This window comes from Neotabrizicola sp. VNH66 (genome assembly GCF_049445895.1).
Classification (GTDB): domain Bacteria; phylum Pseudomonadota; class Alphaproteobacteria; order Rhodobacterales; family Rhodobacteraceae; genus Pseudogemmobacter.
In genome coordinates this window covers 1-54706 of sequence record NZ_JBMSDW010000011.1, presented here as the reverse complement: position 1 = coordinate 54706, position 54706 = coordinate 1, and the positions used below count along the sequence as shown (strand labels likewise).

Here is a 54706-nt window from a genome sequence, read left to right as displayed (position 1 = left end):
AGTGGGTCGCCCCCGCCAAGGCGCGTGACTGTCAGGTCATCAACCCGTCGAACGAAGAGCCCTGCGCCATCATCAGCCTGGGCGATCAGGCCGATACCGATGCCGCGGTGGCCGCAGCCAAGGCCGCCCTTCCCGGCTGGTCGGCCACGCCACCCGCCGAACGCGCCCGGCTGGTGGCGAAGATCCTTGATCAGTATGAAGCCCGCGTTCAGGAATTCGCCGAAGTGATCGCGCTGGAAATGGGCGCTCCCATCGACTTTGCGCTGTCCGATCAGGCGCCCTGCCTGCCGTGGCACACCAAGAACTTCCTGAAGGCCTTCGAAAAGGTCGAATGGGTCCGCCCGCTGGGCCCGCAGGCGCCCGAATCCGCCGTGGCGATGGAGCCGATCGGCGTGGTCGGCCTGATCACGCCCTGGAACTGGCCGGTCAATCAGGTGGCGCTGAAGGCCATCCCGGCCATGCTGGCGGGCTGCACCTGCGTGCTGAAACCCTCGGAAGAGGCGCCGCTGGATGCGATGATGTTCGCGGAATTCTGCCATGACGCGGGTATTCCGCCGGGCGTGTTCAATCTGGTGAACGGTGACGGCGCGGGCGTGGGCAGCCAGCTCTCCACCCATCCGGATGTCCAGATGATCTCCTTCACCGGTTCGACCCGGGCGGGCAAAGCCATCTCCAAGGCCGCGGCGGAGACGCTGAAGCGGGTCGTGCTGGAGTTGGGCGGCAAGGGCGCCAACCTTGTCTTCGCCGATGCCGACGACAAGGCGGTGGAACGCTCCGTGCGCCGGATGATGGAAAACACCGGGCAGTCGTGCAACGCCCCCTCGCGCATGCTGGTGGAACGCTCGGTCTATGATCAGACCGTGGCCAAAGCCGTCGAAGTGGCCGAGACGATCAAGGTCGGCCCGGCGATGGAGCATGGCAGCCACATCGGCCCGGTGGTGAACAAGCGGCAGTGGGATCAGATTCAGGGCTATATCCAGAAGGGCATCGACGAAGGCGCCCGTCTGGTCACCGGCGGCCCGGGCCTGCCCGAAGGGTTCAACCGCGGCTTCTATGTAAAGCCCACGATCTTTGCCGATGTGAAGCCCGGCATGACCATCGAACGCGAGGAAATCTTCGGGCCGGTCCTGTCGATCATCCCGTTCGAGACCGAGGCCGAGGCCGTCACCATCGCCAATGACACGCCCTATGGCCTGACAAACTATGTCCAGTCCGGCGATCCGGCGCGGTCCAACCGTCTGGCGCGGCAGCTGCAGGCCGGCATGATCGAGATGAACGGCAAGTCCCGCGGCGCGGGATCGTTCTTCGGGGGCGTCAAGCAATCCGGCCGCGCCCGCGAAGGCGGCATCTGGGGGATCGAGGAATTCCTTGAACCCAAGGGCATCGCGGGGTGGAGCTTCACTGCCGCCGAGTAAGGCGTGTCAACGCTGTTCGGACCCGGCCTTGCCGCCGCATCTTGCGACCAAGGGCCGAAGGCCAACGAGGAGCGGCCCTACCCCAGAAGGGCCGCCACCGAAAAGCTGGCGGGCAGGCTCTCCTGCCCGTCCAGCACCAGATCGGCCAGCCCCTCGGCGACGGCGGGGGCCATGGCAAAGCCGATCTTGAACCCGCCATTCGCCACGAAATGACCGGGCCGCCCGGGCCATGCCCCTGCCAGTGGGCCGCGGCTTTTCGCCCGCGGGCGGAGGCCTGCCCAGCGTTCCAGAACCTCGGCCCCCGCCAGCACCGGCAGCAGCGCGCGGGCGCGGGCGATCAGGTCATCGGCCTGCGCATCCGGGCCTTCGGTGGCCCATGTCGTCTCGCTGGTGGACCCGATGGCCACCGTCCCGTCGGCATGGGGCACCACATGCAGGCCGCCCGCATAGATCTGCGGCAAGCTGGCCGCATTGTGGCGCAGCAGCACCGCCTGCCCCTTTACCCCCGCGCCAAGGGTTCGGCCAAAGACCGCCGACAGATCGGCCAGCCCCGCGGCGCCGGTGGCATGGATGACGGCGCCCTCCTCCGGCGCCTCCTGCCCGATCACCAGATCCGCCCCCTTTGCGCGCAGGGCCGCCACCAGCGCCGCACCCGCCCGGCGAGGCGACAGCCGCGCCGTCAGCGTGTCGCGCACCAGCCAGCCCGAGGGCGAGGCCGGTTCCCATTCCGCGCCGGTCGCCGGCACGACCTGCCAATCCGCGCGGCCCTGCCACAAGGTCTGCGCCGCCGCGGCCCGGAGCTGCGCCAGTTCCACCGCCGCCGCATCGGCCAAAGGCTGCAACCGGCCCGACCGCAGATAGCCCGGATCGACCCCACCTGCCGCCTCTACGGCAGCCCACCACCCTTCGGCCGACGAGAGCGCCCGGAGTTGGTAGTCCTTCAGCGGGTTCCACCCTTCGGGCGCATGCGGGGCCAAGGCCCCCACCAGCCCGCCCGAGGCTCCGGCGCCGATCCGCGCCGGTTCGATCAGCCGCACGCGGGCGCCTCGCCGCGCGCAGGCCCAGGCGCAGGCCAGCCCGAAGACGCCGCCACCGCGCACCGTCACATCCACGCTTGCCATCCGCCACCCCCTGCCGCATTCCGTTGCGCAAAGGACTAGGCCGATGCACGCGGGACAACAACCTGAACTGGACTGGAAGGACGGCGTCATCCCGGTGGCCCGCGCCTTTGACGACCCGTATTTCAGCCTGCGCGGCGGGCTGGAGGAGACGCGGCATGTCTTCCTTGCCGGGAATGACCTGCCCGCGCGGCTGTGCGACGGGTTCCGTATCGCTGAACTGGGCTTCGGCACCGGGCTGAACCTGCTGACGCTGGCCCTGTCATGGACCGGCCCCGGCACGCTGCATTTCACCAGTTTCGAGGCGTTTCCGATGGCCCCCGCGGATATGGAACGCGCGCTGGCCCATTTCCCCGAGGCCGCGGCGATTGCGGCGCCCCTGCTGGCGCAATGGCAGGCAGGCGCGCCGGTGATCCGGCTACCGGGGATCGAGGCCATGATCATCGCCGGCGACGTGCGCGAGGCGCTGCCCCGCTGGCAGGGCCGGGCCGATGCGTGGTTTCTGGACGGCTTTTCTCCGGCCAAGAACCCGGAGATGTGGGGAGATGATCTGATGGCAGAGGTCGCCCGCCACACCGCCCCCGGCGGCAGTTTCGCCACCTATACCGCCGCGGGCCATGTCCGCCGCGCGTTGGCGGCGGCAGGCTTCACCGTCACGCGCCAGCCCGGCTTCGCGGGCAAGCGCCATATGTCAGCCGGGCGGCTGGCCTAGCGCAGGTCCATCCCCTCGGGCCAGCTGAGCGTATAGCTGACGGAGATGTCCTTCTTTTGCCCACCGGGCAGCTCGAAATCCCAGGCAAGGATGCCGCGCTGGCCGTCCACATCCGTCTCGCTCGCCTGCGGGGACAGCGCGGGTTCGATCCGCAGGTCCTGCTGTTCCGAATAGGGGATCTGGTCCAGAACCCGCACGGGCCATTCCTCATCTCCCAGATTTTCGATGGTCAGCACCGCCGTCTCGGTCTGTTCGTTCGACGTGGTGAAGACGCCCTTCTGACCGGAATCGCGCACCGGCATGTCACGACGCACCACGATCTGGTCCAGCGCGCCGAAGGCCAGCGTCGCCTCGGCCCCGGCGGCGATCAGCCCCAGATCGGCTGCACCGACCAGCACGCCCTCGCGATACAGCAGCGCCGCGCCGGGCAGCAGCGGCTCGCCGCTGGTGTTGACGAATTCCGCCTGCACGAAGGCGGTCTTGTCCCAGCGGGGCACGGCAACCGCGGTCACCACCGGCGCGGCCTCGATCCGGTCCAGCGCCAGCCGCAGGTCTTCCACCCCCGAGGCGACATCGACCGGGCGGGGATAGGGGTAGACGACCGTATCCCCCTCCATCGCCGCCGCGGCCACGATGGGCGCCGGGGCGGCCACCGCCTCCATCTCGGGCATGGCTGCACTCCCCGGTGCCATCTCGCGCGCCATATCGGCGGGCGGTCGCTCCTTCTCGATCCAGCGCAGCTCCGGCCAGAGCGCGGAGGGCGCCGCCTGCTCCGACGGGCGCGAGGAAGACAGTGTCAGGTTCACACCGGACCAGTCTTCCCCGGTATATTGCGTCACCAGAACCGAACGGTCGATGGTCAGCGCCTCGCCGCCCTGGCGGGTCAGGTAAAGGTCATAGCTGGGCCGCCAGCCCGCGGAATCGACATAATAGGTCATGGTCAGCGTGGTTTCCCCCGCAGCCTGCGCTTCAACGGCCACCACCAGCGCGGTGTAATCCTGATCGCCCGCGGGCAAAGCGTCATAGGCCGCCTGCGCCTTGGCCAGCGCCTCCTGCGCCTCCTTCAGCGCATCTTCGGCGGGCCACAGATCCGCCTGCGCGGCGGCCACCGCCTCGGCCGCCGCAAGGGTGCCCGCCCCCACGGCCTCGGCCATGGCGCGCAGGGTCTCGGGCGTCGTCCCGTCGGGCACGGCCCCGCTGAACGAGGTCAGGAAACCGGCCTGCGCCTCGGCCGCACGGATGCGGGCACGGACGGCATCGACGGTGGCCTGCGCGGTTCGGACCGCCGCTTCGGCCTGATCCACGGTGTCCCGTGCCGCCTGCTGTGCCGGGGTCAGCGCCGGGTCGCGCGGCGGCAGCCGGTCCGCCCGCAGCGAGAAGGCGCCGAAGGTCACCCCTTCTTCCCCCGCCAGCCGCATCAACGCGGCGTCGGTGGCGGCTGGCAGATCGGTCACCAGCAGCTCATGCGGTCCGGCCCCGGGCAGGGTGAAGGTCACTTCACGGGTGATCTTCGCGCCTTGGGGGTAGACAGTCACATCGGTGATGCGGCTGGTAGCGGGAAGGGTATCGGCCAGCGCGGGCAGCGCCGTTGTGGCCAGAAGGGCAGCAAGCAGGGTGCGCATGGCAGGGGCCTTTCGCAGGAAACCGGATGGCCCGAAGCCTAGGCCCGGCTGAACCCGCCGGACAAGGCGGAAATACCCGATCCAAGGATCGGGCGGCGGGCTGCGTCGGACGCCCCGCCGGCCTGCAGCGGCGGCCATGAAAAAGGGTTCCGGCCAACCTGACCGGAACCCTTCAAAGATCGGCGCGGAAGGGATCAGCCCTTCTTCAGCACCCGGCTTCCCAGCACTTCGGCGATCTGCACCGCGTTCAGGGCGGCGCCCTTGCGCAGGTTGTCGCTGACACACCACAGGCTCAGCCCGTTTTCCACAGTCGAATCCTCGCGGACGCGCGACACATAGGTCGCATATTCGCCCACGCATTCGACCGGGGTGACGTAGCCACCGGCTTCGCGCTTGTCGACGAGCATGATCCCCGGCGCCTCGCGCAGGATGTCCTGGGCCTCCTGCCAGTCCAGCGGCTCTTCGAATTCAAGGTTGATGGCTTCGGAATGGCCGACGAAGACCGGCACGCGCACGCAGGTCGCGGTCACCTTGATCTTCGGATCAAGGATCTTCTTCGTCTCGGCCACCATCTTCCATTCTTCCTTGGTCTCGCCCGAGTCCAGGAACACGTCGATATGCGGGATCACGTTGAAGGCAATCTGCTTGGAGAATTTGGCGGGCGGCACTTCATGCACGGGGTTGTAGACCGCCTTGGTCTGCTCCCACAGTTCGTCCATGCCTTCCTTGCCCGCGCCGGAGACCGACTGATAGGTCGCCACGACCACGCGCTTGATCTTTGCCCGATCGTGCAGCGGCTTGAGCGCCACCACCATCTGCGCGGTGGAGCAGTTGGGGTTCGCAATGATATTTCGCTTGGAATAGCCCATGATCGCATCGGCGTTCACCTCCGGCACGATCAGCGGAACATCCGGGTCGTAGCGGTAGAGCGAGGAGTTATCGATCACGACACAGCCCGCCGCCGCGGCCTTGGGCGCGAATTCCTTCGTCGGGCCGGAGCCGACGGCGAAAAGCGCGATATCCCAGCCGGTAAAATCGAAAGTGGCCAGGTCTTTGGTCTTCAAAGTCTTGTCGCCGAAGCTGACTTCAGTGCCCAGAGATTTGCGCGACGCCAGCGCGGCAATCTCGTCCACCGGGAACTCGCGCTCGGCGAGGATGTTCAGCATTTCGCGGCCCACGTTGCCCGTGGCACCCGCGACGACGACCTTGTAGCCCATCGGGGTAACTCCAGTTCCGCCCCCGACCGTTCGGGGGACGCGGCCCCTTAGCGCAAAGGTCCGCGCGGGGGAAGCGGATTCCGCGGAAAGGGCTCAGTCTGTGCGGTCCTGCGCGAAGAGGTACACCAGCAGCCCCGCGCCCACGGCAATGGCGAAGAAGGCGAAAACCGCGGTGAAGGGCAGCGCCGGATCGGCCGCGCCTTCGCGCGCGGCATGCAGACGGCCCGTCGCCTCCTGCGCGATGCCCACTGCCGCGATGCCGAAGAAATTCACCAGCGTCACCCCGCGACCCACCAGATGCGGCGGAAAGAACGCCCGCGCATGGGCAATGACGATGGGAAAGGTCGATCCGAAAAAGCCAAGACCCATGAACATCACCAGCGCCAGCCCCGGCGACACCTGCGGCCAGAACCAGAGCCCGCAGAGAAAGACCAGCATCCCGGCATTGCCGCCGAAGATTACCCATTTGCGGGTGCCCCACCAGCGGTCCAGCGGCCCGATGACAAAGCTGCCGATGACCATGGCAACCCCCATCCACAGCCCGGCCATCCCCACCTCGGCCCGGGAATATCCCCAGACATCGGTGAAATAAGGCCCCAGCCACAGCCCGCGCAGCGCGCCGGGCGGGGCATAGCAGACCACCATCATCGCAAGGATCGGCCAGAGCGCAGGCATCCGCAGCAGCGTAAGGACCGAGCCCTTGGGCCCCGCAGGCGCGGGCGCCGGATCGCGGATCATCAGATAGGCCGCCAGCCCGGTCAGAAGCGTGATCCCGGCCAGACCCCAGACAGTTTCACGCCATCCGAAGGCCGCGGCCGCGGCGGTCAGCGGAACCGAGGCCGCGATATTGCCGATGCTGCCCACGCCGATAGTCACGGCGGCCAGCGTGGCAAAAACGGCGGGAGAGAATTCGCGCGCGAAGATATAGTAATTCGCCATCAGCACAGGCGCGCAGCCCACCCCGATCAGCGCCATCGCCACCTTCAGCATCAGGGGCGTCGTCGCCATGGCGAACAGTGCCGCGCCTCCGGCCCCCATGGCAAGGCAGGCGCTGGCGGTGCGGCGCGGACCGATCCGGTCCAGCGCGGCACCGATGGGCAGCTGCATGGCGCCAAAGGCCAGAAACCACCAGCCGGACGCGCTGGCAAGCTCTTGCTTCGTGGCACCGAGATCCGCCTCCAGCACCGGCGTCAGCACCGCAAGGAAGGCGCGGTAGAACTGCGACAGCACATATCCGAACATCAGGCTGGCGATGCCAAGGCGCATGGGACTTCCTTTCCGCGGGCCGCCGGACCATGTCAGCCGCCCCGCCGATGTGCAAGACAGCGCCGCCTTCGGATTTCTCTTGCGAAACACCAGGCCGGGCCGCTTGATGAGCGGGATTTCAGACCGGAGATTCCGATGATCCTTTCCCCCGCCCGCGCGCTGGCCTTGGCCGCGCTTCTGACCGGAGGCCCGGCCGCCGCGAATGACGGTTTCGGCGGTCTGGCCGCCACAGGGCTGACCTTCGGCCGGACGGATGCGGTGGCGATGGTCGACGAGGACCTGTTCATCGGCCCGGACCGGATCCGCGTGGATTATGTCTTCCGCAACCTGACGGATCAGGATGTGACGGGCGAGGTGATCTTTCCCCTGCCCCCCATCGGCGTGTGGAGCCTGTGGGAGCAGATGATGAACCTGCCCGAAGGCCCGCCCTACCCCGAGAATCTGCTGAATTTCACCGTCACCGTGGACGGCCAGCCGGTCACGCCCAGGATCGACCGCATCGCCGTGATCGAGCCGGAATGGGAAGAGAACCGCCCGCTCAACGAACAATACGATACCCCGGGTCGTGATGTGACGGCCGAGCTGGAACGCTATGGCCTGCCTCTTGATCTTGATCCGCAGGCGGCGATGGACCGGCTTTTGGCGCTGTCGCCCGCAGACCGCGCCGCCGTGACCGAAGCGGGGCTGGCCCAGTATTTCGAGGCGGACACCCAGAACCAGATCCCCGAACAGGCCTTCCCGACATGGTCGGTCGTGCTGCGCTATCACTGGACCCAGACCTTCCCCGCCGGGGCCGAGCTCCGGGTGCATCACGAATATGACCACCGCCCGCCGGGGGGCATCTTCTACTGGACCCATCCCGTCACCAACGAGACAGACTGGCTGCAGACCTATGTCGATCAGTTCTGCATCGACGACGGCACCTCGGCCGCGATGGCCCGCGCGCTGGAGCGGAAGGACCCTTCATCGGATGAGGTCTACAACTACGGCACGGCCTTTTTCATGACCTATGTCCTGCGCACGGCGAACAGCTGGGCCGGGCCCATCGGCCATTTCCGCCTGACGCTGGACAAGGGCGATGCGGCCAATGTCATCTCGCTTTGCGCGGAGGGGGTAAAGAAGACCGGCCCCACCACCTTTGTGGTGGAAAAGACCGATTACACCCCCGACCGGGATCTGGAGATCCTGTTGGTCGTCCCGATCAGCGACTGACGGTCAAAGCCGCGCGGGCAGCTCCAGCCCGCGCAGCACCTCTGCCGCGGGCATCGGTCGCTTGCCCTCGCGCTGCGCCAGGGTGATTTCCACCGCACCTTCGCCGCAGGCGATGGTGAACCCGCCCAGCACCTGCCCCGGCGCGCCCGCTCCCTCTGCCAGGCGGGCACCGAGCAGCTTGACCCGCTCTGCCCCCACCTGCACGAAGGCGCCGGGAAAGGGCGACAGCCCGCGGATCAGCCGGTCCACCTCTGCCGCGGGACGTGTGAAATCCACCCGCGCCTCGGCCTTGTCGATCTTGGCGGCATAGGTCACGCCCTGTTCCGGCTGCACCTCGGGGACCAGAGTTTCCAGCCGGTCCAGCGCGGTAATGATCAGACCCGCGCCCATGGCGCTCAGCCGGTCGTGCAGGCTGGCCGTTGTTTCCTCCGGCCCGATCGGCGTCGCCTCGCGCAGCAGAACCGGGCCGGTGTCCAGCCCCGCCTCCATCTGCATGATACAGACGCCGGTTTCCGCATCCCCCGCCATGATCGCGCGATGGATCGGCGCCGCCCCGCGCCAGCGCGGCAGCAGGCTGGCGTGGATGTTCAGGCAGCCATGGCGTGGCGCATCCAGCACCGGCTGCGGCAGGATGAGCCCATAGGCCACCACCACCGCCACATCGGCCCCCAGACCGGCAAAGGCCGCCTGTTCCGCCGCATCGCGCAGGCGCAGGGGCGTGCGGACCGTCAGCCCCAGTTCCTCGGCCCGCTGATGCACCGGGGTCTTGCGCAGGGCCTTGCCCCGGCCTGCAGGCCGGGGGGGCTGGGCGTAGACGCAGACCACCTCATGCCGGGCGGCCAGCGCCTCCAGCACCGGAACCGAAAACTCCGGCGTGCCCATGAAGACGATCTTCATCCGCGCCTCCGCAGTTTGTCGGCCTTGGCCAGCAGCATCTTGCGCTTCAGGGGCGACAGGCGGTCGAAATACATCTTCCCCGCCAGATGGTCGATCTGATGCTGCGCGCTGGTCGCCCAGAGGCCGACGAAATCGCGCTCTTCCACCGTGCCTTCGGCATTCAGGAACCGCACCGTCACCGCCCGCGGGCGGCTGACCACGGCCGAGACTCCGGGCAGGTTCGGGCTCGCCTCCTCATGCTCGCGCGGTTGAACGCTGGCGTGCAGCACTTCGGGATTGGCCATCAGCACGGCCTGCCCGCGCGCCTCGCTGCAATCGACCACGGCCAGCCGCAGCGGAATGCCGATCTGCACGGCGGCCAGCCCGTAGCCGGGCATCGCCTCCATCGTATCCACCATGTCGCGCCAGGTCGCGCGGACCTCATCGGTGATGGCGGGCACATCGGCGGCGGTGGTCTTCAGCACCGGATGGGGCCAGGGAACACAGACACGCGTGGTCATGCCAGCACCTCCGCCTCAGCCACAGCCCGCGCCTCGGGCGACAGACGATCCAGCGTCAGGATGCCGTCCAGATGGTCATATTCATGCTGCGCGCAGATCGCGGCAAAGCCGGTCAGGGTCTCTTCCCGCAGACCGCCGTCCAGCGTGGTCCAGCGCAGGGTGATTTCCGTTGCGCGGTCAACCATGGTGGTCGGCCCGGGGATCGACAGGCATCCCTCCGGTCCCATGGCTCGCGCATCCCCAAAGGACAGGATTTCGGGGTTCACCAGAACCATCGGCGCCTGCGTCCCCTCTTTCCACGTCACATCCATGACGAACATCCGCACCAGATGCCCCACCTGCGGCGCGGCCAGCCCGCGGCCGGGGGCGTCATACATCGTCTCCAGCATGTCATCGGCCAGCGTGCGCAGGTCATCGGACAGCACCGCCGGTTCGCAGCGGACAGAGAGGCGCGGATCGGGCCAGCGCAGGATGGGCAGGATCATCGGGAAACACCCTTTCGGTTTCCGCCGGACATAGGCGCGATGCGGGACAAAGTCACCCCGCCGTTTCGCGATGATCAGCCCTGACGGGCGCGTTCCCGCTTCAGCTTTTCCATCTTGCGGGTGATCATCTGCCGCTTCAGCGGACCCAGAAAATCAATGAACAGCTTGCCGTCCAGATGGTCGATCTCATGCTGCACACAGGTGGCCCAGAGACCTTCGAAAGTGCGCTCCTGCGCGGTGCCGTCCAGATCGGTCCAGCCGACGGTCACGCTGGCCGGTCGCTTCACCTCGGCATATTGCTCGGGGATCGACAGGCAACCTTCCTCATAGGTGGACAGATCCTCGGATGACCACAGCACCTGCGGATTGATCAGCACCATCGGCTCTGCCGGGCCGTCCTTGACGCAATCCATCACGATGACCCGGCGCGTCACGCCGACCTGCGGCGCGGCCAGACCGATGCCCGGCGCGTCATACATCGTCTCCAGCATATCCTCGGCCAGCCGGCGGATCTCCGGCGTGATCTCGGAGATGGGATCGCAGACCTTCTTGAGGCGGGGATCGGGATGGATCAGAATAGCGCGGATCATGGTCACGATTTACGAAGCGCGGAGTTTTTCCGCAAGAGGCGGAACCCCGTGCCCCGGAAGCGGCCCCAAAACCACGTTATTCCAATTATGTCAATAATTCCGGAACAACGTCATGATAATCATCGTTGATACAGAACATGGTTTCGTATATTGGACGGGTATCAGAAAACTGACCCTGGACACCCCATGACCTTCGACACGCGCATCGACCGGATCGGCACCCATTGCGTCAAATGGGACATGATGGAAAGCTTGTACGGCCTTGCGCCCGACACAGGGCTTGCCATGTGGGTGGCCGATATGGACTTCGCGCCCCCCGCCCCTGTGCAGCGCGTGGTCGAAGACATGGCGGCCCATGGCGTCTATGGCTATTTCGGCGATGACCGCGCCTATCTGGAAGCGATCGGCTGGTGGATGCAGACCCGCCACGGCTGGACCGTCCCGCCCGAGCAGATTCTGACGACGCACGGGCTGGTGAACGGCACGGGCCTTTGCATCGACGCCTTCACCGCGCCGGGTGACGGGGTCGTGCTGATGACGCCGGTCTATCACGCCTTTGCCCGCACCATCCGCGCCGCCGGGCGCGAAGTGGTGGAATGCCCGCTGGCGCTGGTCGATGGCCGGTATGAAATGGACTTCGCCACATGGGATGCGCAGATGAAGGGGCATGAAACCATGCTGATCCTCTGTTCGCCCCACAATCCGGGCGGCCGGGTCTGGACGGCCGAGGAACTGCGCGGCGTGGCCGATTTCTGCCGCCGCCATGACTTGATCCTCGTCTCGGATGAAATCCACCACGATCTGCTGATGCCCGGCCAGCGCCATACCGTGATGGCCAATGCCGCGCCCGAAATCACCAACCGGCTGGTGATGATGACAGCCGCGACCAAGACCTTCAACATCGCGGGCTGCCACACCGGCAATGTGATCATCCCCGATCCGGGCCTCCGCAAGCGGTTTGCCGACCGGATGATGGCGCTTGGCATTTCCGGCAATGCCTTTGGCATGCGGATGGTCGCCGCCGCCTATTCGCCCGAAGGCGCGGCCTGGGTCGATTCCCTGACCGACTATCTGGACGGCAACCGCCGCCTGTTCGATGACGCGCTGAACGCGCTGCCCGGCATCCGGTCCATGCCGCTGGAGGCGACCTATCTGGCCTGGGTCGATTTCTCGGGCACCGGGATGACACAGGCCGAAGTGCTGGAGCGGGTGGAAAAACAGGCCCGCATCGCCACCAACCATGGCCCGATCTTCGGCAAGGGTGGCGAAACCTTCCTGCGCTTTAACCTTGCCACGCCGCGCGCCGTCGTGGCCGAGGCGGCAGAGCGGCTGAAACGGGCCTTTGCCGACCTGCAATGAGGCGATTGGCCCGGGTCATCGCGGCGCTGGCCCTGCTGGCGCTGATCGGCACGGGGGCGGCGTTGTGGCTGCGGCCCCCGGTTCCCGTGGTGCCGCCGGAGGGGACAGAAGACCCGCTGACCGGCCCTTTGACCGGGCCGGTGGACCTGATCCTGATCGAGAAATCCGCCCGCCGCCTGACCCTGATCCGCGACGGCCAGCCCGTCCGGCGCTACGACGTCGCGCTTGGCTTTGCGCCTGAGGGCGACAAGGACCGGCAGGGCGACGGGCGCACGCCGGAGGGGCGGTTCACCATCGACCGGCGCAACGACGGATCGGCCTTTCATTTGTCGCTGGGTCTGGACTATCCGCAGCCAGAGGATCGCAAGCGCGCCCGCGCGGGCGGCTATGACCCCGGCGGCGACATCATGATCCATGGTCAGCCCAATGAACTGCCCGACGGCATCCGCCTGCCCGGCGACTGGACTGCGGGCTGCATCGCCCTGACCGATGCGGAAATCCGCGAGATCTGGAGCGTGGCCCCGCTCGGCACCGTGGTCGAAATCCGGCCCTGAGCCCTACATTCGCGGCAGATAGCCCACGGGCGCATTCTCATCCCGCCAGTAATCCAGCGCAGGGCGATCCACGACCGGCGTGGCGCGCTTGAACTCGCAAACCAGCTCGCCCGCTTCGACGGCCGAGGCGACGATCAGGCACTGAAAGATGTGGCGCGGCCCGTCATACAGATCGACCAGCCCGCGCAGGCGCCCCGGGCACATGCCCGCATCCAGCGTGAACCCGTCGCCCCAGAGCCGCAGCACAGGGAAGACCGCATCGCCCAGCTGAAGGTGCAGACGGGATTTGCGGCGCTGTTGCCGGCGGCGCGCAGCCTCCAGCCCGTCCCTCACATCCTGCGGCAGATATTCCAGCATGACGACGCCCTCCTCTGGGGCCAAGTCTGCGCCGCTTCTGCGCAAATTCAAGGCAGGTTAAGAATGGTCCCGGCTTGTTGCAGAAATGTGAAGACGACGTTGCAGCTTTGCCGCAGGCATATTCGCGCGCAGGGAGAGTCCGGGCCGCCGCGGCCCCTCTCTTGCGCTGCGGACAGGCTTCCGGTCCAACAGCCCCGGCCCCGACCCGAAAGCGATTCGTGCCATGACCCTTGCGCTTGCCATGATCCTTGACGCCTTGTTCGGAGAGCCGGACTGGCTCTGGCGCCGCATCCCGCATCCCGCGGTGGTGATGGGGCGGATCATCGGTGCCGCCGACCGGCGGTTCAACCAAGGGACCGCCCGGCGGGCCAAAGGCGTTCTTGTGATGGCCGCGCTGGTTCTGGCCGCCGGCGTGCTGGGAGAGTTGATCGCCGCCCTGCCCGGTGGAGGCGTACTGGAGGTGATCCTTGCCGCCATCCTTCTGGCGCAGAAATCGCTGGTCGATCACGTCCGCGCGGTGGCCACCGGCCTGCGCCGCGGGCTGGAGGAGGGCAAGCGCGCGGTGGCGATGATCGTCGGCCGCGACACCGCCCCGATGCGGGAGCCGGATGTGGCCCGCGCCGCCATCGAATCCGCGGCGGAAAACCTGTCCGACGGGGTGATCGCGCCCGCCTTCTGGTTTCTGGTGGCGGGTCTGCCGGGCATCCTGATCTACAAGATCACCAATACCGCCGACAGCATGATCGGCCATATGACGCCGCGCCACCGGCAGTTCGGCTGGGCCGCGGCGCGGCTGGACGATGTGCTGAACCTGATCCCGGCGCGGCTGACGGCGCTTCTGCTCGCCCTCACCCATGGCTGGCTGGACCCGGCACCGGTGCTGCGCGATGCGCCGCGCCACCGCAGCCCCAATGCGGGCTGGCCGGAATCGGTGCTGGCGCCGATCCTGAACGTCGCGCTGGCCGGGCCGCGCAGCTATAATGGCCGGATGGTGGATTACCCCTGGGTCTGGCCCGAGGGGCGGCGCGATCCCGGCCCCGATGACATCGACGCCGCCTGTGGGGCACTGTGGCGGGCCTGGGGCGCGATGCTGGCCGTTGCCCTTCTGGTGGGGCTCCTCTAGCCTTCCCCCCCATGCGCGCCCTTTTCCTCTCCCTCGTCCCCGCCCTTGCTGTCGCCTCAACCGCCGTGGCCGTGCCCTGCGGGGGCGATTTCGGCGCTTTTCTGGACGCGATAGCGGCCGAAGCCGCGGCGCAGGGCCTGCCGCCCGAGGCCACCGCCAGCTTTCTGGCGGGCGCTGTGCAGGACCCAAAGGTGCTGAAGGCCGACCGGGCGCAGGGCGTCTTCCGCAAGCCGTTTCTGGAATTCTCGCAATCGCTGATCTCGAAAAACCGGCTGGACAAGGCCCGCGCCAAATCCACCGAACTGGACGCGATCTTTCGCCGGGCCGAGGTGGATTACGGCATTTCCCGTGGCATCCTGCTGGCCTTCTGGGCCTTCGAGACCGACTTCGGCGTGGTGCAGGGCGATTTCAACACCCGCAACGCCCTCTTGACCCTGTCGCACGACTGCCGCCGGCCCGAGCTGTTCCAGCCGCAGGTCTTTGCCGCCATCCGCCTGCATGCGCTGGACGAATTCCCGCTCGACACCACGGGCGCATGGGCCGGCGAAATCGGCATGGTGCAGATGCTGCCCAAGGATATTCTGGAAAAGGGCGTGGATGGCGACGGCGACGGGCTGGTCCTGCTGAAGACCTCGCCCGCCGATGCGCTGCTGTCCGGCGCCAATATGCTGCAGCTTCACGGCTGGCGCGCGGGGGAGCCTTGGTTGGCCGAGATCGCCCTGCCCGACGGGTTCGACTGGTCCCTGACCGGGCTTGGCACCGAACGCCCGGTTGCGGAATGGGAGGCGCTTGGCGTGACCGGGCTGAACGGCGCACTGCCCGCGGGCCTCAGCGCCTCGATCCTGCTGCCGCAGGGGCGCAAGGGCCCGGCCTTTCTGGCATTCCCGAATTACCGCGTGCTGTTCGAATGGAACAAGAGCTTCGTCTATGTGACGACAGCCGCCTATTTCGCCACGCGGATCGAAGGCGCCGCCCCGTATCGCGCGGGGAACCCCGATCCGCAGCTGTCGCTGGACGAGATGAAGACCTTGCAGGAAAAGCTGCGCGCGCGGGGGTATGATGTGGGTCTGACCGACGGCATTCTTGGCGCGGGCACCCGCGATGCCGTGCAGAAGGAACAGATCCGCCTTGGCCTGCCCGCCGATGGCTGGCCCACAGCCGACCTGCTGTATCTGCTCTGATGGACTGGGGCGTCGTCGCCACGGTGAAGGCCCCGGCCGAAAAGGTTCTGGCCTTTGCCGCCCATCATCTGGGGCTGGGCGCGGCACAGGTCTGGCTTTACTTCGATGACCCGCAGGACCCGGCGGCAGAGGTGCTGGCACCCATTCCCGGCGTGACCGTTGCCCGCTGCGATGCGGCCCATTGGGCCAAGATCGGATCACGTCCCGACCGGCACCAGAACCGCCAGTCCCGCAATGCGCAACGCTGCTGGCGCCGCTGTCCCTTGCCGTGGCTGGCACATCTAGATGTGGACGAATTCCTGCTGCCGGATCAGCCCATCGGTGAGATTCTGGCTCCGCTGCACCCCGATCAGGTCATGCTGCGGGCCGAGCCGTTCGAGGCGATGCACGACCCCGCCCTGCCCGATGACATCTACACCGCCCGCCAGTTCCGCGGCCCGCTGAAGCCGCCGCATGCCGCGCTGCGGGCGCCGGTTCTGGGCCGCTTCGCGCCTGTGCTGCCCGAGGCGATGCTGTCCCACACCGCCGGAAAGGCGTTCTTCCGCACCGGTATTCCCGGCCTGTCGGTCCGGCTGCATGGCGCTTTTCTGGATGGCACCCGCCTGCCCGGCCCGGCCTTTGACCCGCGGCTGCGGCTGCTGCATTTCCATGCGCAGGACCGGGCGGCCTGGCTGGCGGCGCTGCCCTTCCGGCTGACCCGCGGCGCCTATCAGTATCACCCCGAGATGGTCGCCTTCATGGAGGGTGCAACGGATGCCGAGATTGCCGAGTTTTACGACACGACCCAAAGGCTGACCGCCGACCAAGCGGCGCTGCTGCGCAAGGCCGGGCGGCTGGCGGAAACCGATCTGGCACTGCGCGCACAGGTTCTTGCCCTGACAGGAGGTTCTGTATGACCGATGCCGAGACGCTGATGGCCGCCCTGCCCCATGTGCTGGCCGCGCCAAAGGACCACAGCACCGTGCGGCAGCTGACCTTTCGGCCGGGCTACAACCAGCGCCAGCATCCCGACCGGCTGACCCTGACCCGGGCCGAAGGTGTGCCGGGCGAACGCTGGCTGACCGCGCCGTGGCTGCGGCGGGCGGACGGAACCCCGGACCCCGACATTCAGGTCTCGATCCTGCCCGCGCGGGTGCATGACCTGATCTGCCTGCCCGGCACGCCGCATCCCGGCGACACGATCATTGCCGATCTGGAGACGTCGGAGGCCAACCTGCCGGCCGGCACGCTGCTGCGCGTGGGAACGGCGGTGCTGCGCGTGTCCGGCGTGTTCAACGACGGCTGCGTGAAATGGAAGGTGCGCTACGGGCAGGCCGCCAAGGACTGGATCACCCGGCCCGGTCACCCCGAACTGCGGCTGCGCGGTATCCTCTGTGCCGTGGAACAGGACGGGGAGGTGGCCATGGGCGACCCGATCACCGTACTGCGCGGCTGATCACATCCCCTCGCCCGGCGCGCGCTGCGCCCGGCGCCAGCGGACCAGCGCGGTCACCGCCACTTCGGCCAGTGCCGCCCAAAGGATCAGGTCCGGCAGGCCGGTCTCGCTGCGCAGGGAAACCCGCGTCTCACCCCGGTGCAGGTCCATCACCGCCGCCGGATGCGCCGCGTTCCAGGCTGCGATCTGCGCCGCACTGGCCCGCATCGGCCAAGTCAGCGACAGGTGCCAGCCCGCGCCGTCCGGCTCGGCCCGGAACTCGGCCCCGCTCGCCGACAGCCGCGCATGGATCGTGTCGCCCTCGGCCTCCACCCCCGGAAAGCCCGCGGCCCGCAGCTCTGCAATCATGCGACCAGCGCCTCGGCCCGTTTCAGATCGACGCTGACCAGCTGGCTGACGCCCTGTTCCTGCATCGTCACGCCGAACAGCCGGTCCATGCGCGCCATGGTCACCGCATGGTGCGTGATCACAAGGAAACGGGTGTCGGTGCGGCGGGTCATCTCATCCATCATGTCGCAGAAGCGGGTGACGTTCGCATCGTCCAAGGGCGCGTCCACCTCGTCCAGAACGCAGATCGGCGCGGGATTGGCAAGGAACACCCCGAAGATCAGCGCCAGCGCCGTCAGCGTCTGTTCGCCCCCGGAGAGCAGCGACAGCGTCGCCAGCCGCTTGCCTGGCGGCTGACACATGATCTCCAGCCCGGCCTCCAGCGGGTCGTCGGATTCGACCAGAACCAGCCGCGCCTCTCCCCCGCCAAACAAATGGGTGAACAGCGCGCCAAAATTGGCATTCACCTGCTCGAACGCGGTCAGCAGGCGTTCGCGGCCTTCCTTGTTCAGCCCGGCGATCCCGGCGCGCAGTTTGCGCACCGCCTCCTCCAGATCGGCCTTTTCCTTGGCAAGCGCCTGATATTCCGCATCCACCGTGCGGGCATCTTCCTCGGCCCGCAGGTTCACCGCGCCAAGCGCCTCGCGCTGGCGGCGCAGGCGGGCCACGTCCTGTTCCAGGGCCTCGGCCGCGGGCATCTGCGCCGGGTCCAACTTCAGCATCGCCAGAAGCTCCTGCGGCGTCTGGCCCTCGCCCTCCTCGGCGATACGGTCGGCGGCAGCGGCCACGCCTTCGCGGGCGGCATCCAGCCGCGCCTCGGCCCGGACCTTGGCCTCTCGCGCTTCACCGGCCAGCCGTTCGGCATCGCGTTCCGCAAGCTGCGCCTCACGCAGGGCGGTTTCCGCCAGAACCAGCGCCTCTGCCGCAGCCGTGCGCCGCGTCTCGGCGGCGGCGATTTCATCCGACAGATCCTCGCGCCGGGCGGCAATCTCCTGCGGCGCCTCGGTCGCCTCGGCCAGTTCCTCCTCGGCCTCGGCCCGGCGTTCCGACAGTTCGGCGCTGCGCTTTTCCGCAGTCTCCAGCCGCAACCGCCAGCCGGACAGTTCCTTCGTGGCCTCCTGACGGCGGCGGACCCGGGCCTCGCCCTCGCGGCGCACCTCGTCATGCGCGGTGCGCCGCGCGATCATCGCCAGACGCGCGCCTTCGACGGTCAGCTTTGCCCGTTCCACCGCGGTGCGCGCGGCGTCCAGATCGGGCAGATCCTCCTGCGCGGCGGCGGCCTCTTCCAGACGGGCGCGCGCCTCGTCCAGATCATCGGCCGCGCGGGCGACCGACAGCCGCGCCGCCTCCAGCCGCCCGGCCGCCAGCGCCTTGTCGCTTTCCGCGCGTGACAGCGCTCGCGCCGCCTCGGCCAGCCGCTGGTCGGCGGCGCGGCGGGCGTCGCGCGCCATCTGATCGGCGCGGCCCAGATCGACCAGCCGCGCCTGCAGCGCCTCATGCGCCTGCCGCGCCCCATCGGCGCGGGCCTCGGCCTCGGACAATTCGCCCTTCAGCCGCGACAGCCGGTTCAGCTGCTGGAGCCGCAGCGCCGCGGCCGAGGGCGCATCCTCCGCCCCGGCGCGAAACCCGTCCCACCGCCACAGATCGCCCTCAAGGCTGACCAGCCGCTGCCCGGGCCGCAGGTCGGGTTGCAGACGGAAGCCCTCATCGCGCGTGACCACGCCGATCTGCGACAGGCGGCGGTCCAGCACGCCCGGCCCCTGCACCCGGTCCGCCAAAGGCTCCGCCCCCGCAGGCAGGGATTGCGGCGTCACATAGGGTTCCAGTGCAGCCCAGCCGGACCGTCCCCCCGCCACCACCTCCGGCGCGCGCAGGTCATCGGCCAAAGCCGCACCAAGCGCCTTTTCATAGCCCGGCTCCACCACCAGCCGGTCCAGGATCTGATGCCCGGCCTGTGCCTCGCGGTCCACCAGCCGGGCCAGAGCCGCCGCCTCGGCCCGAAGCGCGTTCGCCTCCCCTTCAGCCTCGCTGCGGGCGGCGCGGGCAGCGGCCTCGCGCGTCTGCGCCTCGGCCCGGGCCTCCTCGGCGGCTTCCAGCGCAGCCTCGGTCCGCTCGGCCAGTTCGGCGGCGGCCTCCCGGGCATCTTCGGCGGCGTCATGCGCCTCATCCGCCCCGACCAGCATCTCTTCCGCGGCCTGCACCGCGCCACGCGCGCGGCCTGCGGCCTCCTCGGCACGGGTGACCCCGGCCTGCGCCTCTTGTCCCAGCCGTTGCGCCGACTGGTGCCGCGCCGCCAGCCGGGCCGCATCCTCGGTCGCCTGCGACAGGCGCGCCTCTTCGCCCGACAGCGCCAGCCCCGCCTCCTGCGCCAGCGCCGCCGCCTCGGCCAGCCGCGCCTCGTGCCCGTCATGGGCGCGGGCGATCTGGGCAATCTCCCAGTCCAGCCGCCCGATCACCTCGCCCGCGTCGCGGTTCAGCCCGGCCTCCCGCTCCAGATCGGCGCCCAGCTGGGCGATGCGCCCGCGCAGGGTTTCGATCAGCGCCATCGCCCGCTTTTCCTGATCGCCAAGCGCGTCGCGTTGCAGGACCAACCGTTGCAGGATCGCCGCTGCCACCGCCTCGGCCTCGCGCCGCGGGGGCAGCGCCTCTTCCGCCGCCTCGCGCGCGCGCCCCGCCGCCCGGGCCGCCGTCTCGGCCTGCCCCGCCGCAATCAGCCGCTCGCGCAGCGCCCCTTCGGCCTGACCGCGGGCGTCATCCGCCTCACGCCAGCGGCGGAACAGCAGCGCGCCTTCGACCTGCCGCAGCTCGGTGGAAATCTCGCGGTAGCGCGCCGCCTGCCGCGCCTGCCGGGTCAGCACCGAAAGCTGCTGCGCCAGCTGCTCCAGCACGTCATCGACGCGGGTCAGGTTCTGCTCTGTCCCCTGCAGCTTCAGCTCGGCCTCATGCCGGCGGGCATAAAGCCCGCTGATCCCGGCCGCCTCTTCCAGCACGCGGCGCCGCGCCTTGGGTTTGGCATTGATCAGTTCGGAAATCTGCCCCTGCCGCACCAAGGCCGGGCTGTGCGACCCGGTTGAGGCATCGGCGAACAGAAGCTGCACGTCGCGCGCCCGAACATCCTTGCCATTGGCCTTGTAGGCGGACCCGGCATCGCGGGTGATCCGGCGAATGATCTCGATCTGGTCGGCCTCATTGAAGCCCGAAGGTGCCAGCCGTTCGGCATTGTCGATGACCAGCGCCACCTCGGCAAAGTTGCGCGCACCGCGGGTGGCCGCGCCGTTGAAGATCACATCCTCCATGCCCGATCCGCGCATCGCCGTGGGCCGGTTTTCCCCCATGACCCAACGCAAAGCCTCCAGCAGATTGGATTTGCCGCAGCCATTCGGGCCGACCACGCCGGTCAGCCCCTCATGGATCACCAGATCCGTAGGGTCCACAAAGCTTTTGAAACCGTTCAGACGCAGCCGGGAAAACCGCACATATCCCTCGCAGATTGCAGGGGCCTATGGTCTGGCCTGATGCGGGCAGAGTCAACCGGCCCTCCCCCGATGTGGCGGGCCGGGCTGCCGTTATCCCCAACATCTTGACCCTTGCCCGCAATGCTGCGCAGCATCAGCCAGCCCCTTGCTGGTGACTTCCCCATGACCCTGCCCGCACCCCGCCGCCTGACGCCCGAAGATGCCCCCGCCACGCTTGCGCTGATCCGCGCCGAATTCGCCTTCATGGACGGGCGGATCGACCCGCCCTCCTCCATGCACCGGCTGAGCGGGGCGACTATCCTCGACCAGAACGAGGCGGGTGAGGTCTGGGTCATCGGCAACCCGCCATGCGCCTGCATTTTCCTGACCCCGCAGGCGGACAGCCTTTATCTGGGCAAGCTGGCCGTGGCCGCATCGGCCCGTGGCACCGGCCTTGCCCGCCGCCTGATCGCCTTGGCGGAAACCCGGGCGCAGAGCCTTGGCCTGCCCGCGCTGGAACTGTCCGTGCGGGTGGAACTGACCGAGAACCACGCGGCGTTCCGCGCGCTCGGCTTTGTGGAAACCGCCCGCACAGCGCATAAGGGCTATGCGCGACCCACCTCGGTCACCTTCCGCAGGCCGGTCTGACGAAACACCTCTTTCCCCCGCCGCGCCGCTGCCGCAGCCTGACGCCAGTCCCAGCCCGAGGCCCCGATGATTCCCGCCCTTCTTGCCATCCTTCTCTGTCAGCTGGCCGGAGAGACCACCACCCGTGCGCTTGGCCTGCCGGTGCCCGGGCCGGTTCTGGGCATGGCGCTGATGCTGGCGGGGTTGCGCTGGTCGCCGCGCCTGCGCGATCTGGTCCGCCCGGTCGGCGAGGGGATCCTGCGCAACCTGCTTCTCCTCTTCGTGCCTGCGGGCGTGGGCGCGGCCGGTCACCTGACCACGATGGGGGCGAACACCCTGCCGATCCTGACCGCCGTCTTCGTCTCGACCGTCCTTGCCATCTCTGCAGGCGCCCTGACCTTCGTCGCCGTCGCCCGGCTGACCGGCAACCGGGACGAGGACCCGGCATGACCGACATCTGGTCCTATCTCTCGCGTGAGCCGCTTCTGTGGCTGACCGCCACGCTGGCGGCCTATCTGATCGGGCTGGCGCTTTTCCGCGCCGCCGGTCAGAAGCCCCTCGCCAACCCCTCGCTTCTGGCCATGCTGATGCTGGCCCTGCTGCTGCATCTGACCGGCACCCCCTTCGCCACCTATTTCGAGGGCGCGCAATTCGTGCATTTCCTTCTCGGCCCGGCCACGGTCTGCCTTGCGCTGCCGCTTTATGACAATCTGCCGCGGGTCCGGCGCGCGGCTTTGCCCATTGTGGCGGCACTGGTCGTGGGGTCGGTGACCGGCATCGTCACCGTGCTGGCCATCGGCTGGGCCTTCGGCCTGCCCGCGCAGATCCTTGCCTCGATGGCCCCGAAATCCGCCACCGCCGCCGTGGCCATCGGCGTCTCCGAACAGCTGGGCGGATCACCCACGCTGACCGCGATGATGGTCATGCTGACAGGCCTTGGCGGCGCCGTGGTGGTGACGCCGCTGCTGAACGCCTTCGGCCTGCGGGACTGGCGCGCGCGGGGTTTTGCCGTGGGCGTCGCGGCCCATGGCTTCGGCACGGCGCGGGCGTTTCAGGTCAACCCGACCGCGGGGGCCTTTGCGGGGCTTGGCATGGGCTTGAATGCCATGCTGACCGCGATCCTCGCCCCTCTCATCCTGCATTGGTTTCTGTGAAAGGCTGCCATGTCTGATCTTACCCTTCTGGGCATTCCGGGGGCCCTGCGCTCCGGCTCTACCAACCGGCTTCTGCTGGCGCAGGCGCGGCTGGCCTTTGGCCCCGCCACCCAGACCGAGGCCGATCTGCGGATGCCGCTTTACGACGGCGATCTGGAAGAGGACGAGGGCGTACCGGCAGAGGCGCGCGCGCTTTATGACCAGATCGCCGCAGCCGATGCCGTGGTCATCGCCTGCCCCGAATACAACAAGGCACCGCCCGGCGTGGTCAAGAATGCGCTCGACTGGGTCAGCCGCCTGAAAGGCAATCCCTGGAAAGACAAGCCCGTGGCCATCCTCTCCGCCGCGGGCGGGCGCGGCGGCGGCGACCGGTCGCAATTCGCACTGCGGCTGATGCTGACGCCGTTCCAGCCGCGCCTGCTGACCGGACCCGAGGTGATGGTGGCCGACAGCGGCGCTGCCTTTGACGAAGCGGGTCACCTGAAGGACGCCCGCTACCAGAAGGTGCTGGATGAGCTGATGCAGAAGCTGCGGGCCGAAGTCAGCCGCGGCTGACTTCATCTGTTCATAAATATCCCACGGGGTGTCCATCGGGTCCGCCATCGGTTCAAGGATCCGATGGACGGGGTGTGTGAAACCCCCAGCCCCTACGCCTTCACCCGCGCCGCCGCCGGATCATAAAGCGGGGCCAGCGTGACCTCGGCCGGGACGCGCTCGCTCGCCACCTCCAGCTCATAGCGGCCGGACAGGACGAATTCCTCGGTCACGCCCGCGGGATGGCGGACATAGCCCATGCCGATGGCGCGTCCGATCGTATGGCCATAGCCGCCCGAAGACAGCCAGCCCACCCTTTCGCCATCGCGGTAGATCGTCTCGCGCCCCAGAAGCACCACTTCGGGTGCGGCGGTGAAGGTGGCCAGCCGCTTCTTCACCCCGCCGGACAGCTGCGCCTCCACCGCCTCGCGCCCGAGGAACGGGCGGTTCGATTTCATCTTCACCGCCCAGGCCAGGCCCGCCTCCACCGGGCTGTGATCCGGGCCGATGTCGCTGCCCCAGGCCCGATAGCCCTTTTCCAGCCGCAGCGTCTCGATCGCGCGGTAACCCGCATTGGTCAGCCCGTCCTCGGCCCCTGCTTCCGTCAGCGCCTCGTAGACGGTCACCGCCACCTCGACCGGCATGTGCAGCTCCCAGCCGAGTTCGCCCACATAGGTGACGCGCAGCGCCAGCACCGGGCAGCGCGCAATAGAAATCCGCCGGGCGGTGCCGAAGGGGAACCCCGCATTCGTCAGGTCATCCGGGCAGACCCGGGCCAGAATATCCCGCGCCTTCGGCCCCATCAGCGACAGCACCGCATGGCCCGAGGTCACGTCGGACAGCGTGCAATCGCCACGCAGGTTGCGGCTGATCCAGTCGAAGTCATGGGTGGCAAAGCCGGTGCCGGTGACGATGTAGAATTCATCCGTGGCCAGCCGGGCCACCGTCACGTCGCATTCGATCCCGCCCTTGCGGTTCAGCATCTGGGTATAGGTCAGGTTGCCCGGCTTCCGGTCCACATTGCCGGCGCAGATCCAGTCCAGCGCCGCAGCGGCATCCGGTCCTTTCAGGCGGAACTTGGCGAAAGAGGTCTGGTCGATCAGCACCGCCGCCTCGCGCGCGGCACGGTGCTCGCGTCCCACGGCGTCAAACCAGCCGGGCCGGCCATAGGAATAGCGGTCTGCGGGCGTTTCCCCGGCCGCCAGATCGGCGAACCAGTTCGGCCGTTCCCAGCCCAGCTTTTCGCCGAAGCTGGCCCCCGCGGTCTTCAGATGGGCATAAAGCGGGCTGCGCCGGGTGGGGCGGCAGGACCGCATCTCTTCGGACGGCCAGGCGATGGTATAGTGCTTGCCATAGGCCTCCAACGTGCGGGCGCGGACCCAGTCGGTGTCGCGGTGCGGGTTGCCGAAACGGCGGATGTCCACCGGCCAAAGGTCGAAGGGCGGCTCTCCCTTCGCCACCCATTCCGCCAGCGCCATGCCCGCCCCGCCGCCCGAAGCGATGCCAAAGGCATTGAACCCCGCGCCCACGAAGAAATTCCGCAGCTCCGGCGCCTCGCCCAGAATGAAGTTGCCGTCGGGCGTAAAGCTCTCCGGCCCGTTCAGAAGCTGCTTGACCCCCGCCGTGGCCAGCGCGGGCACGCGGGCAATGGCGTTTTCCATGAACTGTTCGTAATGCTCCCAGTCCGGGGTCAGCGTCTCGAAATGAAAGCCTTCGGGGATGCCCGCCGTGGCCCAGGGCTTCGGGTTCGGCTCATACCCACCCCAGACCAGCCCGCCGACCTCTTCCTTCCAATAGGTCAGCCGGTCCGGGTCGCGCAACGTGGGCAGCGTGGTCGTCACGCCCTCGATCCGCTCGGTGATCATGTATTGGTGTTCCACGCTGACCAGCGGCACGTTCACGCCCACGGTTGCCGCCAGCGTGCGGGTCCATTGCCCGGCACAGCAGACCACCTTCTCGCATTCGATGGTGCCGAAGGGTGTCTCCACCCCGCGGATGCGTCCGTCTTCCACGATCACCCTTGTGACGGGCGTATCCTCGAAGATCTTCACCCCGGCCATCCGCGCGCCCTTGGCAAGGCTTTGGGTGATGTCCGAGGGGTTCGCCTGTCCGTCGGTCGGCAGATAGGCCGCGCCGACCAGATCGTCGATGGTCATCAGCGGCCACAGCTCCTGCGCTTCCTTGGGGGTCAGAAGGTGCATCTCCAGCCCGAAGCTGTGCGCCGTGGTCGCCTGCCGCTTCACCTCGGTCCAGCGTTCGGCATTGCAGGCCAGCCGCAGCCCGCCGTTCATCTTCCAGCCGGTTTCCAGCCCGGTTTCGTCCTGCAAACTGCGGTACAGCGCGACGGAATGGCCCAGAAGCTGCGTGATATTGGCACTGGTGCGCAATTGCCCCACCAGTCCGGCGGCGTGGAATGTCGTGCCCGAGGTCAGCTTCTTCCGCTCCAGAAGGACCGTATCGATCCAGCCGAGCTTCCCCAGATGGTAGGCGACCGAACAGCCGACGATCCCGCCGCCGATGATCACCGCCTTGGCGGTTGTGGGAAGCTGGTGCATCAAAGGCACTCCTCAAAAGCGGCAAAGGCCGCGCGGTAGGTCTGCAGGTTGGTCCGCGTATAGGCGGCAAAATCGAAGTCCAGTTCCGAATGAATCTCGGAAACCATGCTCCACATCGCCTCGCGCAGGGCGGCGGCGGCCTTCATCGCACGGTAGCGGCGCCAGAGCGCGGCGTCCGGGGCGGTGCCGAAATAGGTCTCCAGCACCCATGCCTCATCCGCCGGGGACAGGCCGTTGTTCGCGGCAAGCCCACCCAGATCGAAGAGTGGCGTGTTGAACCCGGCATAATCCCAGTCGATCAGCCAGAGACGGGTGCCATCGTCGATGAAATTCGCGGGCAACAGGTCGTTGTGCCCGAAGATCAGGTCAATGGCGCCAACTGCCTGTTCCAGCCGGGCCGCCTCCTCCAGCAGCGCCGGGATCAGCGGCAGATGCGGGCTGCCGCCTTGGGCCAGCGTGGCGGCATAGTCGCGGCAGACATGGAACACCCAGAACACCAGCACCGGGCCGCGCAAATGGCGCGGCATGTCCCGGTGTGCCCGGCTGACCAGCGCCAGCGCCTGTTCCAGCACCGGACGGCGCTGCAGATCCCCGGCCGCCAGTGTCCGCCCTTCGATGAAGTCGATCACCAGCGCACCGGGTTCATGGTGCAGCACCGCCGGAGAGACGCCCGCGGCATGGGCGGCGCGGCTGGCCGACAATTCGTTGAACCGCAGAATCTGATGCACCGGAATATCGTCGCCGATCCGTACCACAGCGCGGCGGGCACCGTCCGTCACCACGAAATTGCGGTTGGTGATGCCGCCGCCCAGAGGGTCGATGCCGATGGGGCCGGTCCAGCAGGACAGCGCCCGCACGCGGTCTTCGGGGGTCATGGGCGGCCCTCCTCGTGCATTCCATGCCGCATCGGGGCGCCGCTCATCCCGTGCCCTCCAGCCGGTCCTTCATCCCCTTGGCCGCAGCGCCGATCAGCCGGTCTGCCAGAATGGCAATGGCCGCCACCGCAAGGCCCGCCACGATCCCGTGCCCCACATCCGCGCGGGACAGCGCGATATAGACCTCCTGTCCCAGGTCACGGGTGCCGACCAGCGCGGTGATGACCAGCATCGACAGCGCCAGCAGCACGGTCTGGTTCAGCCCCAGAAGGATCATCGGCGCCGCCAGCGGCAGGCGGATGCGGCGCAGGATCTGGCCGCGGGTGCAGCCGCAGGCCACCCCCGCCTCCACCAGCCCGGCCGGCACCGACCGCAGCCCATGGGCGGTATAACGCACCGCGGGCGCCAGCGCATACAGCACCACCGCGATCATGGCCGAGAAATCGCCCACCCGGAACAGCATGACCACCGGGATCAGATAAACAAAGCTGGGCAGGGTCTGCAGCGTGTCCATCACCGCGCCGATGACGCGGCCCGCCGTCTCCTGCGTGGCCGCCCAGAGGCCCAGCGGCAGACCGATCGCCATGGCGATCAGCACCGACAGGCCGCAGAGATAGACCGTGGTCATCGCCTGCTCCCACAGGCCCGTGGCAGCGATATAGCCCCCGGCAAGTGCGGCCGTCAGCGCCAGCCGCCAGCCCCCCAGACGCGCCCCCGCCAACACCAGAACCCCCATCACAAAGGGCCATGGCAGCGCCAGCAGGAAGCGTTTCACCGGGATCAGCACATATTCCAGCGCCATGGTCCGGGCCGCCTCCAGCTGGTCGAAATAGGTGACGTTGATCCATTTCACCAGATCGCCCCAGAAACCTTTGGTCGTCAGCGTCCAGTCCTTGGGCCAGCTTTGCAGCGCCGGAACCAGATAGCCCAAAGCGCCGGTCACAAGGATCGCCACCAAGACCAGCAGCGTGCGCGGATGGCGCCGCCACCATGGTCCCTGCGGCGCCGCGGGCGGGCCTGACCTAGCGGCCAGCGCCTGACCCAGCCGGTCCATCACCACGGCCAGCGCGGTGATGGCGATCCCCGCCTCGACCCCGCCGCCGATGTCCAGCCGGCGCAGCGCGTTCAGCACGTCGAACCCCAGCCCCCCGGCCCCGATGATCGAGGCGATGATCACCATGTTCAGGCTCAGCATGATGACCTGATTGACCCCCACCATCAGATCGGGCAGCGCGACGGGCAGCATCACCCGCCGCAGCCTTTGCCCCGGCGTGCAGCCCGCCATGGCGGCGAAATCCATGATTTCGGAGGGGATGGCCCGCAGTGCCAGCAGCGTCACCCGCACCATCGGCGGCATGGCATAGATCACCGTCGCCAGCAGCGCCGCCACCGGACCGAAACCGAACAGAACCAGCACCGGCACCAGATAGGCAAAGGTCGGCACCGTCTGCATCAGGTCAAGGACCGGCTGCAAAATCCGCTCCATCCAGCGCCAGCGCCATGCCCCGATCCCAAGGGCCAGCCCACCCGCCACGCCGATGGGCACCGCAATGGCGATGGAGGCCAGCGTGACCATCGCGCTTTCCCACTGGCCGAAAACCGCCAGATAGAGCATCAGCGCCCCGGCGATCAGCCCCAGCTTCAGGTCGCGCGCATAATGCCCAAGCGCCGCCGCCGCCACAGTGACGGCAAGCCATGACAGGGGCGGCACCAGCGTGACCGCGCGCCGCCCGCGGCCTTGGGTGATCCCTTCGACCAGCAGGACGCGGACGGCATTGTAAGGCGCCTCGACCATGGCCGCAAAGCCCCGGGTCAGATCGCGGAAGCTGACCGGGCCAAGCGCCGCGCTGTCGGTCAGCCATTTCATCGCTGCGCTGATCCGGTCGGCCATCGGCAGGACCATGGCCTGCGGCGGCCAGTGCCAGCCGGCCGGCAGCCGCGACGACAGCCACGCCAGCACCGTCGCCGCCAGCACCACGGCCAGAGGCAACAGAAGACGTAGCCGCACCGTCATCCCGCGCCCTTTCCGATCAGCACGCCGATCACCGCCTGCGGCGTGACATGGCCGATGATCTGCCCGTCACGCTCCACCGCAAAGGGGCGGTTGGCGGTGACGATCTCGGCCGCGACCGCCTCGATCCGCAGGGCGGCGGGCAGCGGTCCGGCGGCACCTTCGGGCTGTCCGGGCACGGCGATCCGGCCCAGGGTCACAACCTTGGCGCGCGCCACATGGGCGGTGAAGGCGGCCACATAGTCATCGGCCGGGGCCAGCACCAGATCCTCGGGCGTGGCCACCTGCACCACGGCACCATCCTTCATGATGGCGATGCGGTCGGCCAGCCGGATCGCCTCGTCAAAGTCATGGGTGATGAAAACGATGGTCTTTTTCAGCTGGCGCTGGATGCGCAGGAATTCCTCCTGCATCTCGCGCCGGATCAGCGGGTCCAGCGCCGAGAACGGCTCGTCCAGAAACCACAGGTCTGGCTCCACCGCCAGGGACCGGGCGATGCCCACCCGCTGCTGCTGCCCGCCCGACAGCTGGCGGGGATAATGCCCCTCGCGTCCGGCAAGGCCGACGAGCTGGATCACCTCCCGCGCGCGGGCCTCGCGCAGCGCCCGCGGCTGACCCTGCACATCCAGCGGAAAGGCCACATTCTCCAGCACGGTCAGATGCGGCAACAGGGCGAAGTTCTGGAACACCATGCCCATGCGGTGGCGGCGGATTTCGATCATCCGCGCCGGGCTGGCCTTCAGCAGATCCTCGCCATCATAAAGGATTTCTCCTGCCGTCGGCTCCACCAGCCGCGACAGGCAGCGCACCAACGTGGACTTGCCCGAGCCGCTGAGGCCCATGATTACGAAGATCTCGCCCTCGCCCACCTCAAGGCTGACATCGCAGACCGCGCCCACATGGCCTGTGGCCCGCAGGGCGGTGGCCGTCAGAGGCGCGCCGGACAGCATCCGTTCAGGATGCGGGCCATAGACCTTCCAGACATTGCGGCAGGCCAGTTTGACGGGAGGCGTCATCTTGATCGGGTCTTCAGTCATCCGCGGCATTCAGACGGCGCGGCCGGTTCGAGGGGATCGCCCGGCCGCGCCCACGGGCTATTGTCCGATCCACGCGGACCAGACCGCCTCGTTCGCATCCATCCATTCGTTGACGACATCCTCGATGGGCTGGCCCTCCAGATCGACCTTGGCGATCATGCCGCCCATCGTGTCATTGTCGATGGTGAAGGCCTCGACCGCCTTGGCGGCGCCCGGCCATTTCTCGGCCAGCCCCTTGTAGGCGACTTTCCAGATCGGGCCGAAGGGCTTGCCACAGTCATGGGTGGCATTGGGGTTCGGCCCCCAGGCCGGATCGGTGTAGCAGGCCGGTTCATAGGGCGGGAATTCCACCCATTCGCCCTTGAATTTCTGCGGTGCCCAATGAGGCGCATAGACCCAGAGCAGGATCGGGTCCTGCCGCTGATAGGCCGCTTCCAGCTCGGCGAACATCGCGGCATCGGTGCCGGCGTGGATCACCTCGTAATTCAGGCCAAGCGCGGCCACCCGCTCTTCATCAAAGCCACCCCAGGTCACCGGCCCGCCCAGATAACGGCCCTTGGGCGCCGTGTCGGGCGTGGCAAACAACGCGGCACAATCGTTCAGCGCCTTCCAGTCCGGCAGGCCCGGGCACTTTTCCTTTACATATTCGGGATACCACCATTCCTCTTTCGCCTGCATCCCGGTTTCGCCCAGCACCACGACATTGCCGGTGGCCGTGGCGGCATCCATCGCCTCGCGCCCGGTGGTTTCCCAGATTTCCATGGCGACATGCAGGTCGCCCGTTTCCAGCCCGGCAAACTGGGCCAGATAATCAGCCTGCACCAGTTCGACGTTATAGCCCGCCTCTTCCAGAACGGCAGCCATCAGGTTGGTGGTGATCAGCTGCCCGGTCCAGTCATGCAGCGTCAGCTTGATCGGGTCTTCGCTTTCCACCTGCGCCAGCGCCGCCCCGCCAAGGGTGACAAGCGCGGCCGCCATCAGCGACACGTTTCTCATCGTCTTCCTCTCCTGTTGGTCGGTTCTGGCGCCCGGTTGGTCCGAACTGCACAAGCATGGCCAAAGCTGCGGCCGAATCCGCCAGCCTGTCAAAAGAATTTGTGGGAATTTGTGGAAAGGCGTTTGAATTATGTTGATTTCAACGCAGAATAGGGCCTGATCCCAATAAAACTCCCAAGGCACCATGCTCTCCAGCGAACGTGAACGCGCAATTCTTCAGCTTCTGGAAGAAGAAGGCTCTGCCCGGATCGAGCGGCTGGCCGAACGGCTGCGCGTGACCGGCGAGACGGTGCGGCGCAATGTCAAACGGCTGGAGGCGCAGGGGCTGGTCGCGCGGGTGCATGGCGGCGTGCACCTTAAGGACTGGGGGCCGGAAACCAGTTTCGCGCAGCGCATGCTGGTGGGTCCGGGCGCCAAACGTCGCGTGGCCGAGGCGGTGGCCCGGATGCTGCCGGACGGGGTGTCACTGTTTCTGGATGTGGGATCGACCACCGCCTATGTGGCGCAGGCCCTGCGCGCCCGGCGCGAGCTGTTCGTGGTGACGAACTCCCTGCCCGTTGCGCAAGCTTTGGCCGGGGTGAACGGAAACCGTGTGTTCATGGCGGGCGGAGAGCTGCGCGCCCATGACGGCGGCGCCTTCGGGGCCGAAGCGCTGGAGTTCATCCGGCAGTTCCGGCTGAGCCATGTGGTCCTGTCCGCCACCGCCATCAGCGCCGAGGGCGGGTTCCTGCTGCAGGACCTGCGCGAGGCGGAATTCAGCCGCGCCATGATCGAGCGGGCCGAGACGGTGATTGTGGCCGCCGATTCCGCCAAATTCGGCCGCAGCGCGCCCATCACCATCGCGCCGGACCGGGCGTTCCACCACCTTGTCACCGATGCCGCCCCCGATGCGGCTCTGGCGGCGCGGCTGGCGCAGGCGGGGGTGCAGGTGACGCTGGCTTAGGCCACCCGGGCAAAGCTGTCGGCGCGCGACTGCGTCCACGCCTCGGCAAAGATCGGGAAAGCCGCGGCCTCGGTCAGAAGCTGGCCGGGCGACAGGTGTTCATAGAGCTGCGCAAAGGACCGGACCTTGTCGGAATCGGTGCGGCGCAGGAAGTGATGCGGCCGCAGGTCCGCCGGATGGGCCAGACCCGCTGCCGCCACCAGTTCGGCCAGCGCATGCAGCGTGCCGCGGTGGAAATTCTCCACCCGTTTGGCCTTGTCCGGCACCACCAGCGCGCGGGCGCGGGCCGGGTCCTGCGTGGCGACGCCGGTGGGGCAGGCGCCGGTGTGGCAGCTTTGGGCCTGAATGCAGCCGACCGCGAACATGAAACCGCGCGCGGCGTTGCACCAGTCCGCCCCCAGGGCCAGCACCCGCGCCATGTCGAAGGCCGAAACGATCTTGCCCGAGGCCCCCAGCCGGATGCGGTCCCGCAGGCCGACTCCCACCAGCGCGTTATGCGCAAAGGACAGACCATCGCGCAAAGGCATGCCGACGTGATCCATGAATTCCATGGGCGCGGCGCCGGTCCCGCCCTCTTTCCCGTCGATCACGATGAAATCGGGGGTGATGCCGGTGGCCAGCATGGCCTTGCAGATCGCCATGAATTCCCACGGATGGCCGATGCACAACTTGAATCCGGCGGGTTTGCCACCCGAAAGCTCGCGCATGCGGGCGACCATTTCCAGCAACCCCGTAGGGGTGGAGAAACAGGAATGATAGGCGGGCGAGACGCAGTCCTGCCCCATCGGAATCCCGCGGATCGCCGCGATTTCGGGCGTGATCTTCGCCGCGGGCAGCACGCCGCCATGGCCGGGCTTGGCGCCTTGGCTCAGCTTCAGCTCCACCATGCGGATCTGCGGATCGGCCGCAACCGCCGCGAACCGGCCCGGATCAAAACTGCCGTCATCGGCCCGCGCGCCGAAATAGCCCGAGCCCAGCTCCCAGACCAGATCGCCGCCGAATTCCCGATGATAGGGCGAGACGGACCCTTCGCCGGTGTCGTGGAAGAACCCGCCCGCCTTAGCCCCCTTGTTCAGGGCGCGGATCGCATTCCCCGAAAGCGACCCATAGCTCATGGCAGAAATGTTCAGCAGGCTGGCCGAATAGGGCTGTTTCGTGCCCGGCCCGATCAGCACCCGCATCCCTTCATGCGTGACGGCGGGCTGCGGGGCGATGGAATGGTGAAGCCATTCATATTGTTCACGATAGACATCGTATTGCGTGCCGAAGGGCCGGGTCTCCAGCTCGCGCTTGGCGCGCTGGTAGACGATCGCCCTTTTGTCGCGCGGAAAGGGGGTACCGTCCTTGTCATCCTCAAAGAAATACTGCCGCATCTCAGGCCGGATGCCCTCCAGCAGAAAGCGCAGCTGCGCGGCGACCGGATAATTGCGCAGGACGGCGTGGCGGTCCTGCGTCAGGTCGCGCAGGCCGAAACCCACGATCACCACCATCGCCGCGGTCAGCAGACCCAAAGGCCAGCGCCAGCCCGGCAGCAGGACCCACAGGACCAGCCCGAGGACGGCCAGGATCGCGGGCCATGTGACCAGCGCATAGCGCAGCTGAAAGGCGGTGCGGATGGCGGACATGGCTCTCCCCTTCTGTCGGGAGACAGTTATGCAGGAAGTTTGTCAGATGGTTAACAAGCTTCGTGTCAGAACGGGACAGGCGCCGAGAATTCCACCCATTCCCCGCCTGAAGGGTGATGCAGCGCCAGCGTATGGGCATGCAGCATCAGCCGGGCATGATCACGCGCGGCCCCGTTGGCATAGATCGGATCGCCCAGAATGGGGTGACCAAGCTCCAGCATATGCACCCGCAGCTGATGGCTGCGCCCGGTATGCGGCGTCAGCCGGACCCGGGTTTCCCCCGGCGTGCGGCCGATCACCTGCCAGTCGGTCTGGGCGGGGCGGCCATGCTCATGGCTGACCATCTGCCGCGGCCGGTTGGGCCAGTCGGTGCCAAGCGGCAGGTCGATATGGCCACTGTCGCCCGCAATCTCTCCGGCCACGCGGGCGATGTAGGTCTTCTGCGCGCGGCGCTGCTCGAACTCCTGCCCGAGAAAGCCCTGCGCAGCCTTGGTCCGCGCGAAGATCATCACGCCGGAGGTGTCACAATCCAGCCGGTGCACCAAGAGCGCATCCCACCGTTCGGCCTGCAGACGGGTGATCAGGCAATCCTGCCGCCCCTCCAGCTTGCCCGGCACGGACAACAGGCCCGACGGCTTGTCCAGCACCAGCACGTGCCGGTCCTCATGCAGGATGGCCAAGGGCACATCCGGCGGGTCATAGACGAAATCCGGGATCATCGGATCGTGTGGCCCGCCGCCAGCAGCGCATCGTGCAGATGGCGGATATGGGCCGGCCCCACCTCGCAGCAGCCGCCGACGATGGTGGCGCCCGCCGCCACCCATTGCAGGGCAAAGGCGGTGTAACGCTCGGGGCTCAGATCATGTCGAGCGCAATAGGCCGGGGCCTTCTGCTCCTCCGGCAGGGGCAGGCCGGAAATCTCTGAAAATCCATTGGCATAGGCGCCGAAGGGCAGGCCAAAGACGCGCAGCGCCGCCATGGCATCGCCCATCGCCTCGGGCATGGAGCAATTGGCAAGGACCGCGGCCACCGCGCCTTCGGCCAGCACCTCGCCCAGTTCATGCAGCGGCTCGCCCGAACGCAGGCGGCTGCCGTCCCGGTCATCGACCGACACCGACAGCCAGACCGGGCGCCCCGCCACCTGTGCCCCGCGCACCGCCCCCCGGCACAGATCCAGCGAGGACAGGGTTTCCAGCAGGATCACATCCACATGCGCCGACAGGAGCCGCGCCTTTTCGGCATAAAGCGCGGCAGAGACCTCTACCGGCGGGGTCAGGTCCGGGCGGTAGCTTTCGCCCAACGGCCCCATGGACCCGGCGATCAGCCCGCGCCCGGCCTCGGCCTTCGCCTCATGCGCCTCAGCCAATGCGCGCAGATGCAGGGCATGGAACATGTGGTCCATGCCGTCGCGCACCAGCCGGTCGTGCAGGATATTATAGGTGTTCGTCGTGGCGACCGAGGCGCCCGCGGCGAAGTAATCGGCGTGAATGGCCTTCACCATGCCCGGATGGTCGATCATCACCCGCGTGGCCCAAAGCGCACCGGGGTCGCGGCCTGCGCGGGCGACCAGTTCCTGCCCCATGCCGCCGTCCAGAAGGGTGATCTCTGCCATGTCGCTCTCCTTTTGGCGGTCAGCTATGCGCGGTCGGCGCCCGGGTCAACCGCGGCGGTCAACCGCGCGGATCAATCGGCGTTGCGGAACACCTGCGCCAGCAGGGCCACCAGCCAGTCCTCATCCGCGCGGGTAAAGGCGGCGGGCGTGTCGCTGTCCAGATCAAGGACACCCAGAAGCCGCCCCGCGCCGTTCCAGACCGGCAGCACCAGTTCCGACCGGGTGGAGGAGGAACAGGCGATATGGCCGGGAAACGCCTCCACATCCGGGACATTCTGGATTTCACCCGTCCGCGCACAGGCGCCGCAGACACCACGGGAAAACGGGATGACCAGACAGCCGTGCCCGCCCTGATACGGCCCGATCTTCAGCAATTCCGGCCCGACCACCCGGTAAAACCCGGTCCAGTCCGACAGGGGATGGCTGCGGTGAATCTCGCAGGCCAGGGTCGCCATCAGCGCGACCGTATCCGTCTCGCCATGGGTCAGGGCGAGAATCTCTTTCGTGGCGGTCTCGTAATCCATTCAATACCCCAAAGCGCAGCCGTCCTTGCGCGGGTCCGATCCTCCGGTCAGAAGGCCGTCCGCCCCGATGAGAATGGCCTGCGCACCGCCCAAGGGCGTGTCCGGCACCGTCACGCTGTGGCCCATCTCCGCCAGCGCGGCACGGATGGCGGGGTCATAGCCGCGCTCCACCTCAAACCCCTCCGGCCCGGCAAAGCAGCGGGGCGCGTCGATCGCCTGCTGCAGCTCCATCCCGTAATCCGCCAGATTGGACACCAGCCGGGCATGGCCGGTGGGTTGATAGGCGCCGCCCATCACGCCGAAGGGCAGGAGCACCCGCCCCTCGCGCCGCAGCATGGCCGGGATAATCGTATGCATCGGCCGCTTGCCGCCTGCCGCCTCGTTCGGGTGGCCGGGGGTCAGGCTGAACCCCGCGCCGCGGTTCTGGAAATTGATCCCGAACCGCGACGAAGCAAGGCCCGAGCCGAAGCCCCAGAAGATGGAATAGATCAGCGACACGGCCATCCGGTCGCGGTCCACCACGGTCAGATAGACCGTGTCACGGTGCACCGCTTCGGTCAGGGGGGCGGGGTCCGGCATGGCGCGGGCGGGGTCAATCAGCGCAGCCAGCCGCCCGGCGGTGTCCGACGACAGGAAGGTGTGCAGCCGCGCGGGGTTCATCGCCTCGGGATCGGCGATAAAGCGGTTGCGGGCGTCATAGGCCAGCTTCGCCGCCTCTGCCTCCAGATGGGCGCGGGCGGCCCCGAAGGGCGGCAGCGATTTCAGATCGAAGTGCTTGAGGATATTCAGCAAAAGGATCGCCGTCGCGCCCTGACCGTTCGGCGGATGCTCCAGCAGTTCATAGCCGCCATAGGTGCCCGCAACCGGATCGGCCCAAGTGGCGGCCGTGGCCGCCAGTTCATCCGCCGTATGCGACCCGTTCAGCGCGCGAAGCGAGGCGATCATGTCCTCGGCCACTTCGCCTTCGTAGAACCCCGCCCGGCCGCGGTCGGCGATCCGCCGCATCACCTCTGCCTGACCGGGGGCGCGATAGATCTGCCCCGCGCGCGGCGCCTGCCCGTCCAGCGTCAGGAACCGCCGCGCATCACCTTGCAGCACCCCGATATCGTCAGCCCAGTCGAAGGCCACCCGCGGGGCCACCGGAATCCCCTCCTCGGCATAGCGGATGCCCGGCGCCATCAGCCGGTCCAGCCCCAGCCGCCCGTGTTCCGCATGCAGGCGGCACAAGGCATCGACCGCGCCGGGATGGGTGACGCTGTGGATGCCATGGATCGGCATCTTGCGGTGCCCTGCCGCGCGCAACCGTTCGGCCGACAGGCCCGCCGGTGCCCGGCCCGAGCCGTTCAGCGCCCGCACCTGTTCCGTACCCGCCGGTTTGACCAGAACGAAACAATCGCCGCCCAGACCGCACATCTGCGGCTCCGCCACATTCAGCACCATGGCGGCGGCAATCGCGGCATCGGCGGCATTGCCGCCCGCCTTCAGCACCTCGACCGCAGTCAGGCCGGCCAACGGGTGCGACGTGGCGGCCATGCCGTTTTCCGCCATCACAGCGGAGCGGCCGGGAAAGTGGAAATCGCGCATGGAGGGCCCCTTTCGGCGAAAGCCTAGGGCGAAGGCTTCTCCCTGCCAAGAGAGGGAGGAGAACCTCGGCGCCGGAACTGGGTGGGGGCTGTTGATCCCGGCGCCGAGGTGAAGCCATATGCAGCTACAGGAGAAGGTATGACGGAACGGCGGGGCGCTTTTGCGGGGAAATTTGGGCAGACTCGCGTCAATTTCCCTCAACCGGAAACGATGCCCGCCGCAATCGCATCATTGTTCCAGCTCCATCACAAGGGACAGCCGGTTTGTGCTGCCCTGCCGCTCATACCGCAGATGGGACGACAGGCTGCGAATCAGGTGCCAGCCGAATCCCCCCTCGGCCAGATCTTCCGGCGCGGGAAGCTGGCCTTCGGGCGGGGCACCGCCCGGCATCGGGCAGCCTTCATCCTCGATCCGGATCAGAACCTCACGATCCGACCGACCGATCCACAGCCGGATGTCCCCGGCCCGGCCTGCATAGGCGTGTTCCACGATGTTGTTCAGCACTTCGGCCAGAAGCAGCTGGGCCGTATCGCGCTGCTCCGCTGTCAGGGCGCGGCAGGGCGGAGAGGACAGGACCTGCAGCAGCCCCCGCCGCACACCTTCGGGCGTGCCGGTGACATCGACCGCGAAGAAAACGGCGGGGATGGATGTTTCACCCGACATCCCTGAGGCCCTGCTCCAGCGCCGGATGAATCGTGAAGACCGTGTCCATACGGGTCAGACGCATCACCTTTTCGACCGTGGGCGTCAGACCGGCCAGTTCCAGCCTACGGCCGGGGATCAGCATCTTCATCGCGGCAACCAGCGCGCCCAGTCCGGAGGAATCAAGGAACTGGACGCTGGACAGGTCCAGAATAACCCGCTCCGACGGGGTGGCGATCAGGTCGCGCATGTTTTCCTTGAACCGGATGGCCCCGGCGGCGTCTATCCTGTCTTCCGTCGGCCGGATGACAAGGACATTGCCCTGAAGGGTAGAGGCAAGTGACATGATCCGCTTTCCCTGCTGATATCGCCGCAGCATGGCGCATCAGAGGTTAGCAAGCGGTTAGCGGGCCTCAGTTCAGCTGGAACTGCAGCGGATAGCGCCCGTCCTCGAAATCGCCGAAGAGGTCACAGAGATCGGGGTGATCCACCGGCTCTCCGGTGTCGTCGGGAACCAGATTCTGCTCAGAGACATAGGCGACGTAATAGCTCTGATCATTCTCGGCCAGCAGATGATAGAACGGCTGGTCCTTCGAGGGGCGGCTCTCCTCGGGGATGTTCTGATACCATTCCTCGGTGTTCGAGAACATGGCATCCACATCAAAGACAACGCCCCTGAACGGGTGCTTGCGGTGCCGCAGCACCTGTCCGATGTGATATTTGGCCTGGGCCTTCAGCATGACGGCGTCCCTTGGCCTTTCATTAATCCCCGGCTTCTTTACTATGCCCGGATGGGCGCAGTGTCCATTGCCGCAGGGGCGAGTCGCGGGAAACAATCCGTCGCTGTGTGGCCCACAGTCCGGCTGTCAAGGGCCGCTCTCCGATGGATGCCGGAAAACATCACCCCTCGCGCAGAACTGATCGTGAGGCTGTTTTCCCCGGAAGAAACTTGCGTTAGACTTCCTCAAAACAAGAAGACGCACGAGGGGCAAATGAGCAGGTTTCTCCGTGCGGCGCTGCTGCTGTTGATGCTGGCTTCCTGCGGGGGTGGCGGAAAATATGCAGCGCCCCGCCAGCTGGACGACGCATGTGCGATCGTCCGTGAACGACCGCATTACCTGCGGGCGATGAAGACGACCGAACGCAAATGGGGCGTGCCGATCTGGGTGCAGATGGCCGTGATCCATCAGGAATCGAAATTCATCGGCAATGCCCAGACCCCGCACCGTTTCGCCCTTGGGGTGATCCCGATGGGGCGGCAGAGCACCGCATATGGCTACAGCCAGGCGCTGAACGGCACCTGGGAAGAATATCAGGACGCGCAGGGCCGCCGCAGCGCCCGCCGCGACCGGATCGAGGATGCCACCGATTTCATGGGCTGGTATTTCGAAGAAACGCAGAAACGGCTGGGTATTCCGAAGACGGATGCCGAGAACCAGTATCTGGCCTATCACGAAGGCCGCAGCGGCTTTGCCAACAAAAGCTATCTGGGCAAGCCGTGGCTGGTCGAGGTGGCGGCCAAGGTCGGCCGCCGGGCCGAAATGTACCGCACACAGCTGGCGGGCTGCGGACGGTACTGAGCCGCCCTGCCCGTCAGTTTCCCGCTGTGACCAAATGCAAAAGGCCGCCCCCCGGCGGCCTTTCTGACATCTGGCCGAGACTGTCAGCCGCGGCGGCCTTTCTCGAATTCGATGGAGAACAGGCTGGGCTTGTAGGTCTGGCCCTTCTTCATCTCGCCGAGAATCACTGTGGTCTGCTGGCCCAGATCGTCGGTGATGATCCATTGCCGCAATTCGACCGGGGCATCGGTGAAGACCAGTTCGATCGTGCCATATTCCGGATGTGCCGGATCCTGTGCCGTCACCCGGGTCGAGGTGCCGTCGGCCTTGTGCGCCACCACCATGCGCGCGCGGGCAAGGTCGATCTTCGAAGCGAGGATCAGGCTCAGCGGCGTTTTCGACAGCGGATATTGCTCGGGCGGCTGGTTCGACTTGCCGTCGAAGATCGCCACCTGCCCGCCCGAAGCCAGCACCAGCGACTTGTCCGGAGGGGCATATTCGAACCGCACCCGGCCCGGGCGGCTGATGTAGATCTTCCCGGTGGAGACGGAGCCGTCACTGTTCACCTGGGTGAAGTCTGATTCCACCGTGGTCAGCCCGTTCAGATAGCCGGACAGCGTGTTCAGCGACAGCTTGTCGGCAAAGGCGGGCAGGCCGAAAGCGGCCAGAAAAAGCGGGGCGAGGATCGCGGAGCGGCGGTTCATGATCATGGAACGCAGTATAGGCGGCGGCGGTTTCATCGGAAATCCCCCCTGCCCCGCCGCTCGCGGCTTTGTGCCGGGGCGTGACCGCGGGCGGGCACGGCTGAAACACTTGCCACTGCCGCACTGACCCGCGAAGAGGGGGCATCCCGGGGCTGAATGCGAAAGACACAGATGGAACTGACCCTGCCCGCCACCGCCGAGGCCGCCTTCGCGCATTATGAGGCCGTTCGTCCCCGTCTGCCCCAGACGGATTTCCCGCCCGAACCGCAGGCGAGAAGCACCACGCTGGAAGATGTGGCAGACCGCTGGGACGGGTTCATCCTCGACGCCTTCGGTGTGCTCAATGTGGGCGAGACGCCCATCCCCGGCGCGGTGGACCGGATGGCCCGGCTGCGCGCCATGGGCAAGAAGCTGTGCATCCTGACCAATGCCGCCAGCTTTCCGCGCAGCGAGGCGGTCAGCAAGTTCCGCCGTCTGGGCTATGATTTCACCGCGGATGAAATCGTCGCCTCGCGCGATGTGGCCGCCGCCGCGCTGGACGGGCTGGACCCCGGCGCCACTTGGGGCGCCATCGCGCGTGAGGGCGATGATTTCGCGGATCTGCCCGTCCCGGCCTTTGATCTGCTGGACGGGGACTGGGACCGTGCCGATGCCATCCTGTTTCTGGCCGCCGCCCGCTGGACGCCCGCGCATCAGGCCCGTCTGATCCACGCAATGGAGGCGCGGCCGCGGCTTCTGGTGGTGGCGAACCCCGATATCGTCGCGCCGCAGGGTACAGGCCTTTCCGTGGAGCCCGGCTTCTGGGCGCATCACCTTCTGGACCGGGTGCCGGTGCCTGCGCACTGGTTCGGCAAACCCTTCCCTGAGGCCTTTGCCGTGGCCGCCGCCCGCACCGGCCTGCCGCCCCATCGCCTTGCCATGGTGGGCGACACGCTGCACACCGATGTTCTGGGCGGTCGCGCTGCGGGCATGGGCACGGTTCTGGTGGCCGATCACGGGCTGTTCGCGGGCCGGGATGCCGCCCGCTTCATCCATGAAAGCGGCATCGTGCCGGATGCGGTTGTGGCGACGACCTGAGGCCTGCCATCCGCCCCGCCCCCGCAAGCCCCGCGGGCGCTTTCCGCGCGACACTCATGCCCGTCTGAACATGCTCGTCTGACAAGGACTACCGCTATCCGGATCGGACATGCCATCCGGGCGGATGCCAGCCCCGGTTCGCCTGTGCGGACCTGTTTCCGTCTGACGGATTCCGCGCGGCAGCCGGGGCCTTTTGATACGGCAGACTGAACCCAGCACACGGCGCGGGCGCTTTGCTTCTGCCCAAGAGAGGGGATCGCAGGCGAAGGCCTTGCGGCTGCAAACTCGGGTCAGCGCGCCGTTCTATCCCGCAGCCTGGACCAGAACCCACGGCCCCCGCTCCGGTGCGGTGCAGACCGGGATACGGCAGCCATAGACCCGTTCGATCATCGCGCCGGTCAGCACCTCTCCGGGCGGGCCCGAGGTGACGAAACGGCCCTGCGACAGAACCGCGATCCGGTCGGCGAACATGGCAGAGAGGTTCAGGTCATGCATCACCGCGACCACCGCACCGCCGCGGTCGGCATGGGCACGGGCGATCCGCATCACGGCGATCTGATGGGCGATGTCGAGGCTGGACACCGGCTCGTCCAGAAACAGCCAGCGCGGGCCATCCTGTCCCACCGGCGCGCCTGCCTGCAACAGAACGCGCGCCAGATGCACCCGCTGGCGTTCGCCGCCCGACAGGCTCTGCACCAGACGGTGGCCCATCCCCGACAGCCCGACCAGCGCCAGCAGCTCTTCGATCCGCCGGGGCGTGGGCGCGGGTCCGGCATGGGCGCCAAGCGCCACCACTTCGGCCGCAGTGAAGGCAAAGGCGACATGGGTTTCCTGCGGCAGCACGGCGCGCAGCGCGGCCAGCCGCTCCGGCCCCGCCGTCCGCACCTCCTGCCCGTTCAGCCGGGCCGATCCGGCATAGGCCGCCTCTCCGGTCACGGCCCGCAGAAGCGTGGACTTGCCGGACCCGGACGGCCCGACGATGGCGGTCAGCGTGCCGGGCGCCACCTCAAGGCTGATGCCGGACAGAATCTGCCGGCCCGACAGGCTGACGGAAAGGTCGCGGACGGACAGCATCTCAGAAGCCCGCCAGTCCGCGCTGACGCAACAGGATCCACAGGAACACCGGCGCACCGATCAGCGCCATGATCACCCCGATGGGCAGTTCGGCCGGTGCCGCGATGGTCCGGGCGATCATGTCGGCCGCCACCAGCAGCGTGCCGCCCAGAAGCGCGGCCGCTGGCAGAATGGCCCGATTGTCCGGCCCCGCCACCAACCGCAGCAGATGCGGGACCACGATGCCCACGAATCCGATCCCGCCCGCCAGCGCGACGGAAATCCCCGCCCCCGCCGCCGTGCCCAGAATGGCAAGGTTCTTCAGCCGTTGCACCCTGAGCCCCACATGCAGCGCCTGCGCCTCGCCCAGAGACAAAGCGTTCAGCCCCCGCGCCAGCAAGGGCGCCAGCACGAGAAGCGGCAGGATCATCGCGGCCCCCACGGCGATCTTGGGCCAAGTGGCGCCCGCCAGCGACCCCATGCCCCAGAAGGTCAGGTCACGCAGCTGCTTGTCATCGGCCAGATAGACCAGCACCCCGGTCACGGCACCGGACAGCGCGCCAAGCGCGATTCCGGCCAGCAGCATGGTGGCCACATTGGTCTGCCCCTCCCGCGTGGCGACGCGGTAAAGGAGGAGCGTCGAGCTCCAGCCGCCCAGAAAGGCCGCGAAAGCGGTCAGATGCGGCCCGGCCAGCGCGGCCAGCGAAGCAGGCAGCATGCCCCCTAGCACGATGGAGAGGACCGCCCCCAGCCCGGCGCCCGCGCCGACCCCGGTGATGCCGGGATCTGCCAGCGGGTTGCGGAACAGCCCCTGCATCAGCGCGCCGGACACCGCCAGCGCCCCGCCGATCAGAAACCCCATGACCAGCCGCGGCAGGCGGATGTCGAACAGCACCACCCGGTCGCGGGCCGAAAGTGCCTCGCCCCCGGTCAGCGCGGACAGGAGGCGCAGGGGGGACAGGCCCGCCGCCCCGGTGCCCAGCGACAAGAGTGCTACCGCCCCGGCCAGCAGGGCCAGCGCCAGCATCAGCGCCGTCCGGTCGCGGACCAGCCGCCCCGGCACCCGCATCTCCTGCCCGGCGGTGGCCATGGTCATTTTGCCAGACCCGGGTAAAGCGCCGCGAAAAGGTCGGCCGCGGCCTGCGGTGTGCGCGGGCCGAAGCCCAGCATCAGCATCCCGTCCATGCGGATGATCGCCCCGGTTTCCGCCGCGGGCGTCTGCGCCAGCGCGGGATGCGCCAGCACATCGGCATTGGCAATGGCCAGATCGCCCTCGCGGTCCATCATCAGCAGGACATCGGGCGCCGCGGTCAGCACCGCCTCATCGGTGATAGGCTTGTAGCCGGTGAACCCGGTGACGGCATTCACCCCGCCGGCCAGTTCGATGATGCCTTCGGCCTCGGTCCCCTGACCGGAGGCCATGACCTGCCCGCCCTGAATGGCCAGAATGAACATCACCTTCTTCGGCTGCGTCACGGTGGCGGCCCGCGCCTTTGCCGTGTCCAGCCCGGCGGTGACCGAAGCAGCCAGTTCCGCGGCCTTGTCCTGAAGGCCAAGCACGTCTCCGACCGCAAGGATCTTCTCGGCAATGCCTTCGGGCGTGGGCGCGCCGGGCATTTCCACGAAGGGAATGCCCGCAGACCGCAGCACCTCCACCGCCTCGGCCGGGCCTGCGCCCTCTTCCGAGATGATGAGGTCGGGGTCCAGCGCCAGCACCCCTTCGGGCGACAGCGCACGGATATAGCCCACATCGGGCAGCGCCAGAATGCTTTCAGGATAGTTCGAGGTGGTGTCCCGGGCGATCAGCCGGTCCGCCGCGCCCAGTTCCACCACGATCTCGGTCACCGATCCGCCGACCGAAACGACGCGGCGGGCCTCCGGGTAGGTCTCGGCCGCGGCGGGCAGAGACAGGGCCAAAAGCCCCGCCAGTGCCGCGCGGATCATGCCGGCACCTCTTCCAGCACCGGCAGGCTGGCGGCCAGTTCGTTCCACGGCTCCGCCGGGGTGTCCTTGCGGTAGCCGAAGATCTGCAGGATCAGCATGCCGTCCTTGTCAAAGGCCTCGACGCTGACCGCCTCGCCCGTACGGGTGGGTTTGCGGACCAGCCAGACCTCGGCCACATGATCGGTGCGCAGGTGCATGTCGAACCGCGGGTCCAGCACGTTGATCCACGGCCCCATCGGCACGATCCGGTCCACCGGCCCGCCATGGATCTGGATGCAGCCCATGTTGCCCACGAAGATCATCACCGGGACCTTGCGCGCGGAGGCGAGTTCCAGCGTGCGCGTCACCGCATCCAGCGCCAATGGCACCGCATGGGGCGCACCGACCACGCGGTTCGCGCCCAGCCGGTTCATCTTCAGGCCCTTCACCATGCCAAGGAACTGGTGGGTGTCGGTCATCCGGCCCCATGCCGCGCGCAGCTCGTCACGCTGTGCGGTCTCCCCTTTCGGACCCTCCACCGGTTTGCGCGGTTGCAGGTCCAGAACACCCGACTGCGCCGGCAGCGCCAGCGCGGGCACCATCCGGTCCCATGCGGACACATCGGATGCCTCACGCAGATAAATCTTGTGAACCGCATCGCCCGCGGCGTCGAAAATCTGGATCGAGCGTTTCGGGCCCTTCTCGCCCTGCTCTTCCACCGCGAAGCCATGCACCCAGTGCGACGGGAAAATCCGCAGGTCGATTTCCGGGTCCAGCACTATCGCGGCGATTTCACCGCTGCGGTAATCGGAATAGACCCCCACCCGCTCATGCACGCAGGATTCGTTGCGGGTCAGCGCCATGACCTCGCCCATCTCCTTGACGAAGGGCATCAGCCCGTCGGGATGGGCGGCGATGGCGGTGGTGCCGTGGCCGACATAGGCGGCGACCAGCTCTGCCTCGGTGATGCCGTTCGAATGGGCAAAATCACGGGCGCGGGACGGCGCCTTTTCGGCGCGAAGGTTACGGATATCTTCCGGGCTCAGGCGGGGTGCCATGGCGTTTCCTTTTGCATTTCGGGAACGCGCGCCTCTGGCTTCGGGCTGGGCCGCGATGTCCTATCCCGTTCGGGATACTTGACAATTACACTCGGCATTCCTAGAAGCCTTTTCCTGACAGATCAAGTCAGAATCTTCTGCACCGCCAGCTCGTCCCCATGGGAAGCCAGCCCCTCTGCCAGAAACGGGACATCGAAGGGGACCCCATGACCTTGCCACCCACATCCGCCCTGAAAAGGCGGCTTCTCGCCTCGGCCACCTTGCTTGCGCTTTGCACGACACCTGCCCTTGCACAGGAGCAGGGCGGCTTTTTCCAGATGCTGGGCCGCATCATCCTTGGGACCGGCACGGCCAAGGTGGCGATCGAGACGCCGCAGGCGGTGACTGCGTTGGAACAATCTGACATCGACCAGAAGCAGCCCTCGACCCTGGCCGATCTGCTGAAGGGCGTCCCCGGCGTGCAGACCGCAGGCGCCTCGGCGCGTCCGCTGGGCCAGGCGTTCAACATCCGCGGCATCGGCGCGACCGAACAGGCCGCTTCGGAAGAGCGGATCAAGGTCACGGTGGACGGTGCGCCGAAGTTCTTCGAAGGCTACCGCATGGGCAGCTTCTTCGGCGATCTGGAGCTGTTCAAGCGGGTCGAAGTGCTGCGCGGCCCGGCCTCCTCGACGCTTTACGGCACCGGGACCATCGGCGGCGTTGTGGCCTTTACCACCAAGGATGCCAGCGACTTCCTGACCGCGGATCAGAATTCCGCACTGCGGGTGAAGGGTTCTTACGGGTCGAACGGCGATTCCCTTGGTTATGGCGTCCTTTATGCCACCCGCGCGGGCAATGCCGAATTCCTCGTCTCGCTGCACAAGACCGACAATGACGTGGTGCAGGACGGATCGGGCGACGATATCCGCGGGACCGAGTTCCACGGCACCTCGGCGCTGGTCAAGGGCAAGTGGACCTTTGGTCAGGACAACGACCAGACGCTGACCTTCTCTTACTCGCGCAGCGAATCCGATCTGCATGACACCGAGGTGGTCCAGTCCGGCGGCGCAGCCTTCATGGGCGTCTTCGGCCTGATGGATGTGCAGACTCAGGACGATACCGCCACCCTGACCTGGAACCACGGCTTTGCCGGGAACGATCTCCTTGATCTGACGGTGCAGCTGTCCTACACCGACACGACCGTGGACAAGGACAACTTCCACGGCGGCATGGCCAGCTGCGGCCCGGGCAATCTGGCGATTCTCTGCCCCTCGACCTATGGCTACAAGACGGTCGCGCTGAAGGTCGAAAACACCGCCGATATCTCGTTCGGCGCATGGGAGAATTACCTGACCTTCGGAACCCAGTTCCAGAAGCAGGACCGCACCGCCTCATCCTCGCTGGGCAGCTTCGCCTTCCACCCCGAGGGCACCGACACCAAGGTCGGCGTCTATGCGCAGGGCGAATTCACGCTGAACGACCGGCTGGTCCTGATCCCCGGTATCCGCGTCGATTTCGGTGATCGCGATCCCTCGGCCGCCGTCATTGCGGCAGGCGGTTCGGCCACCGACGACAGCGCAATGTCCGCCTCGCTGGCCGCGATGTATGAACTGAACGACAGGTTCGCCGTCTTCGCCTCCTACTCCACCACCGAGCGGATGCCGACGCTGGACGAGCTTTACACCACGGGCGGTGTGCAGGCCCCGGCTCTGACGCTGGAGAAGGAAGAGGCCAAGACCTGGGAACTGGGCTTCACGGTCAACCAGGAAGGCGTGTTCTCTGACACCGACCTCCTCCAGCTGAAGGTGACGGGTTTCCACAACGACCTGACCAACATGGTCACCCGCAACAGCGGCGGTCCGGCGGGTTCGCCCTATTACACCAACATCGGCAAGGCGAAACTTTGGGGCGCCGAGCTGGAGGCGTCTTACGACGCAGAGCGCTGGTTTGCCGGTGCCTCGTGGAGCAAGGTGAAATCCCGCAACGAGCTGACCGGCGCACAGCTGGCCGATACCCCGTCCGAGACGGTCTCGCTGACGGCCGGCGTCAAGCTGCCCGCGCAAAACCTTGTTCTGGGCTGGCGCGGCTACTATCACGACAATATCGCGACTGGCCCGGCCCTGACCACCGGCAATGCGCTGGCGGGCAAGGCCTATGACACGCACGATCTGTTCGTGACGTGGAAGCCGGAAGACGGCGCGCTGGCGGGGATGGAAGTGAACTTCGCGGTCGAGAATGTGTTCGACACGGCCTATATGAACAACCTTGCGCTCGACGAAGGGGCTGGCCGCAGCGCTAAGCTGTCGATCGCCAAGACCTTTGCCTGGTAAGACAGAAAGACGACGGATGCGGGTTCTGCTTTCCCTTTTGATCGTGGCCTTTGCAACGGCCGCAGCGGCACAGGACGGCACCCCGCCCGCCGTGATCCCCGAGGCGCCGGTTCAGTCCGGCGCCCCGGCCGAAGAGGCGGCGCCGCCCGCCCTGCCCGCGGTTCCCGCCGCGGGTGATGCGGCGCCTGCCGCACCCTCCGGGTCTGTCCCGGGCGGTGTCCCCGCGGCCACGCCCGCGGCCCCCGGCGTGGGTCCGGCAACGGCACCCGCCACCGCGACTGCCCCTGAAGTGATGCCTGCCGCTGCAGAACCTGCTGCCGCGACCGAGCCCGATCCTTCAACCCTCCACACCTCGACCGATCTCGTCTCCATCGTGAAGGAGGCGCATTGGGTGGTGCAGGCGGTGATGGCGGGCCTTGCCGTCGCGGCCTTTGCCACGCTGGTCATCTACATCCAGAAAACGGCCGAATTCGCCTTTGCCTTCCGTGCCCTGTCGCGGACCGGGCGCAGCCTTGGCGCCGCGGGCGGGCTGCAGGCCGCCGCCGATGCGGTGCAGGCCCAACGCGGCCCCGGTGCCGACATGGTCCGCGCCGCAGCCGAGGAACTGCAGCTTGCCGCCGCCGAACCCGCGCTGATCGCCGGAACGCGGGAACGCACGCAGGCCGCCCTTGCCCGGATCGAGGCGGGCGCGGCTCAACGGCTGCGCGGCGGCACCGGCATTCTGGCCTCCATCGGCTCGCTCTCGCCCTTCGTCGGGCTCTTCGGCACCGTCTTCGGCATCATGAACAGCTTCCTTGCCATTGCCGAGACGAAGACCACCAACCTTGCCGTCGTGGCCCCCGGCATTGCCGAGGCGCTGCTGGCCACTGCCATCGGTCTGGCGGCAGCGATCCCGGCCGTGCTGATCTACAACATCTGCTCGCGCCGTCTGGCGCGCTATCGCCACCGGCTGGCCGATGTGGCCGCCGCAACGCAACGCTACCAGAGCCAGGCGCTGGACCGTCTGGCGGCGGGGGGCTGAGCCATGGCGGTTTCTCTGGGCGGCGGGCCGGACGACGATACCGAAGAAATGTCCGAGATCAACGTCACGCCGTTCATCGATGTGATGTTGGTCCTGCTGATCGTCTTCATGGTGGCGGCGCCCCTGTCCACCGTGGATGTGCCGGTCAACCTGCCCGGATCCTCGGCCGCGCCGCAGACCCGCCCGGATGAACCTTTGTGGCTGTCGCTGGGCGCCGACCGGGTGCTGAGCCTTGGCAACGAACCCGTGACGACGGACACGCTGCAGGCGGCGCTGGACGCGGCCAGCGGTGGTAACCGTGAAACCGCGGTCTTCCTGCGGGCGGACCGCGACATTCCCTATGGCGAGCTGATGGCCGTTCTCGACGGGTTGCGCGGGGCGGGCTATCTGAAGGTCGCGCTGGTCGGGCTGGAAGGTGCCGCCGGCGCCGCAGGAGGTGCACCATGACACGATCCGCAAGATCCGCTTCGGGTTGCCCCGTCGCGCCGCTGCTGCCCTGTTTCCCGGGCCGGTCGCAGCGCGGGATGTGGGGCTGGCTCGCCTCGACCAGCGTGGCCGCGCTCTTGATCACCGGGGTGGCCGCGCTGGCCATGTCGATCCAGCCTGCGGGCGAATCGATGGGCGAAGAGGCCGCGCCGCTGATGGTCATGCTGCCCCCCTCGCCCGCGGTGGAGGCGATGACGGAACCGGCGCCCGAAGTCTCCGAAGAGGTGCCCGAAGAACAGGCCGAGGCGCCGGTGGAAGATGTCGCCCCCGACGCGCCCGAACTGACCGAAGCGCCGGATGTGCCCGATCTGCCCGAAATGACCGAGGCGCCGGCAGATGACGCCCCCGTGGCAGACATCCCCCCGCCCCCGCCGCAGGTGGCAGATGTCTCGATCCGCCCGAAGGCCCGGCCGGAGCGCCCGGAAGAGCCGGAGCCGGTGAAGAAGGCCGAGGTGAAGCCGAAGAAGGTGGAGAAGAAGACCGCCAAGGCGAAACCGACCGAAAAGCCCCCGGAAAAGAAGAAGGCCGCCGCCGCGGCTGCCTCCTCCAGTGCCGCGTCAAAGCCCGCATCCGGCGCCGCCTCGGCCGGGTCGGGCAAGGTCAGCGCCGCAACCTATGGCGCGCAGGTGATGAAGAAGGTCAAAAAGACCAAGCAGAAGCGGATCAGCGCGAAAGGCGTGGCTGTTGTGGCCTTCACGATCTCGGACAATGGCGGGCTGGCGGGAGTGTCCATCGCGCGCAGCTCCGGCTCGGCCGAACTGGATCAGGTGGCGCTGGACCATATCCGCCGCTCTGCCCCCTTCCCCGCCCCGCCGCCCGGCGTGGGCCGCAGCTATTCGTTCGAGTTTCTGGGAAGATAACGGCCAGAGGCCGGGAGGAACGGCCGTCCCCGGCCCTGCGGGGACGAGCGGGAGACCGGCCAGTTCGGGACCGGCATCTCACCCGCCCGGCAGCACCGCCGCGCCCAGTCCGACGATGCGGTCATGCACCGTCCGCGCGGCAGGGGACAGCGGCGCGTGCTGGGGGTGGACCAGAAACCACTGGCGGATCAACGGCAGGCCCGGCGCGTCCAGCGTGACCAGACGGCCCTGCTGCACCTCATCCGTCACGGTATGCAGCGACAGGAAGGCCAGCCCCAGCCCGGCCAGCACCGCCTGTTTGATCGTCTCATTCGACCCCATGACCGTCAGGTCGAAGACCCGCCCCTCGGCCTGACTGTCCAGATAGCGCGTCATCAGGATGCGGGTGCCGGACCCGTCCTCGCGCGTGATCATCGGCTGATCCACCAGATCCTCGACCGTGACGCGCCGCCCGGCCAAGGGGTGACCCGCGGGCGCGACCAGACCATGGGGATGCGGACCAAGGACGGTGGCCGTCACCTCCGGGTGGCGCGGCGGGCGGCCCATGATGGCCAGATCCACCGCCCCCCGCTCCAGATCGGCCACGATCCCTTCGCGGTTGGCCTCGTGCAGCGAAACCTCGATCCCCGGGCACAGATCCTTCAGCCGGGCCACCAGCCGGGGGGCGAAATATTTCGCGGTGGAGACGACGCCCAAGGTCACCCGGCCCGCATGGCCCGCCTTCACTGCGGCAATTTGTTCCACACAGCCGCGCAGGGCAATGTCGATCCGCCGCGCGGTTTCCAGCACCAGCGCCGCCTCTGGCGTGGGGCGAGAGCCGGACCCGTCGGGCGCCCGGATCAGCAGCGGAACCGCCAAGGCATTCTCCAGACTGCGGATTTGGGCGTGGACCGCGGGCGGCGACAGGCCCAGCCCCCCCGCCGCCGCGGTCAACGACCCGGTCTCGGCCACGGCCAGCAGGGCGCGCAGCTGGCGCAGAGTGACGGCATCCATCCTTGGCATTCATATTTCCTGAAGACTGCTTCCGCCTAATTAAATTTCCACGAAACAGACAATGGCGCAAGGTCCGCCCATCAGCATTGCCATCGGGGGAGGAGCCGCCGTGCGGGATGCAAGGCTAGAGACACCGGACACCTATGTTCCGGCGCAATATCAGGATGTTGTCCAGCGCATCGCCGGGGTGGCCGCCACTCTGGCGCGGCGGATCGCCCGCGGCGGGCTGGACGAGGCGCTGCATGACGACACGCTGGCCGCGAATGCGGATGGCGATGCGCAGAAGGCGCTGGATGTGATCGCCGACGTGGCCTTCCGGGCCGCGCTGGCCGGATCGGACGTGCGGTTCTTCGCCTCGGAAGAGCAGGACAGCGCGCTTGAACTGAACCCCGCCGGGGGGCTGGCACTGGCCATCGACCCGCTGGACGGATCGTCGAACATCGCGGTGAATGTCTCCATCGGGTCGATCTTCGCAATCTTCCCGGCGGGCGACACCGCCGAAGACAGCTTCCTCCGCCCCGGGCGGGATCTGGTCGGCGCGGGCTATGTGATCTACGGGCCCCAATGCTGCCTGATGCTCAGCTTCGGCGCAGGGGTGCAGAAATACCTGCTGGACCCCGACACCGGGCGGTTCCGGCTGGGGGACCCCGCCGTCACCATCTGCCGCAAGTCGTTCGAGTTTGCGATCAACGCCTCGAACTACCGGCACTGGACACGGCCCGTGCGGGCCTGGGTCGATGACTGCATGGCCGGGACCGAAGGGCCGCGGGAAAAGAACTTCAACATGCGATGGGTCGCCTCTCTGGTGGCCGAAACGCACCGCATCCTGTCGCGCGGGGGCGTGTTCCTTTACCCCGCCGATGCCCGCCGCGGCTATGAACGGGGCCGCTTGCGCTATCTCTATGAATGCGCGCCCATCGCCTTTCTGGTGGAACAGGCGGGCGGCCGCGCCACCGACGGGATCGACCCGATCCTGAACCACCGCCCCCGCAGCCTGCACGAACGCACGCCTTTCATCTTCGGCTCGGCCGACAATGTGGCGCGCGTCTCGGCCTACCATGACCTTCCCCAAGCCGAAACGGCCGCCCTGTTCGGCAGCCGCGGCCTGTTCCGGAGCTGATCCATGAGCAACCAGCACCCCATCATCTCGGTCACCGGCTCTTCGGGCGCGGGCACGACCACGGTGAAACACACCTTCGACCAGATCTTCCGGCGTGAGGGGATCAAGGCCGTGTCCATCGAGGGCGACGCCTTCCACCGCTTCGACCGCGAGGCGATGAAGGCCGAACTCGCCCGCCGCACCGCCACAGGCGACATGACCTTCTCGCATTTTTCCTATGAGGCGAATGAACTGGTCGAGCTGGAGCGGGTGTTCCGCGACTATGGCGAAACCGGCAAGGGCCGGACCCGCCACTACATCCATGACGAGCGGGAGGCCGCGCTTTACGCCGGACGACCCGGCACCTTCACCGACTGGGCCCCGTTCGAGGACGGATCGGACCTCCTCTTCTACGAAGGGTTGCATGGCGCGGTGGTGAACAACGAGGTCTCCATCGCCCGCCACGCCGATCTGAAGGTGGGGGTGGTGCCGGTCATCAATCTGGAATGGATCCAGAAGATCCACCGCGACCGCGCGACCCGCGGCTATTCGACCGAGGCGGTGACCGACACCATCCTGCGCCGGATGCATGCCTATGTGCATTGCATCTGCCCGCAGTTCACCGAAACCGACATCAACTTTCAGCGGGTGCCGGTCGTCGACACCTCTGACCCGTTCATCGCGCGCTGGATTCCCACGGCGGATGAAAGCCTTGTGGTGATCCGGTTCAAATCCCCGCGCGGCATCGACTTTCCCTATCTGATCTCGATGATCGCGGGGTCCTGGATGACGCGGGCCAATTCCATCGTCATCCCCGGCAACAAGCTGGACCTTGCGATGCAGCTGATCCTGACGCCGCTGATCCTGCGGCTGATCGACCGCAAAAAGCGCCACTGAAAGGACCTGTCATGAACGTGCAGACCACGGTCACCGCCGACGAGCGGCTGATGGCGCATGCGATCCGCGCCCTGACGATGGATGCGGTGCAGAAAGCAAACTCGGGCCATCCGGGCATGCCGATGGGCATGGCCGATGTGGCGGCGGTGCTGTTCAACCGCTTCATCACGCTGAACCCCGCCGCACATGACTGGCCCGACCGCGACCGTTTCGTGCTGTCGGCGGGCCACGGCTCGATGCTGCTTTATGCGCTGAACCACCTTCTGGGCTATCCCGATATGGGCATGGACCAGCTGCAAAGCTTCCGCCAATGGGGCGCGCGGACCGCCGGGCATCCGGAATACGGTCATGCGCAGGGGGTGGAGGTGACGACCGGCCCCTTGGGCCAGGGCATCGCCACCGCCGTGGGCATGGCTTTGGCCGAGCGGATGGGGGCCGCACGTTTTCCGGGGCTGGTGGATCATTACACCTGGGTCATCGCCGGTGACGGCTGCCTGATGGAGGGGATCAGTCAGGAAGCCATCGACCTTGCCGGCCATCTGAAGCTGTCGAAGCTGATCGTCCTCTGGGACGACAACCGCATCACCATCGACGGCGATACGGCACTGTCCACCTCGGTCGATCAGGGGGCGCGGTTCCGCGCCTCCGGGTGGAAGGTGCTGACCTGCGACGGTCACACCCCCGCCGAAATCGCCGATGCCATCGAAGAGGCGCGGCGGTCCGACCGCCCGGTGATGATCGCCTGCCGCACGCTGATCGGCTGCGGCGCCCCGAACAAGCAGGGCGGCCATGATGTCCACGGCGCCCCCCTTGGCCCGGACGAGATTGCCGCGGCGCGCGCCCATCTGGGCTGGCCGCATGCTCCGTTCGACATCCCGGCCGAGGTTTATGCAGCGTTTTCCCGGGTCGCCTCTCGTGGGGCCGAGGCGCACCGGGATTGGGCGGCACGGCTTTCGGTCTCTCCCGACCGTGCCGCCTTCCTTGCCGCACAGGCGGCGGACAGTGCCGCGCTGACCGCGCCGATGGCCGCTTTCAAGGCCGGGCTTCTGGCCGACCGGCCCAAGGTCGCCACCCGCAAAGCCAGCGAAATGGCCCTTGCCGTGGTCAATGCGGCGCTGCCCTTCACCTTGGGCGGATCGGCGGACCTCACGGGGTCGAACCTGACGCGGACCAAAGGCATGACCGCCGTGACGCCGGGGGAATTTGCCGGGCGCTATATCCACTACGGCATCCGCGAACACGGGATGGCGGCGGCGATGAACGGCATCGCGCTGCACGGGTTGTTCCGGCCCTATGGCGGCACGTTCATGGCCTTTGCCGATTACTGCCGCCCGGCGATCCGGCTGGCCGCGCTGATGGGGGTGCCGACGGTCTTTGTGATGACCCATGACAGCATCGGTCTGGGCGAGGACGGGCCGACACACCAGCCGGTGGAACATCTGGCCAGTCTGCGGGCGATCCCGAACGTGACGGTGCTGCGCCCCTGCGATGCGGTGGAAACCGCCGAAGCGTGGGAGGTGGCGATGGCCAGCCGCGACCGCCCGGTGCTTCTGGCCCTGTCGCGGCAGAACCTGCCCCTGCTGCGCCGCGACGCGACAGAGAACATGACCGCGAAGGGCGGCTATGTGATCCGCTGGGCAGAACGCCGCGACGTGACGCTGATCGCCACCGGGTCGGAGGTGGAGATCGCCTGTGCCGCCGCAGATCTGCTGGCCGCTGACGGGATCGAGGCCGCGGTGGTGTCGCTCCCCTCCTTCGAACTGTTTGCAGCCCAGCCCGAGGCCTACCGCCGCAGCGTGCTGGGCACCGGCCCCCGTGTGGGGGTGGAGGCGGCGATCCGCATGGGATGGGACGCCGTGCTGCGCCCCGAGGACCGCTTCGTCGGCATGACGGGCTTCGGCGCCTCGGCCCCGGCGGACCGGCTTTACCGTGAATTCGGCATCACCGCAGAGGCGGTGGCCGCTGCCGCAAGAGAGATGAGGACGAAATGACGACGAAGGTTGCCATCAACGGATTTGGCCGGATCGGGCGCAATGTATTGCGGGCGATCATCGAATCGGGGCGCACGGACATTGAGGTCGTGGCGCTGAACGATCTGGGCCCGGTCGAGACCAATGCGCATC

The 54706-nt window shown here is 67.6% G+C and carries 54 protein-coding genes (1 of these 54 cut by a window edge); 24 read left to right on the top strand and 30 right to left on the bottom strand.

Features of this window, described 5'->3' with window-relative positions; all coding sequences use genetic code 11:
- Positions 1–1415, top strand: partial view of an aldehyde dehydrogenase family protein gene (locus ACO2Q5_RS15630; RefSeq protein WP_423292695.1) — the 3' portion only. 34 nt of this gene lie to the left of the window's left edge; 1415 of the gene's 1449 nt are visible here — the last part of the coding sequence; the start codon falls outside the window, past its left edge; it ends in the stop codon at positions 1413–1415.
- A 77-nt stretch (positions 1416–1492) separates the two neighbouring features.
- On the opposite strand, the gene ACO2Q5_RS15625 is transcribed toward ACO2Q5_RS15630, so the two are convergent.
- On the bottom strand, positions 1493–2536 hold the full coding sequence (locus ACO2Q5_RS15625; RefSeq protein ID WP_423292693.1) for an NAD(P)/FAD-dependent oxidoreductase: 1044 nt from the start codon (positions 2534–2536) through the stop codon (positions 1493–1495).
- 43 nt (positions 2537–2579) lie between these two features.
- On the opposite strand from ACO2Q5_RS15625, the gene mnmD reads away from it, so the two are divergent.
- Positions 2580–3245: a tRNA (5-methylaminomethyl-2-thiouridine)(34)-methyltransferase MnmD gene (mnmD, locus tag ACO2Q5_RS15620; protein WP_423292691.1), complete on the top strand. Its 666-nt coding sequence runs from the start codon at positions 2580–2582 to the stop codon at positions 3243–3245.
- On the opposite strand, the gene ACO2Q5_RS15615 is transcribed toward mnmD, so the two are convergent.
- The 3 genes from ACO2Q5_RS15615 to ACO2Q5_RS15605 all read right to left on the bottom strand — a co-directional run bounded on the left by ACO2Q5_RS15615 (position 3242) and on the right by ACO2Q5_RS15605 (position 7350).
- Positions 3242–4867, bottom strand: a complete 1626-nt coding sequence (locus ACO2Q5_RS15615; protein ID WP_423292689.1) for a DUF4139 domain-containing protein — start codon at positions 4865–4867, stop codon at positions 3242–3244. The two genes, mnmD and ACO2Q5_RS15615, sit on opposite strands and share 4 nt — an antisense overlap.
- A 194-nt stretch (positions 4868–5061) precedes the next feature.
- Positions 5062–6084, bottom strand: a complete 1023-nt coding sequence (locus ACO2Q5_RS15610; RefSeq protein ID WP_423292687.1) for an aspartate-semialdehyde dehydrogenase — start codon at positions 6082–6084, stop codon at positions 5062–5064.
- Between the two features lie 93 nt (positions 6085–6177).
- A complete protein-coding gene (locus ACO2Q5_RS15605; RefSeq protein WP_423292685.1) occupies positions 6178–7350 on the bottom strand; it encodes an MFS transporter in 1173 nt (390 codons plus the stop codon).
- A gap of 135 nt (positions 7351–7485) precedes the next feature.
- On the opposite strand from ACO2Q5_RS15605, the gene ACO2Q5_RS15600 reads away from it, so the two are divergent.
- On the top strand, positions 7486–8562 hold the full coding sequence (locus tag ACO2Q5_RS15600; protein WP_423292684.1) for a DUF4424 family protein: 1077 nt from the start codon (positions 7486–7488) through the stop codon (positions 8560–8562).
- 3 nt (positions 8563–8565) lie between these two features.
- Here the strand turns inward: ACO2Q5_RS15600 and fmt are convergent, their stop codons facing one another.
- From fmt to def (ACO2Q5_RS15580), 4 genes are all read right to left on the bottom strand, one after another.
- Complete coding sequence (gene fmt / locus ACO2Q5_RS15595; protein ID WP_423292682.1) at positions 8566–9459, bottom strand: methionyl-tRNA formyltransferase; 894 nt, start codon at positions 9457–9459, stop codon at positions 8566–8568.
- On the bottom strand, positions 9456–9959 hold the full coding sequence (def, locus tag ACO2Q5_RS15590; RefSeq protein ID WP_423292681.1) for a peptide deformylase: 504 nt from the start codon (positions 9957–9959) through the stop codon (positions 9456–9458). The genes fmt and def (ACO2Q5_RS15590) overlap by 4 nt, the downstream gene beginning before the upstream one ends.
- A complete protein-coding gene (def, locus tag ACO2Q5_RS15585) occupies positions 9956–10444 on the bottom strand; it encodes a peptide deformylase (protein ID WP_423292680.1) in 489 nt (162 codons plus the stop codon). Before def (ACO2Q5_RS15585) ends, def (ACO2Q5_RS15590) begins: the two co-directional genes overlap by 4 nt.
- A gap of 74 nt (positions 10445–10518) precedes the next feature.
- Positions 10519–11034 (bottom strand): peptide deformylase, encoded by a 516-nt coding sequence (gene def / locus ACO2Q5_RS15580; protein WP_423292678.1) that lies wholly within the window; start codon positions 11032–11034, stop codon positions 10519–10521.
- Positions 11035–11220: 186 nt separating this feature from the next.
- Between def (ACO2Q5_RS15580) and ACO2Q5_RS15575 the strand changes: the two genes are divergently transcribed.
- Positions 11221–12393 carry a MalY/PatB family protein gene (locus tag ACO2Q5_RS15575; RefSeq protein ID WP_423292676.1) on the top strand — a complete coding sequence of 391 codons (1173 nt, stop codon included), beginning with the start codon at positions 11221–11223 and terminating at the stop codon, positions 12391–12393.
- Entirely contained in the window at positions 12390–12947 is a 558-nt protein-coding gene (locus ACO2Q5_RS15570) for a L,D-transpeptidase family protein (protein WP_423292674.1), read from the top strand. Before ACO2Q5_RS15575 ends, ACO2Q5_RS15570 begins: the two co-directional genes overlap by 4 nt.
- 3 nt (positions 12948–12950) lie before the next feature.
- Here ACO2Q5_RS15570 and ACO2Q5_RS15565 read toward each other — a convergent pair whose 3' ends face one another.
- Positions 12951–13304: a hypothetical protein gene (locus ACO2Q5_RS15565; protein WP_423292672.1), complete on the bottom strand. Its 354-nt coding sequence runs from the start codon at positions 13302–13304 to the stop codon at positions 12951–12953.
- Positions 13305–13527: 223 nt separating this feature from the next.
- On the opposite strand from ACO2Q5_RS15565, the gene cbiB reads away from it, so the two are divergent.
- The 4 genes from cbiB to ACO2Q5_RS15545 are packed head-to-tail and all read left to right on the top strand — an operon-like array spanning position 13528 to position 17043.
- On the top strand, positions 13528–14427 hold the full coding sequence (gene cbiB, locus ACO2Q5_RS15560) for an adenosylcobinamide-phosphate synthase CbiB (protein ID WP_423292670.1): 900 nt from the start codon (positions 13528–13530) through the stop codon (positions 14425–14427).
- Positions 14428–14438: 11 nt separating this feature from the next.
- Complete coding sequence (locus tag ACO2Q5_RS15555) at positions 14439–15608, top strand: lytic murein transglycosylase (RefSeq protein ID WP_423292668.1); 1170 nt, start codon at positions 14439–14441, stop codon at positions 15606–15608.
- Positions 15608–16504 carry a glycosyltransferase family 2 protein gene (locus ACO2Q5_RS15550; protein ID WP_423292666.1) on the top strand — a complete coding sequence of 299 codons (897 nt, stop codon included), beginning with the start codon at positions 15608–15610 and terminating at the stop codon, positions 16502–16504. The genes ACO2Q5_RS15555 and ACO2Q5_RS15550 overlap by 1 nt, the downstream gene beginning before the upstream one ends.
- Positions 16501–17043, top strand: a complete 543-nt coding sequence (locus ACO2Q5_RS15545) for an MOSC domain-containing protein (protein ID WP_423292664.1) — start codon at positions 16501–16503, stop codon at positions 17041–17043. Before ACO2Q5_RS15550 ends, ACO2Q5_RS15545 begins: the two co-directional genes overlap by 4 nt.
- Here the strand turns inward: ACO2Q5_RS15545 and ACO2Q5_RS15540 are convergent, their stop codons facing one another.
- Both ACO2Q5_RS15540 and smc read right to left on the bottom strand, forming a co-directional pair.
- On the bottom strand, positions 17044–17391 hold the full coding sequence (locus tag ACO2Q5_RS15540) for a hypothetical protein (RefSeq protein WP_423292662.1): 348 nt from the start codon (positions 17389–17391) through the stop codon (positions 17044–17046). It abuts the gene before it with no gap.
- On the bottom strand, positions 17388–20846 hold the full coding sequence (gene smc, locus ACO2Q5_RS15535; RefSeq protein ID WP_423292660.1) for a chromosome segregation protein SMC: 3459 nt from the start codon (positions 20844–20846) through the stop codon (positions 17388–17390). The genes ACO2Q5_RS15540 and smc overlap by 4 nt, the downstream gene beginning before the upstream one ends.
- A gap of 162 nt (positions 20847–21008) precedes the next feature.
- Between smc and ACO2Q5_RS15530 the strand changes: the two genes are divergently transcribed.
- From ACO2Q5_RS15530 to ACO2Q5_RS15515, 4 genes are all read left to right on the top strand, one after another.
- Positions 21009–21473, top strand: coding sequence for a GNAT family N-acetyltransferase (locus ACO2Q5_RS15530; protein ID WP_423292658.1), 465 nt, complete (start codon positions 21009–21011; stop codon positions 21471–21473).
- 66 nt (positions 21474–21539) lie between these two features.
- A complete protein-coding gene (locus ACO2Q5_RS15525) occupies positions 21540–21902 on the top strand; it encodes a CidA/LrgA family protein (RefSeq protein ID WP_423292656.1) in 363 nt (120 codons plus the stop codon).
- A complete protein-coding gene (locus ACO2Q5_RS15520) occupies positions 21899–22606 on the top strand; it encodes an LrgB family protein (protein ID WP_423292654.1) in 708 nt (235 codons plus the stop codon). The genes ACO2Q5_RS15525 and ACO2Q5_RS15520 overlap by 4 nt, the downstream gene beginning before the upstream one ends.
- 9 nt (positions 22607–22615) lie before the next feature.
- Positions 22616–23161: an NADPH-dependent FMN reductase gene (locus tag ACO2Q5_RS15515; RefSeq protein WP_423292652.1), complete on the top strand. Its 546-nt coding sequence runs from the start codon at positions 22616–22618 to the stop codon at positions 23159–23161.
- Positions 23162–23253: 92 nt separating this feature from the next.
- On the opposite strand, the gene ACO2Q5_RS15510 is transcribed toward ACO2Q5_RS15515, so the two are convergent.
- Genes ACO2Q5_RS15510 through ACO2Q5_RS15490 form a run of 5 tightly spaced genes read right to left on the bottom strand, consistent with a single transcriptional unit; the run spans position 23254 to position 30614 of the window.
- A complete protein-coding gene (locus tag ACO2Q5_RS15510) occupies positions 23254–25695 on the bottom strand; it encodes a GcvT family protein (protein ID WP_423292650.1) in 2442 nt (813 codons plus the stop codon).
- Positions 25695–26570 (bottom strand): phosphotransferase, encoded by an 876-nt coding sequence (locus tag ACO2Q5_RS15505; protein WP_423292648.1) that lies wholly within the window; start codon positions 26568–26570, stop codon positions 25695–25697. The genes ACO2Q5_RS15510 and ACO2Q5_RS15505 overlap by 1 nt, the downstream gene beginning before the upstream one ends.
- Before the next feature lie 43 nt (positions 26571–26613).
- On the bottom strand, positions 26614–28584 hold the full coding sequence (locus ACO2Q5_RS15500) for an ABC transporter permease (RefSeq protein ID WP_423292646.1): 1971 nt from the start codon (positions 28582–28584) through the stop codon (positions 26614–26616).
- On the bottom strand, positions 28581–29627 hold the full coding sequence (locus ACO2Q5_RS15495) for a quaternary amine ABC transporter ATP-binding protein (RefSeq protein ID WP_423292644.1): 1047 nt from the start codon (positions 29625–29627) through the stop codon (positions 28581–28583). The genes ACO2Q5_RS15500 and ACO2Q5_RS15495 overlap by 4 nt, the downstream gene beginning before the upstream one ends.
- Positions 29628–29675: 48 nt before the next feature.
- Positions 29676–30614 (bottom strand): ABC transporter substrate-binding protein, encoded by a 939-nt coding sequence (locus ACO2Q5_RS15490; RefSeq protein WP_423292642.1) that lies wholly within the window; start codon positions 30612–30614, stop codon positions 29676–29678.
- Between the two features lie 184 nt (positions 30615–30798).
- Here ACO2Q5_RS15490 and ACO2Q5_RS15485 point away from each other — a divergent pair, with 184 nt between their 5' ends.
- On the top strand, positions 30799–31557 hold the full coding sequence (locus tag ACO2Q5_RS15485; RefSeq protein ID WP_423292640.1) for a DeoR/GlpR family DNA-binding transcription regulator: 759 nt from the start codon (positions 30799–30801) through the stop codon (positions 31555–31557).
- Here the strand turns inward: ACO2Q5_RS15485 and ACO2Q5_RS15480 are convergent.
- From ACO2Q5_RS15480 to hspQ, 8 genes are all read right to left on the bottom strand, one after another.
- Positions 31554–33182: an FMN-binding glutamate synthase family protein gene (locus tag ACO2Q5_RS15480; protein ID WP_423292638.1), complete on the bottom strand. Its 1629-nt coding sequence runs from the start codon at positions 33180–33182 to the stop codon at positions 31554–31556. The two genes, ACO2Q5_RS15485 and ACO2Q5_RS15480, sit on opposite strands and share 4 nt — an antisense overlap.
- A 65-nt stretch (positions 33183–33247) precedes the next feature.
- On the bottom strand, positions 33248–33901 hold the full coding sequence (locus ACO2Q5_RS15475; protein WP_423292636.1) for an RluA family pseudouridine synthase: 654 nt from the start codon (positions 33899–33901) through the stop codon (positions 33248–33250).
- Positions 33898–34794 carry a homocysteine S-methyltransferase family protein gene (locus tag ACO2Q5_RS15470; RefSeq protein WP_423292634.1) on the bottom strand — a complete coding sequence of 299 codons (897 nt, stop codon included), beginning with the start codon at positions 34792–34794 and terminating at the stop codon, positions 33898–33900. Before ACO2Q5_RS15470 ends, ACO2Q5_RS15475 begins: the two co-directional genes overlap by 4 nt.
- Before the next feature lie 71 nt (positions 34795–34865).
- Complete coding sequence (locus ACO2Q5_RS15465; RefSeq protein WP_423292632.1) at positions 34866–35318, bottom strand: GAF domain-containing protein; 453 nt, start codon at positions 35316–35318, stop codon at positions 34866–34868.
- The gene (locus ACO2Q5_RS15460) at positions 35319–36902 is read right to left on the bottom strand and encodes a gamma-glutamyltransferase family protein (protein ID WP_423292630.1); all 1584 of its coding nucleotides are present in this window, start codon (positions 36900–36902) and stop codon (positions 35319–35321) included.
- A gap of 228 nt (positions 36903–37130) precedes the next feature.
- Positions 37131–37565 (bottom strand): ATP-binding protein, encoded by a 435-nt coding sequence (locus ACO2Q5_RS15455; RefSeq protein WP_423292628.1) that lies wholly within the window; start codon positions 37563–37565, stop codon positions 37131–37133.
- Positions 37555–37890, bottom strand: a complete 336-nt coding sequence (locus tag ACO2Q5_RS15450; RefSeq protein ID WP_423292626.1) for an STAS domain-containing protein — start codon at positions 37888–37890, stop codon at positions 37555–37557. Before ACO2Q5_RS15450 ends, ACO2Q5_RS15455 begins: the two co-directional genes overlap by 11 nt.
- A gap of 67 nt (positions 37891–37957) precedes the next feature.
- The gene (gene hspQ / locus ACO2Q5_RS15445) at positions 37958–38284 is read right to left on the bottom strand and encodes a heat shock protein HspQ (RefSeq protein WP_423292624.1); all 327 of its coding nucleotides are present in this window, start codon (positions 38282–38284) and stop codon (positions 37958–37960) included.
- A gap of 252 nt (positions 38285–38536) precedes the next feature.
- On the opposite strand from hspQ, the gene ACO2Q5_RS15440 reads away from it, so the two are divergent.
- Positions 38537–39124 (top strand): lytic transglycosylase, encoded by a 588-nt coding sequence (locus tag ACO2Q5_RS15440; RefSeq protein WP_423292622.1) that lies wholly within the window; start codon positions 38537–38539, stop codon positions 39122–39124.
- Between the two features lie 83 nt (positions 39125–39207).
- On the opposite strand, the gene ACO2Q5_RS15435 is transcribed toward ACO2Q5_RS15440, so the two are convergent.
- The gene (locus ACO2Q5_RS15435; protein ID WP_423292620.1) at positions 39208–39807 is read right to left on the bottom strand and encodes a LolA family protein; all 600 of its coding nucleotides are present in this window, start codon (positions 39805–39807) and stop codon (positions 39208–39210) included.
- Between the two features lie 171 nt (positions 39808–39978).
- On the opposite strand from ACO2Q5_RS15435, the gene ACO2Q5_RS15430 reads away from it, so the two are divergent.
- Positions 39979–40884 carry an HAD-IIA family hydrolase gene (locus ACO2Q5_RS15430; protein WP_423292618.1) on the top strand — a complete coding sequence of 302 codons (906 nt, stop codon included), beginning with the start codon at positions 39979–39981 and terminating at the stop codon, positions 40882–40884.
- Positions 40885–41187: 303 nt separating this feature from the next.
- Here the strand turns inward: ACO2Q5_RS15430 and ACO2Q5_RS15425 are convergent, their stop codons facing one another.
- The 4 genes from ACO2Q5_RS15425 to ACO2Q5_RS15410 are packed head-to-tail and all read right to left on the bottom strand — an operon-like array spanning position 41188 to position 44918.
- Positions 41188–41958, bottom strand: a complete 771-nt coding sequence (locus ACO2Q5_RS15425) for a heme ABC transporter ATP-binding protein (RefSeq protein WP_423292616.1) — start codon at positions 41956–41958, stop codon at positions 41188–41190.
- Between the two features lies 1 nt (position 41959).
- Entirely contained in the window at positions 41960–43027 is a 1068-nt protein-coding gene (locus ACO2Q5_RS15420) for a FecCD family ABC transporter permease (protein WP_423292875.1), read from the bottom strand.
- 2 nt (positions 43028–43029) lie between these two features.
- Entirely contained in the window at positions 43030–43881 is an 852-nt protein-coding gene (locus ACO2Q5_RS15415) for a heme/hemin ABC transporter substrate-binding protein (RefSeq protein ID WP_423292614.1), read from the bottom strand.
- Entirely contained in the window at positions 43878–44918 is a 1041-nt protein-coding gene (locus ACO2Q5_RS15410; protein WP_423292612.1) for a hemin-degrading factor, read from the bottom strand. The genes ACO2Q5_RS15415 and ACO2Q5_RS15410 overlap by 4 nt, the downstream gene beginning before the upstream one ends.
- A gap of 206 nt (positions 44919–45124) precedes the next feature.
- On the opposite strand from ACO2Q5_RS15410, the gene ACO2Q5_RS15405 reads away from it, so the two are divergent.
- Genes ACO2Q5_RS15405 through ACO2Q5_RS15390 form a run of 4 tightly spaced genes read left to right on the top strand, consistent with a single transcriptional unit; the run spans position 45125 to position 49594 of the window.
- Positions 45125–47227 carry a TonB-dependent receptor domain-containing protein gene (locus ACO2Q5_RS15405; protein WP_423292610.1) on the top strand — a complete coding sequence of 701 codons (2103 nt, stop codon included), beginning with the start codon at positions 45125–45127 and terminating at the stop codon, positions 47225–47227.
- Positions 47228–47243: 16 nt separating this feature from the next.
- Entirely contained in the window at positions 47244–48248 is a 1005-nt protein-coding gene (exbB, locus tag ACO2Q5_RS15400; protein ID WP_423292608.1) for a tonB-system energizer ExbB, read from the top strand.
- A gap of 3 nt (positions 48249–48251) precedes the next feature.
- Positions 48252–48695: a TonB system transport protein ExbD gene (gene exbD / locus ACO2Q5_RS15395; RefSeq protein WP_423292606.1), complete on the top strand. Its 444-nt coding sequence runs from the start codon at positions 48252–48254 to the stop codon at positions 48693–48695.
- Positions 48692–49594: an energy transducer TonB family protein gene (locus ACO2Q5_RS15390; protein WP_423292604.1), complete on the top strand. Its 903-nt coding sequence runs from the start codon at positions 48692–48694 to the stop codon at positions 49592–49594. Before exbD ends, ACO2Q5_RS15390 begins: the two co-directional genes overlap by 4 nt.
- Before the next feature lie 78 nt (positions 49595–49672).
- On the opposite strand, the gene cbbR is transcribed toward ACO2Q5_RS15390, so the two are convergent.
- Positions 49673–50596 (bottom strand): LysR family regulator CbbR, encoded by a 924-nt coding sequence (cbbR, locus tag ACO2Q5_RS15385; RefSeq protein WP_423292602.1) that lies wholly within the window; start codon positions 50594–50596, stop codon positions 49673–49675.
- 52 nt (positions 50597–50648) lie between these two features.
- Between cbbR and ACO2Q5_RS15380 the strand changes: the two genes are divergently transcribed.
- From ACO2Q5_RS15380 to ACO2Q5_RS15365, 4 genes are all read left to right on the top strand, one after another.
- On the top strand, positions 50649–51707 hold the full coding sequence (locus ACO2Q5_RS15380) for a class 1 fructose-bisphosphatase (RefSeq protein WP_423292600.1): 1059 nt from the start codon (positions 50649–50651) through the stop codon (positions 51705–51707).
- A gap of 3 nt (positions 51708–51710) precedes the next feature.
- Positions 51711–52583: a phosphoribulokinase gene (locus tag ACO2Q5_RS15375; protein ID WP_423292598.1), complete on the top strand. Its 873-nt coding sequence runs from the start codon at positions 51711–51713 to the stop codon at positions 52581–52583.
- A gap of 11 nt (positions 52584–52594) precedes the next feature.
- Positions 52595–54574 (top strand): transketolase, encoded by a 1980-nt coding sequence (tkt, locus tag ACO2Q5_RS15370; RefSeq protein ID WP_423292596.1) that lies wholly within the window; start codon positions 52595–52597, stop codon positions 54572–54574.
- Positions 54571–54706, top strand: a 136-nt coding sequence (locus ACO2Q5_RS15365) for a glyceraldehyde 3-phosphate dehydrogenase NAD-binding domain-containing protein (protein ID WP_423292873.1), incomplete at its 3' end; no start/stop codon positions are given. The genes tkt and ACO2Q5_RS15365, both read left to right, overlap by 4 nt.

Coding starts and splice junctions, on each gene's coding strand:
- ACO2Q5_RS15625 (WP_423292693.1), bottom strand. CDS start 2,536: ATGGCAAGCGTGGATGTGACGGTGCGCGGTGGCGGCGTCTTCGGGCTG.
- mnmD (WP_423292691.1), top strand. CDS start 2,580: ATGCACGCGGGACAACAACCTGAACTGGACTGGAAGGACGGCGTCATC.
- ACO2Q5_RS15615 (WP_423292689.1), bottom strand. CDS start 4,867: ATGCGCACCCTGCTTGCTGCCCTTCTGGCCACAACGGCGCTGCCCGCG.
- ACO2Q5_RS15610 (WP_423292687.1), bottom strand. CDS start 6,084: ATGGGCTACAAGGTCGTCGTCGCGGGTGCCACGGGCAACGTGGGCCGC.
- ACO2Q5_RS15605 (WP_423292685.1), bottom strand. CDS start 7,350: ATGCGCCTTGGCATCGCCAGCCTGATGTTCGGATATGTGCTGTCGCAG.
- ACO2Q5_RS15600 (WP_423292684.1), top strand. CDS start 7,486: ATGATCCTTTCCCCCGCCCGCGCGCTGGCCTTGGCCGCGCTTCTGACC.
- fmt (WP_423292682.1), bottom strand. CDS start 9,459: ATGAAGATCGTCTTCATGGGCACGCCGGAGTTTTCGGTTCCGGTGCTG.
- def (WP_423292681.1), bottom strand. CDS start 9,959: ATGACCACGCGTGTCTGTGTTCCCTGGCCCCATCCGGTGCTGAAGACC.
- def (WP_423292680.1), bottom strand. CDS start 10,444: ATGATCCTGCCCATCCTGCGCTGGCCCGATCCGCGCCTCTCTGTCCGC.
- def (WP_423292678.1), bottom strand. CDS start 11,034: ATGATCCGCGCTATTCTGATCCATCCCGATCCCCGCCTCAAGAAGGTC.
- ACO2Q5_RS15575 (WP_423292676.1), top strand. CDS start 11,221: ATGACCTTCGACACGCGCATCGACCGGATCGGCACCCATTGCGTCAAA.
- ACO2Q5_RS15570 (WP_423292674.1), top strand. CDS start 12,390: ATGAGGCGATTGGCCCGGGTCATCGCGGCGCTGGCCCTGCTGGCGCTG.
- ACO2Q5_RS15565 (WP_423292672.1), bottom strand. CDS start 13,304: ATGCTGGAATATCTGCCGCAGGATGTGAGGGACGGGCTGGAGGCTGCG.
- cbiB (WP_423292670.1), top strand. CDS start 13,528: ATGACCCTTGCGCTTGCCATGATCCTTGACGCCTTGTTCGGAGAGCCG.
- ACO2Q5_RS15555 (WP_423292668.1), top strand. CDS start 14,439: ATGCGCGCCCTTTTCCTCTCCCTCGTCCCCGCCCTTGCTGTCGCCTCA.
- ACO2Q5_RS15550 (WP_423292666.1), top strand. CDS start 15,608: ATGGACTGGGGCGTCGTCGCCACGGTGAAGGCCCCGGCCGAAAAGGTT.
- ACO2Q5_RS15545 (WP_423292664.1), top strand. CDS start 16,501: ATGACCGATGCCGAGACGCTGATGGCCGCCCTGCCCCATGTGCTGGCC.
- ACO2Q5_RS15540 (WP_423292662.1), bottom strand. CDS start 17,391: ATGATTGCAGAGCTGCGGGCCGCGGGCTTTCCGGGGGTGGAGGCCGAG.
- ACO2Q5_RS15530 (WP_423292658.1), top strand. CDS start 21,009: ATGACCCTGCCCGCACCCCGCCGCCTGACGCCCGAAGATGCCCCCGCC.
- ACO2Q5_RS15525 (WP_423292656.1), top strand. CDS start 21,540: ATGATTCCCGCCCTTCTTGCCATCCTTCTCTGTCAGCTGGCCGGAGAG.
- ACO2Q5_RS15520 (WP_423292654.1), top strand. CDS start 21,899: ATGACCGACATCTGGTCCTATCTCTCGCGTGAGCCGCTTCTGTGGCTG.
- ACO2Q5_RS15515 (WP_423292652.1), top strand. CDS start 22,616: ATGTCTGATCTTACCCTTCTGGGCATTCCGGGGGCCCTGCGCTCCGGC.
- ACO2Q5_RS15510 (WP_423292650.1), bottom strand. CDS start 25,695: ATGCACCAGCTTCCCACAACCGCCAAGGCGGTGATCATCGGCGGCGGG.
- ACO2Q5_RS15505 (WP_423292648.1), bottom strand. CDS start 26,570: ATGACCCCCGAAGACCGCGTGCGGGCGCTGTCCTGCTGGACCGGCCCC.
- ACO2Q5_RS15500 (WP_423292646.1), bottom strand. CDS start 28,584: ATGACGGTGCGGCTACGTCTTCTGTTGCCTCTGGCCGTGGTGCTGGCG.
- ACO2Q5_RS15495 (WP_423292644.1), bottom strand. CDS start 29,627: ATGCCGCGGATGACTGAAGACCCGATCAAGATGACGCCTCCCGTCAAA.
- ACO2Q5_RS15490 (WP_423292642.1), bottom strand. CDS start 30,614: ATGAGAAACGTGTCGCTGATGGCGGCCGCGCTTGTCACCCTTGGCGGG.
- ACO2Q5_RS15485 (WP_423292640.1), top strand. CDS start 30,799: ATGCTCTCCAGCGAACGTGAACGCGCAATTCTTCAGCTTCTGGAAGAA.
- ACO2Q5_RS15480 (WP_423292638.1), bottom strand. CDS start 33,182: ATGTCCGCCATCCGCACCGCCTTTCAGCTGCGCTATGCGCTGGTCACA.
- ACO2Q5_RS15475 (WP_423292636.1), bottom strand. CDS start 33,901: ATGATCCCGGATTTCGTCTATGACCCGCCGGATGTGCCCTTGGCCATC.
- ACO2Q5_RS15470 (WP_423292634.1), bottom strand. CDS start 34,794: ATGGCAGAGATCACCCTTCTGGACGGCGGCATGGGGCAGGAACTGGTC.
- ACO2Q5_RS15465 (WP_423292632.1), bottom strand. CDS start 35,318: ATGGATTACGAGACCGCCACGAAAGAGATTCTCGCCCTGACCCATGGC.
- ACO2Q5_RS15460 (WP_423292630.1), bottom strand. CDS start 36,902: ATGCGCGATTTCCACTTTCCCGGCCGCTCCGCTGTGATGGCGGAAAAC.
- ACO2Q5_RS15455 (WP_423292628.1), bottom strand. CDS start 37,565: ATGTCGGGTGAAACATCCATCCCCGCCGTTTTCTTCGCGGTCGATGTC.
- ACO2Q5_RS15450 (WP_423292626.1), bottom strand. CDS start 37,890: ATGTCACTTGCCTCTACCCTTCAGGGCAATGTCCTTGTCATCCGGCCG.
- hspQ (WP_423292624.1), bottom strand. CDS start 38,284: ATGCTGAAGGCCCAGGCCAAATATCACATCGGACAGGTGCTGCGGCAC.
- ACO2Q5_RS15440 (WP_423292622.1), top strand. CDS start 38,537: ATGAGCAGGTTTCTCCGTGCGGCGCTGCTGCTGTTGATGCTGGCTTCC.
- ACO2Q5_RS15435 (WP_423292620.1), bottom strand. CDS start 39,807: ATGAACCGCCGCTCCGCGATCCTCGCCCCGCTTTTTCTGGCCGCTTTC.
- ACO2Q5_RS15430 (WP_423292618.1), top strand. CDS start 39,979: ATGGAACTGACCCTGCCCGCCACCGCCGAGGCCGCCTTCGCGCATTAT.
- ACO2Q5_RS15425 (WP_423292616.1), bottom strand. CDS start 41,958: ATGCTGTCCGTCCGCGACCTTTCCGTCAGCCTGTCGGGCCGGCAGATT.
- ACO2Q5_RS15420 (WP_423292875.1), bottom strand. CDS start 43,027: ATGGCCACCGCCGGGCAGGAGATGCGGGTGCCGGGGCGGCTGGTCCGC.
- ACO2Q5_RS15415 (WP_423292614.1), bottom strand. CDS start 43,881: ATGATCCGCGCGGCACTGGCGGGGCTTTTGGCCCTGTCTCTGCCCGCC.
- ACO2Q5_RS15410 (WP_423292612.1), bottom strand. CDS start 44,918: ATGGCACCCCGCCTGAGCCCGGAAGATATCCGTAACCTTCGCGCCGAA.
- ACO2Q5_RS15405 (WP_423292610.1), top strand. CDS start 45,125: ATGACCTTGCCACCCACATCCGCCCTGAAAAGGCGGCTTCTCGCCTCG.
- exbB (WP_423292608.1), top strand. CDS start 47,244: ATGCGGGTTCTGCTTTCCCTTTTGATCGTGGCCTTTGCAACGGCCGCA.
- exbD (WP_423292606.1), top strand. CDS start 48,252: ATGGCGGTTTCTCTGGGCGGCGGGCCGGACGACGATACCGAAGAAATG.
- ACO2Q5_RS15390 (WP_423292604.1), top strand. CDS start 48,692: ATGACACGATCCGCAAGATCCGCTTCGGGTTGCCCCGTCGCGCCGCTG.
- cbbR (WP_423292602.1), bottom strand. CDS start 50,596: ATGCCAAGGATGGATGCCGTCACTCTGCGCCAGCTGCGCGCCCTGCTG.
- ACO2Q5_RS15380 (WP_423292600.1), top strand. CDS start 50,649: ATGGCGCAAGGTCCGCCCATCAGCATTGCCATCGGGGGAGGAGCCGCC.
- ACO2Q5_RS15375 (WP_423292598.1), top strand. CDS start 51,711: ATGAGCAACCAGCACCCCATCATCTCGGTCACCGGCTCTTCGGGCGCG.
- tkt (WP_423292596.1), top strand. CDS start 52,595: ATGAACGTGCAGACCACGGTCACCGCCGACGAGCGGCTGATGGCGCAT.